Annotated in this window: 49 protein-coding genes and 6 pseudogenes; 28 read left to right on the top strand and 27 right to left on the bottom strand. The window is 69.9% G+C overall.

Translation table 11 applies throughout. The annotated features are described in order from the left end of the window. Positions 1-722: 722 nt before the first annotated feature. Complete coding sequence (locus ACWDNY_RS13070) at positions 723-974, bottom strand: hypothetical protein (RefSeq protein ID WP_451645810.1); 252 nt, start codon at positions 972-974, stop codon at positions 723-725. A 1,037-nt stretch (positions 975-2,011) separates the two neighbouring features. Between ACWDNY_RS13070 and ACWDNY_RS13075 the strand changes: the two genes are divergently transcribed. Genes ACWDNY_RS13075 through ACWDNY_RS13085 form a run of 3 tightly spaced genes read left to right on the top strand, consistent with a single transcriptional unit; the run spans position 2,012 to position 5,799 of the window. After that, the gene (locus ACWDNY_RS13075; RefSeq protein WP_451645873.1) at positions 2,012-2,581 is read left to right on the top strand and encodes a 2Fe-2S iron-sulfur cluster-binding protein; all 570 of its coding nucleotides are present in this window, start codon (positions 2,012-2,014) and stop codon (positions 2,579-2,581) included. Beyond that, a complete protein-coding gene (locus ACWDNY_RS13080) occupies positions 2,578-3,561 on the top strand; it encodes an FAD binding domain-containing protein (protein ID WP_451645811.1) in 984 nt (327 codons plus the stop codon). Before ACWDNY_RS13075 ends, ACWDNY_RS13080 begins: the two co-directional genes overlap by 4 nt. 6 nt (positions 3,562-3,567) lie before the next feature. Next, positions 3,568-5,799 (top strand): molybdopterin cofactor-binding domain-containing protein, encoded by a 2,232-nt coding sequence (locus tag ACWDNY_RS13085; RefSeq protein WP_451645812.1) that lies wholly within the window; start codon positions 3,568-3,570, stop codon positions 5,797-5,799. Positions 5,800-5,992: 193 nt separating this feature from the next. On the opposite strand, the gene ACWDNY_RS13090 is transcribed toward ACWDNY_RS13085, so the two are convergent. After that, on the bottom strand, positions 5,993-6,979 hold the full coding sequence (locus ACWDNY_RS13090; RefSeq protein ID WP_451645813.1) for a hypothetical protein: 987 nt from the start codon (positions 6,977-6,979) through the stop codon (positions 5,993-5,995). A gap of 503 nt (positions 6,980-7,482) precedes the next feature. Between ACWDNY_RS13090 and ACWDNY_RS13095 the strand changes: the two genes are divergently transcribed. Further along, a complete protein-coding gene (locus tag ACWDNY_RS13095; protein ID WP_451645814.1) occupies positions 7,483-7,875 on the top strand; it encodes a gas vesicle structural protein GvpA in 393 nt (130 codons plus the stop codon). Between the two features lie 60 nt (positions 7,876-7,935). On the opposite strand, the gene ACWDNY_RS13100 is transcribed toward ACWDNY_RS13095, so the two are convergent. After that, positions 7,936-8,160, bottom strand: coding sequence for a hypothetical protein (locus ACWDNY_RS13100; protein WP_451645815.1), 225 nt, complete (start codon positions 8,158-8,160; stop codon positions 7,936-7,938). A 271-nt stretch (positions 8,161-8,431) separates the two neighbouring features. Between ACWDNY_RS13100 and ACWDNY_RS13105 the strand changes: the two genes are divergently transcribed. Next, positions 8,432-8,605, top strand: a complete 174-nt coding sequence (locus ACWDNY_RS13105) for a hypothetical protein (protein WP_451645816.1) — start codon at positions 8,432-8,434, stop codon at positions 8,603-8,605. 217 nt (positions 8,606-8,822) lie between these two features. On the opposite strand, the gene ACWDNY_RS13110 is transcribed toward ACWDNY_RS13105, so the two are convergent. The 4 genes and pseudogenes from ACWDNY_RS13110 to ACWDNY_RS13125 form a co-directional block, all read right to left on the bottom strand. Continuing rightward, positions 8,823-9,332 (bottom strand): GNAT family N-acetyltransferase, encoded by a 510-nt coding sequence (locus ACWDNY_RS13110; RefSeq protein ID WP_451645817.1) that lies wholly within the window; start codon positions 9,330-9,332, stop codon positions 8,823-8,825. A 484-nt stretch (positions 9,333-9,816) separates the two neighbouring features. Then, entirely contained in the window at positions 9,817-10,299 is a 483-nt protein-coding gene (locus tag ACWDNY_RS13115) for a GNAT family N-acetyltransferase (RefSeq protein ID WP_451645818.1), read from the bottom strand. Between the two features lie 69 nt (positions 10,300-10,368). Beyond that, a pseudogene (locus ACWDNY_RS13120) lies at positions 10,369-10,648 on the bottom strand (ATP-binding protein); the annotation flags it as partial. 35 nt (positions 10,649-10,683) lie between these two features. Then, a complete protein-coding gene (locus ACWDNY_RS13125; protein WP_451645819.1) occupies positions 10,684-12,282 on the bottom strand; it encodes an IclR family transcriptional regulator in 1,599 nt (532 codons plus the stop codon). Positions 12,283-12,512: 230 nt separating this feature from the next. Here ACWDNY_RS13125 and ACWDNY_RS13130 point away from each other — a divergent pair, with 230 nt between their 5' ends. The 10 genes from ACWDNY_RS13130 to ACWDNY_RS13175 all read left to right on the top strand — a co-directional run bounded on the left by ACWDNY_RS13130 (position 12,513) and on the right by ACWDNY_RS13175 (position 22,590). After that, on the top strand, positions 12,513-12,719 hold the full coding sequence (locus ACWDNY_RS13130; RefSeq protein WP_451645820.1) for a helix-turn-helix domain-containing protein: 207 nt from the start codon (positions 12,513-12,515) through the stop codon (positions 12,717-12,719). After that, positions 12,698-12,979, top strand: coding sequence for a hypothetical protein (locus ACWDNY_RS13135; protein ID WP_451645821.1), 282 nt, complete (start codon positions 12,698-12,700; stop codon positions 12,977-12,979). The genes ACWDNY_RS13130 and ACWDNY_RS13135 overlap by 22 nt, the downstream gene beginning before the upstream one ends. A 103-nt stretch (positions 12,980-13,082) precedes the next feature. Beyond that, positions 13,083-13,316 (top strand): hypothetical protein, encoded by a 234-nt coding sequence (locus ACWDNY_RS13140; RefSeq protein ID WP_451645822.1) that lies wholly within the window; start codon positions 13,083-13,085, stop codon positions 13,314-13,316. A 102-nt stretch (positions 13,317-13,418) separates the two neighbouring features. Beyond that, positions 13,419-14,471, top strand: a complete 1,053-nt coding sequence (locus tag ACWDNY_RS13145; RefSeq protein WP_451645823.1) for a phosphotransferase family protein — start codon at positions 13,419-13,421, stop codon at positions 14,469-14,471. A 29-nt stretch (positions 14,472-14,500) separates the two neighbouring features. After that, on the top strand, positions 14,501-15,718 hold the full coding sequence (locus tag ACWDNY_RS13150; RefSeq protein ID WP_451645824.1) for an acyl-CoA dehydrogenase family protein: 1,218 nt from the start codon (positions 14,501-14,503) through the stop codon (positions 15,716-15,718). Between the two features lies 1 nt (position 15,719). After that, entirely contained in the window at positions 15,720-16,502 is a 783-nt protein-coding gene (locus ACWDNY_RS13155; RefSeq protein WP_451645825.1) for an enoyl-CoA hydratase/isomerase family protein, read from the top strand. Between the two features lie 76 nt (positions 16,503-16,578). Continuing rightward, complete coding sequence (locus tag ACWDNY_RS13160) at positions 16,579-18,186, top strand: L-lactate permease (RefSeq protein WP_451645826.1); 1,608 nt, start codon at positions 16,579-16,581, stop codon at positions 18,184-18,186. A 21-nt stretch (positions 18,187-18,207) separates the two neighbouring features. Next, positions 18,208-20,316 carry an acetate--CoA ligase family protein gene (locus tag ACWDNY_RS13165; protein WP_451645827.1) on the top strand — a complete coding sequence of 703 codons (2,109 nt, stop codon included), beginning with the start codon at positions 18,208-18,210 and terminating at the stop codon, positions 20,314-20,316. Positions 20,317-20,362: 46 nt separating this feature from the next. Further along, the gene (locus tag ACWDNY_RS13170; protein WP_451645828.1) at positions 20,363-21,604 is read left to right on the top strand and encodes an MFS transporter; all 1,242 of its coding nucleotides are present in this window, start codon (positions 20,363-20,365) and stop codon (positions 21,602-21,604) included. Next, the gene (locus tag ACWDNY_RS13175) at positions 21,601-22,590 is read left to right on the top strand and encodes a cyclase family protein (RefSeq protein WP_451645829.1); all 990 of its coding nucleotides are present in this window, start codon (positions 21,601-21,603) and stop codon (positions 22,588-22,590) included. The genes ACWDNY_RS13170 and ACWDNY_RS13175 overlap by 4 nt, the downstream gene beginning before the upstream one ends. A gap of 261 nt (positions 22,591-22,851) precedes the next feature. Here the strand turns inward: ACWDNY_RS13175 and ACWDNY_RS13180 are convergent, their stop codons facing one another. Continuing rightward, positions 22,852-24,402 (bottom strand): M20/M25/M40 family metallo-hydrolase, encoded by a 1,551-nt coding sequence (locus ACWDNY_RS13180; protein ID WP_451645830.1) that lies wholly within the window; start codon positions 24,400-24,402, stop codon positions 22,852-22,854. 278 nt (positions 24,403-24,680) lie between these two features. On the opposite strand from ACWDNY_RS13180, the gene ACWDNY_RS13185 reads away from it, so the two are divergent. Continuing rightward, complete coding sequence (locus tag ACWDNY_RS13185) at positions 24,681-25,340, top strand: TetR/AcrR family transcriptional regulator (protein WP_451645831.1); 660 nt, start codon at positions 24,681-24,683, stop codon at positions 25,338-25,340. Here the strand turns inward: ACWDNY_RS13185 and ACWDNY_RS13190 are convergent. The 6 genes from ACWDNY_RS13190 to ACWDNY_RS13215 all read right to left on the bottom strand — a co-directional run bounded on the left by ACWDNY_RS13190 (position 25,324) and on the right by ACWDNY_RS13215 (position 31,180). Beyond that, positions 25,324-26,691, bottom strand: coding sequence for a phenylacetate--CoA ligase family protein (locus ACWDNY_RS13190; protein WP_451645832.1), 1,368 nt, complete (start codon positions 26,689-26,691; stop codon positions 25,324-25,326). The two genes, ACWDNY_RS13185 and ACWDNY_RS13190, sit on opposite strands and share 17 nt — an antisense overlap. Continuing rightward, complete coding sequence (locus ACWDNY_RS13195; RefSeq protein WP_451645833.1) at positions 26,688-28,349, bottom strand: carboxylesterase/lipase family protein; 1,662 nt, start codon at positions 28,347-28,349, stop codon at positions 26,688-26,690. Before ACWDNY_RS13195 ends, ACWDNY_RS13190 begins: the two co-directional genes overlap by 4 nt. A 29-nt stretch (positions 28,350-28,378) precedes the next feature. Continuing rightward, the gene (locus ACWDNY_RS13200; protein WP_451645834.1) at positions 28,379-29,623 is read right to left on the bottom strand and encodes a choice-of-anchor Q domain-containing protein; all 1,245 of its coding nucleotides are present in this window, start codon (positions 29,621-29,623) and stop codon (positions 28,379-28,381) included. A gap of 214 nt (positions 29,624-29,837) precedes the next feature. Next, the gene (locus tag ACWDNY_RS13205) at positions 29,838-30,107 is read right to left on the bottom strand and encodes a hypothetical protein (RefSeq protein ID WP_451645835.1); all 270 of its coding nucleotides are present in this window, start codon (positions 30,105-30,107) and stop codon (positions 29,838-29,840) included. Further along, positions 30,104-30,388: a hypothetical protein gene (locus ACWDNY_RS13210; protein ID WP_451645836.1), complete on the bottom strand. Its 285-nt coding sequence runs from the start codon at positions 30,386-30,388 to the stop codon at positions 30,104-30,106. The genes ACWDNY_RS13205 and ACWDNY_RS13210 overlap by 4 nt, the downstream gene beginning before the upstream one ends. Positions 30,389-30,505: 117 nt before the next feature. Continuing rightward, entirely contained in the window at positions 30,506-31,180 is a 675-nt protein-coding gene (locus ACWDNY_RS13215; RefSeq protein ID WP_451645837.1) for a hypothetical protein, read from the bottom strand. A 416-nt stretch (positions 31,181-31,596) separates the two neighbouring features. On the opposite strand from ACWDNY_RS13215, the gene ACWDNY_RS13220 reads away from it, so the two are divergent. Both ACWDNY_RS13220 and ACWDNY_RS13225 read left to right on the top strand, forming a co-directional pair. Then, complete coding sequence (locus ACWDNY_RS13220) at positions 31,597-31,932, top strand: hypothetical protein (RefSeq protein WP_451645838.1); 336 nt, start codon at positions 31,597-31,599, stop codon at positions 31,930-31,932. Positions 31,933-31,965: 33 nt separating this feature from the next. Continuing rightward, positions 31,966-32,353: pseudogene (locus ACWDNY_RS13225) on the top strand (transposase); the annotation flags it as partial. A gap of 190 nt (positions 32,354-32,543) precedes the next feature. On the opposite strand, the gene ACWDNY_RS13230 reads toward ACWDNY_RS13225, so the two are convergent. Further along, on the bottom strand, positions 32,544-33,458 hold the full coding sequence (locus ACWDNY_RS13230) for an alpha/beta fold hydrolase (RefSeq protein WP_451645839.1): 915 nt from the start codon (positions 33,456-33,458) through the stop codon (positions 32,544-32,546). Between the two features lie 81 nt (positions 33,459-33,539). Between ACWDNY_RS13230 and ACWDNY_RS13235 the strand changes: the two genes are divergently transcribed. After that, the gene (locus tag ACWDNY_RS13235) at positions 33,540-34,208 is read left to right on the top strand and encodes a TetR/AcrR family transcriptional regulator C-terminal domain-containing protein (protein WP_451645840.1); all 669 of its coding nucleotides are present in this window, start codon (positions 33,540-33,542) and stop codon (positions 34,206-34,208) included. A gap of 121 nt (positions 34,209-34,329) precedes the next feature. On the opposite strand, the gene ACWDNY_RS13240 is transcribed toward ACWDNY_RS13235, so the two are convergent. Further along, the gene (locus ACWDNY_RS13240; RefSeq protein WP_451645841.1) at positions 34,330-34,947 is read right to left on the bottom strand and encodes a TetR/AcrR family transcriptional regulator; all 618 of its coding nucleotides are present in this window, start codon (positions 34,945-34,947) and stop codon (positions 34,330-34,332) included. 69 nt (positions 34,948-35,016) lie between these two features. Between ACWDNY_RS13240 and ACWDNY_RS13245 the strand changes: the two genes are divergently transcribed. Beyond that, positions 35,017-36,351 carry an alpha/beta hydrolase gene (locus tag ACWDNY_RS13245; protein WP_451645842.1) on the top strand — a complete coding sequence of 445 codons (1,335 nt, stop codon included), beginning with the start codon at positions 35,017-35,019 and terminating at the stop codon, positions 36,349-36,351. Between the two features lie 662 nt (positions 36,352-37,013). On the opposite strand, the gene ACWDNY_RS13250 is transcribed toward ACWDNY_RS13245, so the two are convergent. The 4 genes from ACWDNY_RS13250 to ACWDNY_RS13265 all read right to left on the bottom strand — a co-directional run bounded on the left by ACWDNY_RS13250 (position 37,014) and on the right by ACWDNY_RS13265 (position 41,409). Then, a complete protein-coding gene (locus ACWDNY_RS13250) occupies positions 37,014-37,670 on the bottom strand; it encodes a maleylpyruvate isomerase N-terminal domain-containing protein (protein ID WP_451645843.1) in 657 nt (218 codons plus the stop codon). Between the two features lie 228 nt (positions 37,671-37,898). Beyond that, entirely contained in the window at positions 37,899-38,345 is a 447-nt protein-coding gene (locus ACWDNY_RS13255; protein WP_451645844.1) for a cupin domain-containing protein, read from the bottom strand. 19 nt (positions 38,346-38,364) lie between these two features. Next, the gene (locus ACWDNY_RS13260; RefSeq protein ID WP_451645845.1) at positions 38,365-39,420 is read right to left on the bottom strand and encodes a hypothetical protein; all 1,056 of its coding nucleotides are present in this window, start codon (positions 39,418-39,420) and stop codon (positions 38,365-38,367) included. Between the two features lie 213 nt (positions 39,421-39,633). Further along, positions 39,634-41,409, bottom strand: a complete 1,776-nt coding sequence (locus ACWDNY_RS13265) for a GAF domain-containing protein (RefSeq protein WP_451645846.1) — start codon at positions 41,407-41,409, stop codon at positions 39,634-39,636. Positions 41,410-41,595: 186 nt separating this feature from the next. Between ACWDNY_RS13265 and ACWDNY_RS13270 the strand changes: the two genes are divergently transcribed. The 3 genes from ACWDNY_RS13270 (at position 41,596) to ACWDNY_RS13280 (ending at position 44,186) form a co-directional block, all read left to right on the top strand. Beyond that, on the top strand, positions 41,596-42,792 hold the full coding sequence (locus ACWDNY_RS13270; protein ID WP_451645847.1) for an FAD binding domain-containing protein: 1,197 nt from the start codon (positions 41,596-41,598) through the stop codon (positions 42,790-42,792). Positions 42,793-42,834: 42 nt separating this feature from the next. Beyond that, on the top strand, positions 42,835-43,869 hold the full coding sequence (locus ACWDNY_RS13275) for an alcohol dehydrogenase catalytic domain-containing protein (protein ID WP_451645848.1): 1,035 nt from the start codon (positions 42,835-42,837) through the stop codon (positions 43,867-43,869). A gap of 188 nt (positions 43,870-44,057) precedes the next feature. Further along, the gene (locus tag ACWDNY_RS13280) at positions 44,058-44,186 is read left to right on the top strand and encodes a hypothetical protein (protein ID WP_451645849.1); all 129 of its coding nucleotides are present in this window, start codon (positions 44,058-44,060) and stop codon (positions 44,184-44,186) included. Between the two features lie 52 nt (positions 44,187-44,238). Here the strand turns inward: ACWDNY_RS13280 and ACWDNY_RS13285 are convergent. After that, a pseudogene (locus ACWDNY_RS13285) lies at positions 44,239-44,354 on the bottom strand (IS5/IS1182 family transposase); the annotation flags it as partial. A gap of 250 nt (positions 44,355-44,604) precedes the next feature. Further along, on the bottom strand, positions 44,605-44,811 hold the full coding sequence (locus ACWDNY_RS13290) for a hypothetical protein (RefSeq protein ID WP_451645850.1): 207 nt from the start codon (positions 44,809-44,811) through the stop codon (positions 44,605-44,607). 135 nt (positions 44,812-44,946) lie between these two features. Between ACWDNY_RS13290 and ACWDNY_RS13295 the strand changes: the two genes are divergently transcribed. Further along, entirely contained in the window at positions 44,947-46,101 is a 1,155-nt protein-coding gene (locus tag ACWDNY_RS13295; RefSeq protein WP_451645851.1) for a sensor histidine kinase, read from the top strand. A gap of 10 nt (positions 46,102-46,111) precedes the next feature. Next, positions 46,112-46,676, top strand: a pseudogene (locus ACWDNY_RS13300) (response regulator transcription factor). A gap of 726 nt (positions 46,677-47,402) precedes the next feature. On the opposite strand, the gene ACWDNY_RS13305 reads toward ACWDNY_RS13300, so the two are convergent. Beyond that, positions 47,403-48,650 (bottom strand): hypothetical protein, encoded by a 1,248-nt coding sequence (locus tag ACWDNY_RS13305; protein ID WP_451645852.1) that lies wholly within the window; start codon positions 48,648-48,650, stop codon positions 47,403-47,405. A 270-nt stretch (positions 48,651-48,920) separates the two neighbouring features. Here ACWDNY_RS13305 and ACWDNY_RS13310 point away from each other — a divergent pair. After that, a pseudogene (locus ACWDNY_RS13310) lies at positions 48,921-49,082 on the top strand (helix-turn-helix domain-containing protein); the annotation flags it as partial. A gap of 58 nt (positions 49,083-49,140) precedes the next feature. On the opposite strand, the gene ACWDNY_RS13315 reads toward ACWDNY_RS13310, so the two are convergent. After that, positions 49,141-50,112 carry a LysR family transcriptional regulator gene (locus tag ACWDNY_RS13315; protein WP_451645853.1) on the bottom strand — a complete coding sequence of 324 codons (972 nt, stop codon included), beginning with the start codon at positions 50,110-50,112 and terminating at the stop codon, positions 49,141-49,143. 53 nt (positions 50,113-50,165) lie between these two features. Between ACWDNY_RS13315 and ACWDNY_RS13320 the strand changes: the two genes are divergently transcribed. Beyond that, entirely contained in the window at positions 50,166-51,365 is a 1,200-nt protein-coding gene (locus tag ACWDNY_RS13320; RefSeq protein WP_451645874.1) for a nuclear transport factor 2 family protein, read from the top strand. 251 nt (positions 51,366-51,616) lie between these two features. Here the strand turns inward: ACWDNY_RS13320 and ACWDNY_RS13325 are convergent, their stop codons facing one another. Continuing rightward, complete coding sequence (locus ACWDNY_RS13325; protein WP_451645854.1) at positions 51,617-52,162, bottom strand: tyrosine-type recombinase/integrase; 546 nt, start codon at positions 52,160-52,162, stop codon at positions 51,617-51,619. Continuing rightward, positions 52,159-53,076: an EamA family transporter gene (locus tag ACWDNY_RS13330; RefSeq protein WP_451645855.1), complete on the bottom strand. Its 918-nt coding sequence runs from the start codon at positions 53,074-53,076 to the stop codon at positions 52,159-52,161. Before ACWDNY_RS13330 ends, ACWDNY_RS13325 begins: the two co-directional genes overlap by 4 nt. A gap of 20 nt (positions 53,077-53,096) precedes the next feature. Between ACWDNY_RS13330 and pdxR the strand changes: the two genes are divergently transcribed. Then, positions 53,097-54,785, top strand: coding sequence for a MocR-like pyridoxine biosynthesis transcription factor PdxR (pdxR, locus tag ACWDNY_RS13335; RefSeq protein ID WP_451645856.1), 1,689 nt, complete (start codon positions 53,097-53,099; stop codon positions 54,783-54,785). A 226-nt stretch (positions 54,786-55,011) separates the two neighbouring features. On the opposite strand, the pseudogene ACWDNY_RS13340 reads toward pdxR, so the two are convergent. Continuing rightward, positions 55,012-55,274, bottom strand: a pseudogene (locus tag ACWDNY_RS13340) (SARP family transcriptional regulator); the annotation flags it as partial. Positions 55,275-55,597: the final 323 nt, after the last annotated feature.

Here is a 55,597-nt window from a genome sequence, read left to right on the forward strand (position 1 = left end):
GCGGCGCCGGTGGTGACCAGGCCGGTGACGGCCAGGTTGCGCAGACGGGCGAGGCGGGACGCAGCAGTGATCACGGTGATGGGGGTCTCCTGGGGGACGTCTTTGAGGCGCCGGCCGGATCATCCGGTCGCGGCCTGTGGGCGTCGGGGCGAGGCCCCGCACAGCGCGGCAAACAAGGACGGCCCCGGCGATCTCGCCCGGCCCGACCCGCTGCTTGCGGCGACGAGAGACATGATTAGCGACTGCGGAAACGGGACGCAAGAATGTGACCTACTGCGCAAGGACGTAGAAACTGCGCAATTCGGTCATTCTGAGGCTTTCCGGTGCGGTAGACCGCTGTGCGGCTCTACGATCCCGCTTAGGACGTGACCTGCCTCTCGTGGGTGGCGTCACTCGGAGAGCCGGAAAATCAGGCTTCCGACCGGGCTTGCTCCACCCGGAAGGGGGCAGAGTGCTTTAACGACGGCGCAAGCCACATCAGTTTGTGCCATCCAAATACGACTGCCTGATCCGTCCGCGCGGACCTCCCTCCCCCCGCCCTCAAGGAGGGAGGAAACACAACCGGCGCCCATCCACGTACGACTTCTTCGTGTGCCATCGCGTACGGACTTATGTGCTCAGCTGTCCGTGCGAATCGGGCCGGGCACAATCGCACTTCCTGAGAAGCAGCCGGGCGGCGACCAGGACCTGGCGGGCAAGGTCGACCCCGCTCAGTTCGGTGCTCACGCGATCACCGCCTCGGCGGTGTCGCCGTCCAGCGGGCGGGCGGCGAGCTCGGGCAACCGGTCCGTCGACGGCACGGGCGCGGCCGCCTCGCTCCGGGCCGTCACCCGCTCGCGCAGCTGCTCCAGCCGCGCGGCCAGCAGGTACTCCGCGGTGCGCTCCCGGGCCGCGTCGGCGGCATTCGTCGCGGCCGCGACGGCGTCCGCACCGTGCCGGTTGTGCGTGTACCAGCGGCGCCCCTGCTGGAACACCCCCGCGTCGGCGGGAAGGACGGTACCCCCTCAACAGTGTCCAACGTGGAGTCGTCCTCCCCGCCGACGCGGGGGTGTTCCGTAAAGGCTGACCGTGGACGTCTTCAGCTCGATGTCCTCCCCGCCGACGCGGGGATGTTCCGGAGAGGCGGCCTTGAAGCCGTTGGGTCAGAAGGTCCTCCCCGCCGAGGCGGGGGTGTTCCGGGCCCCCACGGGGTCGGGGAACCTTCAAGCCGTCCTCCCCGCCGACGCAGGGGTGTTCCGTTCCGCCGGTACTTCCTCAACCTTCCCGTGTCGTCCTCCTCACCGACCACTCCCTGTCCGGCGTCCAGGCCCTTGCCGGTCATCAGCCGCAGCACATCGCGCTGAAGGTCAGCCAGGTAGATCAGTACCTGGCCGAAGCCCACCACCGCCGCGTGCGAGGCCGTCTTGGCGGGGAGGAGTTCCAGCGGCATCAGATGGCTCGCGGACAGCAGCCCCGCCAGCATCCGCCGCCCGTCCGTGGCCCGGCACTGCTCGCTCATCAGCAGCGTCCCATCGTTGCTGAGGCGACCACGCTGCTTCTTACACAGAGTGCCCTCCGTGCCAGTGTCCTCCTGCCCCCGCATGGGCGGTGAGTCCGTTCACGGCTGATCACGGCGCATCCTGATCGCCGAGCCGGAGGACCTGCGCACGAACCGCCAACGCCGCGGCAGCGCGGGCGCCCGGCGCACCGGATCCTGGCCACTCGCACGGCCCTTGGTCCGAGCCGAGGAGCACCGGCACGTCGCCCGCCGAGGCCCGTATCGGCTACCCGTATCGGCTATTCCTCGACCGGTCGGGACTGTTTCGAGGAGTGCATCTTCTGCGCGAGTTCGGCCGGCACCAGTCGGCGGGTCCGGGTGTCCGGCTCCCGGCGAGCGCGGTCACGGTTTCTGCGAGACCGTGGGACGGGGGAGCGTGCCCGGCAGTGGTGGCGGGCCGCGGGGGGGGCACGCCCGACGGTGGCGACGCGTACGCGGAGTGCCACCTGCGTCTAGTGAGAAAAGCGGGCTGTGATGAGTGCTTCGGATACGGGCTCCGCGCGACGGAGCCACGGCGAGACGGCACAACTCTCGGCGATCACGTTGATGGTGAACGACCAGCCGCGGCGGCTCGAGGTGGATCCGCGGACCTCGCTGCTCGACGCGCTGCGCGAACATCTGCGCCTCAGCGGAACCAAGAAGGGCTGTGATCACGGGCAGTGCGGGGCCTGCACGGTGTTGATCAACGGCCGGCGCGTCGACTCGTGCCTGACGCTCGCCGTGATGCACGAGGACGACGACATCGTGACGATCGAGGGCCTGGGCGACCCCGACGGCCTGCACCCCATGCAACGCGCCTTCGTCGAGCGTGACGGCTTCCAGTGCGGCTACTGCACTCCCGGCCAGATCTGTTCGGCTGTCGGCATGCTCGCCGAGGCGGAGGCGGGGTGGCCCAGTCACGCCACCGCCGACGTTGCCTCGCCGCGGGTTGCGCTGACCGACGAGGAGATCCGCGAGCGGATGAGCGGCAACATCTGCCGGTGCGCCGCCTATCCCAACATCGTCGCGGCCATCCGCAGCGTCGCGGAGGGAGGCCCGGAATGAGGTCCTTCACCTACGAGCGAGCGACGGACGCCCGGGCCGCCGTCGCGGGGGCGTCCAGAACAGGCGCGAAGTTCATCAGCGGCGGCACCAACCTGCTCGACCTCATGAAGCTCGACATCGAGACGCCGAGCCATCTGGTCGACATCAGCCGGCTTCCGCTCCGGGACATCGAGGAACTCCCGGACGGCGGACTGCGCATCGGCGCCCAGGCGGCCAATTCCGACGTGGCCGCCGACACCCGGGTACGCATCCGCTATCCGATGTTGTCGGAGGCGCTCGTGGCCGGCGCCTCGGGCCAGCTGCGCAACAAGGCGTCCACTGCGGGGAATCTGCTGCAGCGCACGCGTTGCCCCTACTTCTACGACACTGCGGCGGGCTGCAACAAGCGGGATCCGGGATCCGGTTGCTCGGCGCTCGGCGGGTTCAACCGGATCCACGCGATCCTCGGCGCGAGCGACTCCTGCATCGCTACCCACCCCTCGGACATGGCCGTCGCGATGACCGCGCTGGACGCGGAGATCGAACTGCTCGACGCCGACGAGACGGTACGCGGCGTCGTCATCACGGACTTCTACCGGCTGCCGGGCGATACGCCGCACATCGAGACCGTGCTGCGGCCCGGCGAGATGATCACGGGCGTGGTCCTGCCCCCGCCCCCGCCGGGCCGGCAGCTCTACCGCAAGGTGCGCGACCGGGCGTCCTACGAGTTCGCGCTGGTCTCCGTGGCGGCTGTCGTCTCAGCCGATCAGGGAGCGATCAGTGAGGCGCGGGTGGCGTTCGGCGCTGTGGCGCACAAGCCGTGGCGCTCCGTCGAGGCGGAGGCCGCGTTGGCCGGCCGCCCCGCCACCATGGCGACGTATCGGGCCGCCGCCGATGCCGCGATGCACGACGCCGCGGGACGGGGGCACAACGACTTCAAGATCGAGCTCGCCAAGCGCACGCTGTGCCGCACGCTGGCGCAAGCGGCCCAGTCGAGCTGAGGAGGCATGATGATCGGGCAGGCATGGAACCGCGTCGACGGCCCGATGAAGGTCACCGGCCGGGCCGCCTACGCCTACGAGCACTGGGAGGCCGGCCAACCGCTCTACGGGTTCATCGTCGGCGCGACGATCGGCAAAGGCCGCATCACCCGGATCGACACCGAGAGCGCCGAACAGGCGCCCGGCGTGCGCCTGGTGATGACCCACCACAACGCCCCGGCACAGGGCGTCCGCGACGAGTTCGCTCCGCTCGAATACTGGCGCCCCCAGCCTGTGCTGACCAGCCCCGACGTTCACCACTACGGCGAGCCGGTGGCACTCGTCGTGGCCGCGACCTTCGAGCAGGCCCGGGCGGCGGCCGAACTCGTCGACGTGGAGTACGCCGCCGGGCCGGGACGCTTCGACTTCGCCGCGTACGAAGGAGAGGCATACGCTCCGAAGGAAGCCGACGGTGGATTCCCCACCGACACGGCGGTGGGGAATTTCGATGACGGATTCCGTGACGCTGCCGTGAGAATCGACCAGCGCTACACGACGCCGTACGAGCTCTCGATGCCGATGGAGCCGCACGCCTGCCTGGTGGAACCGCGTGGCGAGGACCTGGTCGTCTACGTCAGCTGCCAGATCGTCGATGCGGCGCGGGCCTCGATCGCCGGCACCCTCCAGGTCGATCCGGCGCGCACCCGCGTCATCACTCCTTTCGTCGGCGGGGGCTTCGGCTCCAAGCTGGGCATTCATTCCGAGACGATCCTGGCAGCGCTCGCCGCCCGCGCGTTGCGCCAACCGGTCAAGGTCGCGTTGACCCGGCAGCAGATCTTCCAGCTCGTCGGTGTGCGCCCCACATCGAGCCAGCGGGTGCGGTTGGGAGCGGGGCGCGACGGACGGCTGGCGGCGATCGCCCATGACGTCACCATGCACACCAACCCCGACGTGGAGTTCACCGAGCAGACCGCCGCCGCGACCCGCAGCCTCTACGCGGCCCCCCACCGGTTGACGAGCCACCGGCTGACGGCGCTCGATCTGCCCCGCGGGGCGGACGTCCGCGCGCCTGGCGAGGCGCCGGGCATGCTGGCGGTGGAGTCGGCGATGGACGAGCTGGCCGTTGCGCTCGGGATGGACCCGGTCGAGCTGCGGATCCGTAACGAGCCCACGGCCGACCCCGAGCTGGGCGTGCCGTACAGCGACCGGCACCTGGTCGACTGTCTGCGAGAAGGCGCGCGCAGGTTCGGCTGGGAGCACCGTCCCGCCACCCCGGCGAGTGTGCGCGAGGGACGGTGGCTGGTCGGCTACGGCATGGCCGCCGCCATACGCAGGCACTTGCAGGGGCGGGCCACGGTGCGGGTGCGGTTGGAGGCGGACGGCACCGCGTTGGTCCAGTCGGACATGACCGATATCGGCACCGGTACCTACACCATCCTGACGCAGGTCGCGGCCGAGGGGCTCGGGCTGTCACCCGAGCGGGTGCGGACCGAGCTCGGACGTTCCGAGCTTCCCACCAGCTGGGGGTCTGGTGGCTCCTGGGGCGCCGCCAACTCGAGCGCCGCGGTGCATCGGGCATGTACGACCCTGCGCGAGAGGCTGCTGGTCACGGCGTGCGGCGACGCGCGCTCGCCGCTGCACGGCCTGGACCCGGCGGACGCCGTGCTCTTCGACGGCAACGTGCGTATCGGCAGCGCGGTGGAGGTGATGAGCGAGATCGTCGCACGCAACCATCCCGAAGGGATGGAGGCGGAGGGCGAGACCCGCTTGATGGCCGATGAGCCGAACTACGCGGCCTACTCGATTCACAGCTACGGGGCCCATTTCGCTGAGGTGGGGGTTGACGCGGACACCGCCGAGATCCGTCTGCGGCGGATGCTCGGTGTGTTCTCGGTGGGGCGCGTGCTCAACTCGAAGACGGCCCGCTCGCAGCTGATCGGCGGCATGATCTGGGGGGCCAGCGCGGCCCTCGAGGAAGAGGCCGTTGTCGACCTGCGATCCGGCGCCTTCGTCAACCGGGATCTCGCGCAGTACCTGGTGCCGGTCCACGCCGACATCCCCGACGTCGACGCCGTCGTCCTCGACGGGTACGACGGCAAGGCCAACGCCCTCGGCGCCAAGGGCGCCGGCGAGGTGGGCATCTGCGGGGCCGGTGCCGCGGTCGCGAACGCCGTGTTCAACGCCACCGGGGTCCGCATACGAAACTTCCCCGTCACGCTCGAGAAGGTGTTGCCCGGGCTGCCGGCGATGACGTCGTGAGCCGAGCCTCCGGCGTACCGGGGATCGCGTCCGCCAGCGGAGGCCGCCGAAGCGAGAGAGCACACTTCGTCGAGCTCGCCTCGTACGGGGTACCTTTCGGGCTGAACGCTGATGACAGGCGTCTGGTTGCGGTAGGCGGTCAGGAAGCGCCGCTTGCGGTGCGAGGGCCACCCGTGCTCCACGGAGTCCAGGGTCATGGCCTCCGTGGTGCGCCATCCGGCCTGCTCGAACTCGAAGAAGATCGCTTCCTCGATCTCGCCGGAAGGGCGCTGGACTGCTCGACGGCGACCCACTCGACCGATCCGTTGCTGCACAGCATGGCCAGCGGCCAGATCGCCGCCCCGGCCATCAGCCCGGCCCGCTCGTCCTCGAGACCGGCGAGCTGGGCTCGGACCTCGGGCCACGTCTCGCCCGAGCGCGGGGCTACCCGGCATCGGACCGGTCGGCGTGCACGGTCTGCAGGTAGCCGGCCACGCCTCCCACGGTTCGGATCACCGCGCAGACCAGCTCGATCGCCGCGACCTCGTGCCCCCGGCGGCGCCCCTGCGGGACTGATTGCCTGGCACGGCGGGGAGAGGATCACACCGACGACCCACTGCAGTGCTGGGTGTTCGGGATACAGGGCGGCGACGTCGGCGACCATGCACACGTGTCCGGGGGCATTCCCGGTAGCGGCCGCGCCAGGGTCCAGGTCGACGCCGATCATGTCGACGTCCACCCCCAGCACACGGCCGATCCCCTCGCTCCAGCCGCCCGGTCCGCGGAACAGGTTCACGATCCGCGGCCGGAGCGCCACCCCGTGCGCATCTGTCTCGGGAGGCCACAGCCGGCGAACCGGCCACGGCGCCGCGTACCAGGTGAGGAGCGCGAGCGTGTCCGCGTCCAGCGCCGCCAGCCGCTCGGCCGTCATGGGACCGGCCTCGTCAAGCAGGCCCAGCGTCAGCGCGGCGAGCTCGCCCCGGGCAGCGTCGGCCAGCCCTTGGAGCTCGTCCTGTCCGGTGCCCTCGTCAATCCGGTACGTGCACTCGCCGACCCGCTCCTGCGCGACAAAGGCCCACTGCGCCGCCTCGGGCCCGGGGTGCTCAGCGGCGTACGCGGACAAAGCCTCTGCCGTGGTCAGGCACGCAGCGAGCGCCGGGTTCCCCCCGGCGCGGACGAAGGAGTGGGTGCCGTCTGGCATCTCACCGGCCGCAGCCGGGACGAATACGTGAGCCTCGCGCCGGACAGACTGTGCCGGCTTGCGGCTCGGACCGGCGCCGGAGCGAGACGGCCCGCCTGGCCGGGGCGGTACCGGACAGGAGGACACCACCGTCCGTGGCCGCGTCATCAGCGCGGCACCACCCGCCGCTGGTGTTCGTAAAAGTGCGCAGCAGGCCACCAGACATCTCCGACGTCCCCAAGCGCACCCACGTGATCTCATGCATCAGGACTGCCGGTCGCCCGCCAGCAGGTCACCGCGCCCGGGCGCGCCCGTCCGCTCGCCCCGCTGGCGCCCGCGCCCTGCCGGTCCGGCTTGTTACGGAGACGGAGCCGCGGGGCAGGCGCAGGGAGTCGACCGTTTGGCAACGGGTGGGCGTGGCTACCCGCACCGGTGATGGTGCCCCCGGTCTGAGGGGACGCGATCAGCCGCGAGGAGCGCGGGGAGACGGCACGGGCACGCAGAGAGTTAAGGGGCTGATCATCATGACCGTGACGACGCAGGGGGGCGGCGGAGGCTCCAGCGGCCTCTACGACGTCCTCGAGCTCGTTCTCGACCGGGGCCTGGTGATCGATGCCTTCGTTCGCGTCTCCCTGGTGGGCATCGAAATCCTGAAGATCGACGTACGGGTCGTTGTCGCCAGCGTCGACACCTACCTGCGCTTCGCCGAGGCCTGCAACCGCCTCGATCTCGAAGCAGGCCCACGCAAGCCGGCCGGACTGACCGAGCTTCCCGGCAAGATGATGGAGTCCGGAGCCCGCGGCAAGACCAAGGGAGCACTGTCCGGCGCCGCACAGACCGTCTCGGAAGCCTTCCAGCAGGCCCGTGACGAAGGGCAGAAACAACACACGGCGCGCAGGACGAACGAAGACGGTTGACCGACCGTCCCGGCAGCCGGGTCCGGCCGGTCCCGCGTTCGCCGGTGAGCCGTTCCCGCACTACGGGCCGGAGAACGGCATGACCGTGCGGGCGACCGGTTCGTCGCGGGTCGGCGGACGGTGCTCGGCAACAGGGGGGTGGACGCCTCGTACCGGGCCGACGCCACCCGCCGAGCGCTGGAGTGCCCGGGCTCGTACGGCACCCGTCCCGATGCCTGCAACGACCTGGCCGTTCTCCTCGACCGGCTCGGTCTCGCGCCCGAGGACGGCGAGACCGCGGTCCACGCCGAGGCGTGGTTGGCGGCAGTCGGCAGCGAGAGGTGGGGCCGGCAGGCGTGGAAGCGCTGTGCCGGTACGGGAGCGACAGGCCGCAGCGGCCCCGCCGCCGTCGTAGTACCACGGAATCGCGGCGCACCGCGGACTTGGGGGATTGAGCAGGAACACCACCGCCGGCACTTCACGGGAACCTGGGGCGTCTTGCCGGCCGTGGCTGAGTCCTTCTCCGTCCGGATGTGGGGTCGTCGGCCGGGCAGCCGCCGCCCGGTCAGCGGTCACGGTGCTTGATGCCGGTCCGGGCGGCTGGGACGAGGGTGGGTACGGTGACGGGGACGTCGCCGAGGGCCTGCTCGGCGGCCGTGAGCAGGGCGTCCGACAGTGGACGCCGGAGGCGGCCGCGTTGGCGCGGACCTGTGGCTTCGACCTGCTGCGGAAGCGAGTCCTGCTGGCCTGACCTCAGCTCTGTTGCTCAACGAGCGGGTCCATTCAGCTGATCGCGAGCGGCACAGGATCCAGGCCCAGCTTGCTCCGGCATGAGTCCGTCTCACCCTCAACGGCGCGATCATCCAGACCGGCACCGAGTCCTACCGTCTCACCCACACCAAAGCCCTGGCCGAGCAGACCTCAGTCGGCTGAACCGGACACCGAACAGGACCGGCGGATCGCTGGCGTCAACGCAAGTCCTTCCCTGGGTCGATGACCCAGTGGTTGGTCGCGAAGACCCGCCCTGCGAAGGCCGTCTCGACCTGGCAGAGGAGGCGAAACCCGATGGAACGGCAGATGCCGTTCGAAGCCGCATTGTTCGTCGCCGGAAAGGCGTGCACCAGGCCCCAACGGTCCTGGTCTCTGGCCTGTTCCAGAAGGGCGCGGACGGCGCGTTTACCGAGGCCCTGGCCTTGGAATTCAGGAAGAACCATCCAACCGATCTCGGAGATCGGCCCGTCGCTGGTGTCGTGGGACCAGATAGTCACCGTCCCCGCCACTACGTCCGGGCTGATCGCGTCGGGAACGATTATCTTGAACCAGGCAAGGTCGTCTGCTGCCTGACGGGCATCCCGACGTACCTTGTCCGCCATCCCCTCGCGCGGTAGAGGCCCACCCAGGTCAGCCATCATCACGGGGTCGCACCGCATCCGAATATAGGCATCGACGTCGTCCGGTGACACGTTGCGCAGCTGCACCTGCTCCTCCTCGGTTCGATCGGGGATGCGGCTCGGGGCCGGTCCGGACTGCGTTCACATGGAAGGCCAGGTGGTCCACGTCGTGCCACAGCCACATCGCACCGACGTACAGACCGCTGCCGGCGGTCCGTGGCGGAGTGAATTCCACAACCCCGAGCCATCACTCGTGATCATCAATCCACAGCCGCGACTGCCCGCGCTGGGCCAGGCCGAGCGGCTTCAGGGACTCCCGCGCTGCCGAGGTGATGATCCGGAGGACCGGACTGCGGTCTGCCATGACCGGCATTATCAGCCGTCCCACCGACACCCCTGTCGGTCGTGGTGGCACATCACCATGCACAGCAGCCTTCAGCAGCACCGAGCGTCACAGCTCCACAAAAGTTGGGTCAGAACCCTTGTAGCGACAGCACTTGTCCATGAGCTTCGACGTCAGTTGGTGATCAGCACAGCCAGGAATGTTCACGAGAAGTGACGGCATTGTGGGTCAGCGAAGCCTCTTGGCCATCACCTGCTCCCTGGTCACTCCGTCGGGCAACAGATCCCCAAGTTCTTCGGTGGTGATGAACCCGTGGCGTCGGTAGAGGGCGGTGGCGGACTCGTTTCCTGGGATCACCGCGAGTTTCAGTGTTGTGGAGCCCGATCGCAGGGCCCACGTTGTGACTGCTTGGATCAACTGGTCTCCGACGCCGTCGCCTCGAGCTTCGGGACTGACCCATAGCGACCTGAGTTCGCTCGTCTCGCTGTCCCCGGGGATGCCCCTGATCATGCCGACAGGCTGGCGTTCCCGCAACGCGACGACGTTGTAGGACCCGGGGATGGCCAGACGAGCACGCCACTGCTCCTGGCCACCCCTGTGCCAGTCGGCGAGGCGGGCTTTGAACGCGTGCGGCGCATCAGTCAGGGCGGCAACGCGGATCTCCCGCCACAATGGCCAGTCATCTGACGTGATGATGTGCAAACTCACCATGCAGTGGAGTGTGCCGCACGGCCGGTAAACGGGCGGGCAGCACTGGCCAGCATGGGGGACGTGCGCAGTTCAGCCGGCTTTGGAGGGTTCTTCGGCTCGGGCTCGGGTGCTGACGAGGCGGTAGGAGTCGGTGCCGGTCTCGATGATGGTGCCGTTGAAGGTCAGGCGGTCGACGATGGCAGCGCAGAGGCGGGGGTCGGTGGAAGGTCTTGGTCCACCCGCTGAAGGACTCGTTGGAGGCGATGGCGACGCTGTTCTTCTCCTCTCGCTCGGTCAGGGCCTGGAAGAGCAGTTCGGCGCCGTGCCGGTCGAGTTCCATGTGTCCGAGTTCGTCGATGAGGGCACCATCCCGGGTCGATCGCCTCCAGCGCCTCGAACCGGCGCTCAGGTGAACAACGTCCCCGCGGTCAGCAAGCGAGTGAGTTCGGTGGCCGTGGCCACGGCGCGGGCCGCGTATTCCTCCGTGCGCGCTGGGTCGAAGCGGTAGCGCGGGATGGTGATCGTGATGGCGCCCGCCACCGCGCCGTCGGTGAAGAACGGCGCCGCGATGCCGGAGGCTTCCGGGATGCGTTCGCCGGTGCTGACCGCGTAGCCGCGTTCACGGATGAGGGCGAGGTCGGCCTGGAGCGCGGCACGGTCCACAATGGTCGTGGGTGAGAAGCGCTCGAAGTGCTGCGCGCCGAGCGACTCCGGGCCGCTCCAGGCGAGGACCGCTTTGCCGGCCGCGCCGGCGTGGAGGGGGGCGGTGGAACCGAGCGGGATGACGTACTGGATGGGTTTGTCGCTGGTGCGGCCGGCTTCGAACACGACGCCTTCGGCGGCAGGATCGTACTGGGCCAGGTAGGCGCTTTCGTCGATGTCGCGGACGAGTTCGGCGAGGAGGTCGGCCGCGACAGGGCCGATGCCGGTGCCGCGGCCGAGGCGGGCGGCCCAGACAAGCAGTTCCGCTCCGGCTTCGTAGCGGTCGGGGGCGAGCGGGCGGGCAAGGCCGAGGCCGGCGAGGGCGCCGAGCAGGCGGGCGGCGGTGGCGCGGCCGCTGGAGATGCCCATGGTGAGATCGTCGACGGAAAGGCCGTCGGCGGACGAGCGCGCGAGGGCGTCCAATGCCGCGGCGACGCGGACGATGGAGCGGCGTTCGGCCGACACACCTGACGGCTCTGTGGCGCCCACCGCCGGTGTACGCGAAACCTGGGCAGACGGGACAGCGAGGGCAGCGGTCAGCCGGTTGGCCGCGGCTTTGACGAGTTCACCGAGCCGCCGCAGCTCGTCCTCATCGGACAGGCGGTGCCGGGGGACGGTGACGTTGATGGCGCCGGCGGGTTCGCCGTCGCGGAAGTAGGCGGCGGCGGCTCCAGCGGCTTCGGGGATGCGCTCGGCGATGCTCGTCGCGAAACCCCGCTCGCGCACCTGTTTGAGCTCGGTGCGCAGCAGGTCGAGATCGCCGATCGTCGAACCCGTCAACGCCGGACGCTCCAAAGTGGCCAGAAAACTGCCCGGAAGGTTCGCGAGGATCGCCTTTCCCGCCGAACCCGCGTGCAACGGCGACTTCGATCCGATGCGGACGGTGTAGCGCACCGGCTTGCCGCATTCGACCGCGCTCACGATGCTGGCGGACTCTTCCCCCGCCGTGTAGGTCAGCAGCATCGCCGTCTCGCCGGCCTCGCGCTCGAGCGCCACGAGCTCGTCGTGGCCGCGGGTGAGCAGCACATTGCGCTCGCCGAGGAACTTCGCCCACGCCAGCAGCCGCGGCCCGGGGTCATACCGGCCATTCGGCTGCCCGCGCACGACGCGCAGGTCGCCCAGCGTCTGCAGGATCCGGTGTACCGCACTCCGGCTGACATCCAGGTGCGCCGCGAGCTCCCGCACGCCGGTGTCGCCGTCCTGCCGCGCGATGACGGCGTCGAGCACCGCGAACACCCGTCCGGTCATCCCGAGCGAGCGGAACCGCGGCTCCGCCTCGACGGCCACACCCTGCCCGCTCATGTTTTGTCCCCGTGCACCAGTCACCTGTCTCCCCTCTGAGCCACTGTACCTAGTGGCTCGTCACGCAACCTTGGCCTGGTAATCGATGCGCTGCTCGTTGGCCAGCAGACTGTCTCCAAGACCTGATCTCGGAGGTGGTCGTGGGACGTTGACCGAGTGTGTTCGTCCGGCCGGTGGCCATGGAGGAAGGCCGGAAGTTGCGGCGGATCAGCCGGAGTGCGAAGGACCCGGTGAAACTCCGCCGGGCGATCGTGGTGCTGATGTCCGCGCAGGGTCGGACGGTCAAGGACATCACCACGCTGATGCAGGTCGGCGAGGAGTACGTCCGCGATGTGATCCACGCCTTCAATGAGCGGGGGTTCGACGCGCTGGACCCGAAATGGAGGGGGGACGCCCCAAGACGATCAGTGACCAGGTGCGTGAGCACATCTGCCTGATCGCCCGGACGTCCCCCGCCGACTGGAAGATCACTGCCTTCTCCACCTGGAGCCTGAGCAAGCTCACCGACCATCTCATCAAACAGAAGGTGACCGCGGCCATCAGCCGGGAGACCCTGCGCCGGATCCTGCGCGCCGGCAAGGTCTCCTGGAAGACCACCACCACGTGGAAGGTGTCCACCGACCCGGAGTTCCTCGCCAAGATGCACCGCATCCCATCCTGGCGCTGTACGACACCCCGCCCGCCGACAGGCGGGTGATATGCGTCGACGAGTTCGGGCCGCTGAACCAGAAGCTGTATGTGGTGCTGGACAACCCCCGCACAAGCACGCCAAGGGCCGCGCCTGGGCGGCCGACAACGACATGGAACCGGTCTTCCTGCCGACCTACGGCTCCTGGCTGAACTGGATCGAGGCCGAGTTCGCGGCCCTGCGCTACTTCGCACTCAACGGCACCGACCATCGCAGCCACGACGAGCAGAACGCGGCCATTGCCGCCTACGTCGGCCGGCGCAATGCCCGCGCCGCACCGAAGACGGCTTTCGCGCCCGACTCACCGATCCGCTCATGGACCGATTACCCGGCCAAGGCTGCGTGACGAGCCACCAGCCCCCTTGACAACCCGCGCTCGCCGAGGCCAGGATCCCTCACAAGTTCGGGACACTGTCCCGATTTTACTCCGTTGGTCAGGAGGTCGAGGGTGACGTCAAGGTCGCCGAACCAGCCGAACCAGGAGCCGCCGGGCGTCGACGTACCGGCGCTCACGGCGTGGCTGGCCGGGCAGGGCAGCGCCGTCGAACCGCCGATCACGGTGACGACGATCTCCGCGGGCCGGTCCAACCTCACGTTCTCGGTGCGCGACGCCGTCGGCGCGCAGTACGTCCTGCGCCGGCCCCCGCTGGGCGCGCTGGAATCCGGTGCCCACGACGTCTTGCGGGAGCGGCGCATCCTCTCCGCGCTGAGCGCCACGGCGGTACCGGTGCCGAGGCCGGTCGCGGAGTGCACCGACCCGGACGTGATTGGCGCGCCGTTTTTCCTGATGGACTTCGTCCCCGGGCAGACGTTGAGCCCGGACACGGCCGCGGCGCTCTCGCCCGAGGTCAAGCGAAATATCGGCCGGCGTCTGCCGGAAGTCCTCGCCCAGCTGCACGCCCTGGACGTCACCGAGATCGGCCTGGGCGATCTGCGCCGGGACCGCGGCTACGTCGAACGCCAGCTGCGCCGCTGGCAGCGGCAGTTCGACGCGCTCGGCCTCCCCGCCGGCAGCCCCCTGCGGACCGTCGCCGACCGGCTCACGGCCCGCATCCCCGAGCCGCAGGGGAACTCCCTGCTGCACGGCGACTACAAGGCCGAGAACGTGCTGCTCTCCCCGGACGGCGACGTGGCCACAGTGCTCGACTGGGAGCTCACCTCCGTCGGCGACCCGCTCGCCGACCTGGGCTGGCTGCTCGTGTGGTGGGCGCTGCCGGACAACCCCGGCAAGTGGATCTCGCCGCCCGCGACGCTCGCCGGCGGCTTCCCCGGCCACGCCGACCTGGTGAACGCCTACTCCGCCCGGTCCCCCGTCGACGTCTCCGACCTGCCGTACTACGTCGCGTTCTCGTACTGGCGCCTGTCGTGCATCAACACCACCACCCGCGCTCGCTTCGTCGCCGGCGCGATGGGCGACAAGGAGCTGGACGTGGCCGCGCTCGACGCGCAGGTCGAGTGGCAGCTGGCCGAAGCGCTGGCGGCACTGGCCCACGCGGGCTGACCGAACCGACCCCGAACCGGGAGCACCGAATGGATTTTTCCCTTTCCCCGGAGGCGACTGAACGCCTGGCCCAAGTCCGTTCGTTCATGACGGACCTCGTCTACCCCGCCGAACCGGTGTACGCGCAGCAGCGCGAGGACCTGATCGCATCCGGCCGCACCAACGACGTGCCACCAGTCCTGGAAGACCTCATCGCGGCCGCGCGTGAACGCGGGCTGTGGAACCTCTTCCTGCCCGACGAGTCCCATCTGACCAATGTGGACTACGCCGTGCTCGCGGAGGAGACGGGCCGCTCGCCGTTCATCGCACCGGCCGCCATGAACTGCCTGTCCCCCGACAGCGGCAACATGGAGCTGCTGCATCTGTTCGCCAACACCGAGCAGCGCGAGGGCTGGTTGCAACCGTTGCTGGACGGCACCATCCGCTCTGGGTTCTCGATGACCGAACCGGACGTGGCCTCCTCCGACGCCACCAACATCTCCACCTCGATCGTGCGCGACGGCGACGAGTACGTGATCAACGGCCGCAAGTGGTTCACCACCGGCGCCGCCGACCCGCGCTGCCGGCTCCTGATCGTGCTGGGCAAGAGCGACCCCGGCGCGCCGAAGCACCGCCAGCACTCGATGGTCCTCGTGCCCATCGACACGCCGGGTGTGAAGGTCGAGCGCGTGCTGCCGGTGTTCGGGTTCCGCGACCAGCAGGGCCACGCCGAGATCAGCTACACCGACGTCCGCGTGCCGGTAGGCAATCTGCTTGGCGAGCAGGGCCACGGGTTCGCGATCGCGCAGGCGCGGCTCGGCCCCGGGCGGATCCACCACTGCATGCGCGCCGTCGGCATGGCCGAACGGGCCCTCGAGCTCGCCTGCAAACGCGCCCTGTCGCGTACGGCCTTCGGTGGCCCGCTGGCCGACCAGGGTGTCGTCCGCCAGCAGATCGCCGAGTCGCGGATGGAGATCGAGCAGGCGCGGCTGCTGGTGCTGCGCACGGCCTGGCTGATCGACGAGGTGGGCGTGCGCAACGCGCGCTCCGACATTGCCGCCATCAAGGTGATCGCGCCACGCGCGGCGCTCAGCGTACTCGACCGGGCGATCCAGATCCACGGCGGTGCCGGCGTGACCGACGACCTGCCGCTGGCCGAGATCTGGAGCCGGGCGCGCACCCTGCGCATCGTCGACGGCCCGGACGAGGTGCACATCCGCACCGTCGCCCGGCAGGAGCTCAAGCGCTACCAGACGGCGGAGAACTGAGATGGCGGATCTGGAATTCGAGGTCACCGACGGCGTCGGGACCATCCTGCTGAACCGGCCCGAGCGCAAGAACGCGTTCACGCTCGACATGCTCGAGCAGTGGGTGCGCATCATCCAGGACGCACGCACCGACGACGCGATCCGCGTGCTCGTCGTCACCGGGGCCGGCGGCGCGTTCTGCTCCGGGGTGGACCTCGGCGTGTTCGACGACGAGACACGCACCCCGCTCACGGACAAGACGCTGCTCACGGATCGCGTGCACCGGATCGCCTACGCACTCGAGGACTTCGACAAGCCCGTGATCGCCGCGGTCGACGGGGTCGCGGTGGGCGCCGGCATGGACTTCGCGCTCATGGCGGACATTCGCGTCGCATCGGTGTCGGCACGGTTCTCCGAGGGCTACGTCCGCGTCGGGCTCGTGCCCGGCGACGGCGGGTGCTACCTGCTCCCCCGGCTCGTCGGGATGTCCCGCGCGCTGGAACTGCTGTGGACCGGCGACTGGGTGGCCGCCGACGAGGCGGAACGCATAGGCCTGGTCAACCACGTCTACCCCGACGACGAGTTCGCGGACCGGACCCGGGAGTTTGCCGCGAAGCTTGCGGCCGGGCCCCCGATCGCCCTGCGCACCATCAAGCGCGCGACCTACCAGAGCAGCCGCACCGACCTGCGGACCGCACTGGACCTCATCTCGTCCCACCAGGCCGTGATCCAGTCCACTCGCGACTCCGCGGAGGCCCTGACCGCCTTCCAGGAGAAGAGAAAAGCGGTTTTCGAGGGCCGGTGACCGCACCGGCCCAATCCCCGGACCCCACTGGAGAACAACGTTGTTCACACAGATCCTTGCTCCGGTCGGCGACTCGTTGCCCCTCTCCGCCCTCCTGGCGGCGATTCCCCTGCTGCTCCTGATCGTGCTGCTCGGCGTGTTCAAGACGCCGGCCCGCATCGCCGCGCCGGCCTCTCTCGTGGCGGCGCTGCTCGTCGGCATCGCGACGTTCCGGCTCCCGGCCTCCATCGCGTTCTCCGGCGCCGCGGAAGGTGTCGTCTACGGAATCTTCCCGATCCTGTGGGTCGCGATCAACGCGATCTGGCTGCACAAGGTCACGGAGCTGCGCGGGCACTCATCCGCACTATGCACGGCGTTCACGCGCGTCAGCGACGACCGCCGCGTGCAGACGATCCTGGTCGCCTTCTGCTTCGGCGCGGCGCTGGAGGGCCTGGCCGGTGGCGGCGCCCCGGTGGCAATCTGCGCGGTGATTCTCATGGCGCTGGGACTGTCGCCGATCAAGGCCGCCGCCGCGTGCCTGATCGCCGACACATCACCGGTCGCGTTCGGCGCGCTGGGCCAGCCCATCGACGTGCTGGCTACGCAGACCGGGCTCCCGGTGCACGACCTGGCAGTGATGATCGGCCGGCAGACGCCGTTGCTGGCGCTGTTCATCCCGCTCGTCCTCGTGCTCGTAATCGACGGGAAAACCGGGCTCAAGCAGCGGTGGGGCGTCGCTCTCGCGGCCGGCGTCTCGTTCGCCGCGGTCCAGTGCGCCGCGTCGGTGTTCCTGACGCCGGCGCTGGTCGACACGGTCGCGGCCGTGGTGTCCGGTGTGGTGACGATCCTCGTGGCGCGCGCCAGCCGCGTCTCCGCCACGGCGGTGCGGCAGCGCACGCTGGTGACCGCGGGCGGGGGCGTCGACTTCGCCACCCCGTCGGCCGAATCGTCCACTGTGGACGAGAAACAGCCACCCGTGCTCGCCGCGCTCGCGCCATACCTGTTGATCGTCGCTGTGGTCGTCATCGCGAACCTGCCCGGAGTGTCGGACCTGATCGCCTCGCTCACGACCAAGGTCCACTGGCCCGGTGTCGACGTGAGCAACTCCGACGGGGAACCGCTGACCATCGCGAAGATCCGCTTCGCGTGGGTCGGGGCGCCCGGTTCGCTCGTGCTCATCGCCGGGCTGCTGAGCCTGCCGGTGCTGCGCGTCGGGCTCGGCCGCGCGGCCCGCGTGTGGCTCGCCAACCTGTGGCAGCTGCGCTGGGCGATCTTCACGGTGTGCTGCGTCATCGCGCTGAGCTACGTGATGAATCTGTCCGGCCAGACCACCACACTCGGCGTCTGGCTCGCCGGCGCCGGCGCGGTGTTCCCGCTGGTGTCGCCGGTGATCGGCTGGATCGGCACCGTACTGACCGGGTCCGACACCTCCAGCAACGCGCTGTTCGGCCTGCTGCAGTACACGACCGCCCACCACGCGGGCCTGTCCGACGTGCTGCTCACCTCCGCCAACAGCAGCGGCGGGGTGGTCGGCAAGGCCGTGTCGCTGCAGAACCTCGCGATCGCCGCCGTCGCCGTCGGCCTCGGTGGCAAAGAAGGCGTGCTCTTCCGCCGGACCATCGGCTGGACGGTCGTGATGATCGTCGTGCTTTCCGTGCTCGTCTACCTGCAATCCACCCCTGTGCTCGGCTGGCTGGTCCCCTGACCGGCCCGAAAGGACCCATTCATGCCCGTTGACTCCGGCACTCACTGGGCGCAGCGCCTGCTGCACCCGCGCTCGGTCGCGATCGTCGGCGCGTCCGCCCGGCCTGGCAGCATCTCGACCCAGGCGCTGGCGAACCTGCGGGACTTCGGCTACGCGGGCCGCGTGCTGCCCGTCAACGCGAAGTACACAGAGCTCGACGGGCTGCCGTGCTACCCCTCGCTGGACGCCGCACCGGGGCCGGTCGACCTCGCGCTGATCCTGGTGCCGGCGGCCGCGGTGCCCGGTGCGATCGACGACTGCGTGCGCGCCGGCGTCGGGACGGCGGTGGTGTTCTCGTCGGGATTCGGTGAGCTCGGCCCCGAGGGTCTGGATGTCCAGGAGCGGCTGGCCGGGGCGGCGCGTGCTGGTGGTGTGCGCCTGCTCGGGCCGAACTGCCAGGGCCTGATCTACCGGCCCAGCAGCCTCGTCGCGACGTTCAGCGAAGCCGCCCAGGCCGGGCTCGGCGAGTCGAGCGGCATCGCCTACGTCGGCCAGAGCGGCGCGATCGGCGGCTCGTTCCTCGGGCTTGCGCGCGAACGCGGCATCGGGCTCACGGCGTGGGCCAGCAGCGGCAACCAGGCCGACCTCGGCGTCGCCGACCTCGCCGCCGGATTCCTGGAAGAGGACGAGGTCCGGGTCGTCGCGATGTACCTGGAGGCGATCCCCCCGGGTGCCCAGTGGCAGCAGCTCACCGCGCGGGCGCGGAAGCTGGGCAAGGACCTGGTGGTGCTGCGTTCCGGGCGCTCGGCCGCCGGGCGGCGCGCGGCCGCGTCGCACACCGGCGCCATGATCGGGCCGGACACCGCGTTCGAACTGGTCTCCGCGGACAACGGCGTGATCGGGGTGACCGACATCGACCAGCTGCTGGACACCGTTGTGGAGCTGGCCGCGGGCAAGCCCGTGCGCGGGCCGGCGGTGACCGTGGTGACGAGCTCGGGCGGCGCGGGCGGGATCGCGGCGGACTGGCTGGAGGAGGCCGGGCTGCGGACCGGCGAGCTGGCCGCGGATACGCGCCGTGAACTCGAGCGGTTCATCCCCGCGTACGGCTCCACGAGCAATCCCGTGGACGTGACCGCGCAGCTGTTCTCGCAGGACGACGGATCGGTTTTCCACGTGTGCCGGACGATCCTCGACGATCCGGGCACCGACGTCCTCATAGTGATCATGACGAACGTGACCGGCGCCCGCGCGGCGCGGGTGGCCCGCCACCTCGTGGCCGCGGCGGAGGGCACACCGAAACCGCTGGGCGTGGTGTGGCTCGCCGACGGCAACCAGATCGCCGAAGCGACGAAGATCCTGCGCGACCACCACGTTCCGCTGCACGACTCGATCGGGCGCAAGGCCCACGTGCTGGCCCGGCTGTTCCGGGCCAACGCCGTCCGTTCGTCGGTGCGGCCAGAGCCGGCGGTCGACGCGACCGAAGTCTTCGTCGGCTCCGGCGTGGTCACGGAGGCGGCGGGCGCCGCACTGCTGGACGCGCTGGGAGTGCCGCGGCCCGAAGGGGTGCTCGTCACGAGCGCGGAGGAAGCGGCCGAGGCGGCGGTCCGCTTCGGCGGCCGGGTGGTGCTCAAGGCGCAGTCCCCCGACATCACGCACAAGTCCGACGTGGGCGGTGTGCGGGTCGGCGTCCCCGCCGCCGAAGCCGCCGCGGCCTACAAGGACACGGTCGGCGCCGTACGCGCCGCCCGGCCCGATGCGATGCTCGACGGAATCCTGGTGCAGCGCCTGGTGCCGCCGGGGATCGAGCTCCTCGTCGGCGTCGAGGGAGCCGCCGACGGCTACCCGCCCGTCGTGACCGTCGGCTTCGGCGGCGTCACGGCCGATATCTACCAGGACGTGGTCACCGGGCTCGCCCCGCTGTCGGAACCCGACGTGCGGGAGCTGCTCGCCCGGCTGCGCGGGGCGCCGCTCCTGCGCGGCTACCGCGGCAGGCCGGGGGCTGACGTGGACGCCGTGGCCACCGCCGTGGCGTCCCTTTCGCGGTTCGCGGCCGGCCTCGGTGACCGGCTCGCCGAGCTCGAGATCAACCCGCTCATCGCACACCCGAACGGGGTAAGCGCGGCCGACCTGGTGCTGCGCTTCACCGAGTAGATGCTCCACCGGCCCGCAACGAAGCGAAGTTTCGGAAGGAGTGGTCATGACGTCCGTCCTGACCAAGGTTCCCCCGCTCACCCTCGACCGTGCGCAACTCCGGGTCTTCTGGGCCACGTTCGCGGGCTGGGGGCTCGACGGGTGCGACTACATGCTCTACACGCTGGCACTCGGCGCGGTGAGTGTCGCGTTCGGACTGAACCACGAGCAGGCTGGCTTGATCGGCACGGTCACACTGCTCTTCTCGGCATTCGGTGGCATCGTCGCCGGCACGTTGTCCGACCGATTCGGCCGCGTCCGCATCCTCGCGACGGCCATCTTCGTGTACTCGCTGTTCACGGCCCTGTCCGGAATCGCGAGCAGCTATCCCGAGTTGCTGGTGTACCGCGCGGTGGAGGGCCTCGGCTTCGGCGGCGAGTGGGCCGTCGGCGCGGTGCTCATCTCGGAGGTCATCCCCGCAAAGAAACGCGGCGCGGTCGCCGGGTTCATCCAGGGCGCGTGGTCGTTCGGCTGGGCGCTGGCGGTGCTTGCGTCGGTGCTGATCCTGCCGAACTTCGGCGGCCTCGGCTGGCGCATGATGTTCTGGATCGGCCTGGTCCCGGCACCGATCGTGATCTACATCCTGCGCAAGGTGCCCGAGTCTCCCGTGTGGCTGGAGGCACGCCGAACCCGCAAAACCAGGACACCGATCAGCCTCGGGCTCATCTTCCGGCGCAAGTTCCTGCGCTTCACCATTCTCGCGACGCTGCTCTCGATCGGCATGCAGAGCGGGTACTACGCGATCTTCACGTGGCTGCCCACCTACCTCTCGGAGAGCCGCGGGCTCAGCGCGGTCGGCGCGGCCGGCTACCTCGTGTTCGTGATCGCCGGGTCGTTCCTCGGTTACGTCTCCGCGGGCTTCGCCAACGACCGGTTCGGCCGGAAGCCGACGTTCGCCGTGTTCGGGGTGCTCAGCGCGGTCACGGTCGTGGTCTACGCTTACGCGCACATCCCGTCGGGCGTCGTGATCTACGTCGGCTTCCCGCTGGGGTTCTTCGGCTCCGGCATCATCAGCGGCTTCGGCCCGTTTCTCGCGGAGCTCTTCCCGAGCGAGATGCGCGGCGCTGGGCAGGGCTTCTGCTACAACGTCGGCCGCGGCGTCGCCGCGCTGGCTCCGGTGGCGGTCGGTGCCCTCGCTGGCAGCTACGGCCTGGGGACCGGGATCTCGGTGTTCGCAGCCAGCGCCTACGGTCTGTTCCTGATAGCGCTCGTGTTCCTGCCCGAGACACGCGGCCGGGAGCTCGCATGACCGAGGCAAAGGAGAACGACGTGCCGTTTCCGAGCCACCATGACCTGCGCGCCCGCGCCGACGGACCGGCCGGCTCCAGCTGGGGACTGTTCCCGCGGACGCCCGAGCGCGGCATGGCGAATTTCGCACAAGCCCCGCACGTGGTGTCGGCTGCCGGCCTGGTTCGTCAGGGCACGGTGATCAACCTCGACTACCCGCTCGACGCGTTCGACCCGTCGGTGGTGTGGCGGACCCCGCCGAAGCAGACGATCACGTCGTCGCATGCCGACCAGCGCGACGACTACGTCGACCACCTCTGGCTCCAGGCGAGCTCCCATGTGGATGGTCTGCGCCACCGCCGGCACCACGAATGCGGCTTCTACAACGGCGTTCCCGACGACGAGATCAACCCCGGCACCCCGGCGCTTGGGGTGCAGCGGTGGGCCGAGGACCCCATCGTCGGCCGCGGTGTGCTGGTGGACCTCGCGCGTTACCGAGAGTCGCTGGGCAGGCCTATCGACCACGCCGCTGGCGAACCGCTGCCGCTGGACCTCATCGAGCAGACCCTGGACTGGCAGGGCGTGGCCCTGCGCGAGGGGGATCTTCTCCTGCTGCGCACCGGCTGGGCCGAGTGGTACCTGTCCGAACTGGACACCGCCGGCCGCGAGGCGATCGGGAAGACGCGCCGCTGCACGGGCCTCGCGCAGTCCCGCGACCTGCCGGCGTGGTTCTGGGACCATCGACTCGCCCTCGTCGCGTCCGACACTTTCGCCCTCGAATCCATGCCACCCCCACCGGACCCGCACTTCGGCGGCCCCCACGAGCCGGGGATGCTGCACCAGGACCTCATCGGCCTGCTCGGCCTGCCCATCGGAGAACAGTGGAAACTCGACATCCTGTCCGCCCACGCTGCGAACGGGGGCGGCTACACGTACCTCGTGGTGGTCAAACCGCTTTACCTCGTCGGCGGCGTGGGCTCCCCGGCCAACGCGGTTGCCCTCTGCTGACCCACTCCCGGCTGGGCTGTCTCCCGAAACAGGTTGGCCCTTGCACACGCTGCCAGGGGCTGACGGTGCGCAGCACGGCGTCACGGTGGTCGGCGGCGAACAGGAAGCGGCTCACCAACTGGTCTCTCCCGCGCAGTACTTGGCCGCCCGGCGCAGGATGTCGCGTTCCATCTCCAGCTGGCGGACCTGCTTGCGCAGTGCGGCAATCTCGGCGTCCTTTCCCTTTCGATCGCAGGCGCATGCCTGCTGGGTATCGACCTGTCAGCTGAGGAAGCGGGAGAACATCCGGTACATGAACGCGGTCCCCTGCCGCAGCGCCTCGACGTAGATCCGTTCGTTGTTTCCGTGCATTGTGATGAGCTGGTCGTTGTCGAGTACGTACGGGTAAACGCCGTATCCGGGGATGCCGCGCTCGCGCCACGGCGCCAGGCTGGTGCCTGCTTCGAACAGGGCCGGTGCGAAGACCGTGCCGGGGTAGGTCTCGCCGGCGGCGCCTGCCAGAGCGCGGAACAGTGGAGTGTCGATGTCGGCCGGCGGCGTCGCCCAGGTCTTGTCGAGTTCGTCGAGGTACTGCTCCTCGGTCTTGCCGGCTGGGGCGGCGAGCGCCACTTTGATGCCGCGGCGGGCCGTCATCTCGCGGACCTGGGCAAGGAAGTCGCGGGGCTTCTGCCCGCCGGGGATGCCACGGCAGTTGATCCGGACATGCGCCGAGGACGGGATCACGTTCTCCTTGTAGCCGGAGTCCTCGATGACGAACGCATGCGTGGTCCGAAGCAGGGCCTGGTGCAGCCACGGGTAGGAGGACTTCGATACCACGACGCGCGCGGCTCGTTCCCGTGCGTTCTGGCTGCGCGCGGAGAGCATGAGCTTGATGGCGCGGGCGAACTCCGCGTCGTCGGTTGCCTTCGCCAGCGCCGCGAAGTACTCGCGTGTCACCGCGGTGAGGTGCACCGGCGCGAGCCAACTGCCCAGTTCAGCGACCGCCCGGGACAGCGTCACGATCGCGGCGTCGGGGTTGGGCTTGGAGGAGTGCGTGGCGGTGCCGTCGGCGGTCAGGTCCAGGTTGAAGTAGACCTTGTCCTGCCGGGTGGCGGTGATCAGCATCGGGGTGGTCTTGTCCTTCTGCGCCAGGAACCAGCCGCCCTCAGTGAGGACCATGCCGGCGTCCACCTTGTCCCAGTGGTTGGTCGCCAGCCACCGCGACCCGAACGAACCGGCCTCCTCGTCGCAGTCGGTGAGCACGATGATGTCGCGCTCAAACCGGGACCCCTCGGAGATGTGCCGCAGCAGAGCGCTGATCGTCGCCGAGTTCGCACCCTTCATGTCGAGGGCGCCGCGGCCATACACCTCCCCGCCCCGCACCGTGCCGGAGAACGGATCGACGGACCAGTTCTCCCGTTCGACCGGCACCACGTCGGAATGGCCAAGCATCAGCAGCGGCGCGGCGGAGCTGGTCCCGGGGATCCGCGCGATCAGGTGCACGTTGTTCGGCTGCGGAGTGTCGATGATCTGTGCGGGCACCCCGGCGTTCTCCCACACCGCCTTGAGCATCTCCGCGTGCGGGCGCGTGTTGGCGCCTTCGCCGTGGTTCTGTGTGTCGTAGGACAGCATCCGCTGGAGCAGGTTGAGCGGGTCCCTGTCCGCCTCCGGCACCGCAGTCGCGGCCACCGCCGGACTCACGGCGGCGCCGGTGAACAGGTTGATGCCTCCCAGGCCAGCGGCGCCAAGAGCGGCGGCGCCGACTCCGCCGAGGAAGGTCCGCCGACCCAGCCGCGCCCGGGTCACGGCAGTCACATCACGTGAATCGTCCATGCTTTCCTCCTTGCTGCACGGATGGTTGGCATTCGAGCTTCACGACCACGCCTGTTCAGCGTCAATCACCAAGGAGCGCCGCAGTCGATGAGCGGGGCGTCGCAGTCGACGAGCGGTATCCAATCCGCGACGAACGGCGTCCTGGTCCTGCTCCCATGATGCAGATGCCAAGAATCCCTCACGCACGCGGGCGGAATGACCGGCCACAGGCCCGACCGCTCAGCGACCGGCTTCTTGCCTGCGCGGGGTACTGCCTGTGCTTCCTCTAGAGTCGCCGTATGACGGAGGCACCGGCCCAGGACCGCGGCGCGCGGTCCCGTGACGCGATACTCGACACCGCCACCGACCTGATGTCGCGCCACGGCTACGCCGCCACGTCCATCTCGATGATCTCCGCCGCGTGCGGTCTGCCGGTCAGCTCGATCTACTGGCACTTCGGCAGCAAGGAGGGGATCTACGTCGCCGTGCTGGAGCGCGCCAGGACCGCGCTACTGGCGGCTCTGCCTCCGGCCGAGGTGCCGGGCGCCGACGTCGCGCAGCGTCTGGACACCTTTCTCATGGGGGTCGGGGACGCCTTCCAGCGCCACCCGCGTGGTGTGAAGCTGCTGTTGGGGCTGGGCATGGTGCGGCAGGACGCCAGTGCCGCGGCCGTGGCCGAGGTGCGTCACTACCGCGACGCGCTGGTGACCTGGGCCCGGGATTCGGTGAGCTCCGTCTTCGCGCTGCGTGACCGCCCCGAGGCGGCGGACGAGTTGGCGCGCTTCACCCTGAGGATGGCGAGCGGAACCGCCGTGGCCCGTTGGTTCGAGCCGGACACCGTCCTGGACACCGGACCACTGCGCGTGGCGTTGCTGGCGCTGGCGGCCCGCCACGGCGTTCCGATGCGGGGCGTCCCTGGCGAGGACGCCCCGTCGCCGGGCGTCACGGCCAGGGAATGACGACCCGGTACTTGCCGCCCGCAGACTGCTCGGGTGGCTCGTGGGCGCGTTCGACGCTCACCTGGCCCGCGCCGTGAGCGGTGAGCAGGGCGACCATCTCCTTTCGCACCGCCGTCCACAGCCGCTCCCGATCGACTGCGGCGGCGGACAGGATCCGCACGCGGACGCAAGTGGGCGCCGTCTGGACGATCTGGAACAGGTCGATGCCCGGGATGCTTTCCAGGAGGGTCTCGAAGGCCATCGGCACGATGTGCACGGTGCCGCCGCCCCGGCGTGGGAAAGACAGCACGTCGGCCGCGCGGCCGCGTACTCTGATCGCGGGGAGCGGGTCTCCGCACGGGCACGGGTCAGGACGCAGCAGAACGCTGTCGCCGAGGTCGTAGCGCAGGATCGGCTGTGCCCATCGGCACAAGCTGGTCAGGAGCACGGTGAAGGACTCCTGGCCCGGCGGGGTGGGGCGGAGGTCGGGGCCGACGGGCTCCAGGATCAGCCAGTCGCTGTGGACGTGGAGCCATCCCGACGGGCAGCCGTAGGCCAGGGCGAGGCTCTCGTTGCAGCCGTAGGTGTCGACCAGGTGCGACCCGAAGGCAGAGCGGATCCTGCGGTGGTCGTGGTCACTGACGCCCTCGGCCAGCAGTGACACCGCGGCCGGGGCGATGCGCAGCCGACCGGCCAGCTGCTCGCCGGCGAGCAGCGCGATCACAGTGGCGTAGCCGGCCAGGAACACCGGGCGGTACTGGTTCAGCTGGTCCACCAGCTCGGGCAGCGGGCTGTGCACCGACAGCACCCGGCTGCCCCGGGCGGGCAGCCGACCGGCCGCGCGGGAGCGGACGATGACGGTGTACGCGGCCAGATGGCCGCCGATGGCCACGATGTGCGCCGCCCGCATGCGGCGGGCGAGCAACCGGGCCGTCACCACGGGCGTGAGGGTTCGCCGGGCGGCCCGCAGCGACAGGGCCCTGACCACCGCCGCCGCGCGGTCGTCGAGCAGGAACAGGCCCCGGTGGCCGGTCGTTCCGGAGGTGGTGGTGACCAGGTATCGGCCCAGGAAGCGCTCGCCGGCCCGCCGGGGATCCGCGACGAAGGCCCGTACGCGGTCGATGGTCACCTCGGGATCGGTGACCCAGTCGTCGAAACGCGCCATCAGGTTCTGCTTGCGCGTGACCGGCAGCAGGGCGGAATCCTCAACGCGTTCGGGTAGCGTCCGGTACAGCTCGCGGTAGTACGGGGAGTGGGTGCGGGCGAAGTCGATCATCGCGGCCAGCCGTTCGCGCTGCCGGTGCGCCAGGGCGTCCGGGCCCTGCCGCAGCGTCCGGCGCCCCTCCCGGATCAGGGCGAGTGTCGATGTCATCGCACGGCTCCTCCGGGAACGGAAGCGGGCTGCCAGAACGCGCAGTGGTGGTCGGCGGCGAACCCGGTGGTGGGTCCTACCCGGTCCGGGGCCAGCACCTGGATGTGGTCCCCGTCGGCCGTGTAGCGCGGCCAGGGCTCAGTCCCGGGCGCGTTGGGGTCGCCGGTGGCCGCGAAGCGGGCCCAATAGGCGGTCATCGTGGCGGACAGCCGCCGCTGGGCGGGCGTCAGGGGCGCCACCGAGTCCATGGGGAACAGATAGGCGAGTTCGGAGGCGTGGAAGGCACCCTGCGGCGTGTGCGGTGCCGGGATGAACGGCGGTGCCTGGGCGTCGTGGAACTCGTAGGCGTAGACGGGCGCCCGGCTGCCGTACAGCCGGTTGTCGGCCCGTGCCGGGCAGGCGAACCGCTGGTCGGTGCCGATGGCGGAGTACGCCAGGTTGGCGGACGGATAGGCCGAGACCGGGTAGGTGTCCAGGACCGCGGCTGCGCGGTTGCCGTGCTGGAGCCGGACGAGGTCGGCGTACGAGGCGGGGGTCAGAGGGCCGCCGCCGAGCAGATCCACGTACAGCGCGGTGAAGTAGCGGTATTCGTCATGAGTGTTGCCGCTCAGCGTCGGGACCGCGTTCACTCGTCCCTCGGCCCACGCCGTGTGCGGAGGGCGGGGCAGGACACGGGGGCCGGTGTTCGGGGCCCACAGGGAGGCGGCCCCTGTCCCGGTGGCGCGGACGAGCTCAGTGGTGGGCAGGGCACGCAGGCAGCCCGCCGCGGTCGTCGGGTCGGTGCAGCCGACCGAGGCCGCGAAGCCGCTTCCCTTTCGCTCGCCCGCGTCGAGCGGGAGGGGTGTCAGACCGCCGTCCGCGGCGCAGGCTCCGCTCTGCTGGATCGCCCGGTGGAACAGGCCTTTCGCGGTCGGCGAGGCGACGTGGAGGCAGGTGTCCGCCGATCCGGCGGACTGGCCGCCGAGCGTCACCCGGTGCCGGTCGCCACCGAAGGCACCGATGTTGCGCCGCACCCAGCGCAGGGCGGCCTGTTGGTCCATCAGGCCGTAGTCGCCCGAGGCGTGGTCCGGGCTCTCGGCCGACAGGGCGGGGTGGGCCAGGAACCCCAGTGCCCCGAGGCGGTAGTTGACGGTCACCACGACCACACCCCGCGCGGCCAGGGCGGTGCCGTCGTAGTCGCTGCCCGCGCCGTGGACATTGCCTCCTCCGTGCAGCCACACCAGGACCGGAAGGGGGCGGTTGCCGGTGCGGGCGGGTGTCCGGACATTGAGGTACAGGCAGTCCTCCACGGTGCTGCCCGTGCGGTTGGACTCGCCGGGCAGGACGGGGCCGCCGTCGGGGAGCAGCGTCAGCGGTGACTGGGGGCATGGGTGGGCCGGTGCGGTGGCGTTCCGTACGCCTGACCATCGCGGCGCGGGGCGCGGCGGACGCCAGCGCAGCTCACCGGTCGGCGGGGCGGCGAACGGGATCCCCTGGAAGACCCGCCCGCCGTCGTGGACGGCCGCGCCCCGCACCCAGCCGCGGTCGGTACGCACGACCACGGAGTCGGGGGCGGAAGCGGCGCGGGCAGTGGGCGGAGGAACGGTCAGTGACAGCAGCAGGGCAGCGACGGCGGCTGTGGCGCGGGCCAAAGTGGGGCGCAGGCTCGGGGCTCTCATCCTTCGCTCCAGGTGTCGGGGTTGGGGGGTCATGGCGTGTGCTCGTATGCGCCGATGTCACAGGTGGCGCCCTGCGGGCGAGTGACGCCGCGCTGATCGGTGGCCGGGCAGCCCTCGGCCGCGTCCAGGGCGGGACTGCCCGGCAGCAGCGCCACGGTGTCCGTGGGGCCGCCATGGTTCGCCAGCGGTCCGACCAGCGGGTCACGACTGGGCAGATCGCCTGCGGCCGAGAGTCGGCAGCTGCCGTCGCCGTCGATGTTGTGGCCCAGCGACGTGATGGTGGCGAAGGCCTTCTCGCAGTCGGCGGTCGCGCCGTCGACGGTGTTGCCCGCGACGACGGAGTTGCGCAGGGTCATGCGCCCCAGTGGCAGATCGACGATGTCGGGGATGGGCGCGGGCAGGCTGTCCAGGTAGGCCGGCGCAATGTTGATTCCGCCTCCGCCGTCGCTGGAACTGTTCCTCGTGATGGTCGAGTTGAGGATCTGCACGGCTCCCAGGCCGCGGATGTCGATGCCTCCGCCGTAGCCGCCGAGGCTGCCGGGGCGGTCGCCGGGGTTCCGCACGCGGTTGTCGGCGATCGTCGAGTTCGTCACGGTGCCGCTGTCGTCGAATCTGATGCCGCCGGCCTCTCCGGCGGCGTTCTGGCTGACCGTGCTGTCGACGAGATCCAGGTGGGAGTCCGGGATGTTGAAGACGCCGCCGCCGTAGCCGGCGGAGTTGCCGGTCACGGCGACCCGACGCAGCGTCAGGTGTCCAGCGTTGGCGATGCCACCGCCACCGGTGTCGGTGAAAGGCAGTTCGCGCTGCTTGGCCCTTCCCCCGGTGATCGTCACATCGGACATGCGGGTGTCCGCCCGCAGGCGGAAGACCCGGTCCAGGTGGTTGGCGTCGATGATGGTGCTCCGCGCGCCGGCGCCCTGGATCGTGGTGGGTGCGTCGACGTTCAGGTCCCCCGTGGTCGGGTCGGGATGGTCGCCGATGATCAGCCGGGGGTCGGGCGGGATCGTGAGCCGGTAATGTCCGGGGGGCAGTGTGATCGTACTGCCCGGCCGGGCGTTGGCGGCCATCGCGGCGGCACGCAGGCTGCACGCGCCCGACGCGGTGCGGCACCGGCCGTCCGACGGGTCGGCGTCCACCGCGTCGGAGGTGGTGTCCACGACGAACTCCGCTGGGCCGGCGGCCGGGGCCGCGGTGGCGTTAGCGGTGGCGGCGAGTGGCGCCGTGATGGCGAGGACGGTGGCGGCGAGTGTCGCAGGGGTGACTCGGACTCTCATGCGGTGAACTCCTCCCGGCGAGGAATCTGGGCGTACGAGGAATCGGTGGCTGCGGGAACTGGGCACTGGTGGGGATGCGCGGCTCGTGCGGACAACGGCGCGTGGTTGCGCTGGGAGCGGCGGCGCCGACCGACGAGCGGAAGAAGAACCGGCAGAGCGGGAGAACTAAGGTCCGCGTGTCTGTAGGGAGCGTTCCATTCAGAGCGGTCCGTGTCTACGCGCCGACAGAGAAACGGCCGAAGTGGAGCGCTGCCGTACATCGGGAGAAGACCAGGCCGATCGCCTCCAGGTAGCGGTGCAGCACCGCCTCGATGGGCGCCGGCACGGCGATGGGGGCGTGGACCAGGGCGTCCCAGTCGCCGCAGCGCCAGTCGAGGGCACCGTCCGGCGCCGCGATCCGCTGGGCGAAGACGCGACAGCCGACCACGGTGACGCGCACGACGCCGGTCTTGGGGATCTGCGCCTGGAACAGGTGGGCGGTCACCGCCAAGGACTCGTCGAAGGCGTCGGGGACGACGCGCTGGGCCCAGGTCGCGCCGGTGTGCCCGTCTTCGCCGGCGGCAGGCCGCGGAACGGCTTGTAGATCACGGCCCCGTGCTCGGCGGCGAGCTTTTGGGCGTCCTCGACGTCACCGGTGATCAGGATCGGCGGGAGGGTCAGGCCGGGCTGGGCGGCCGTCTGGAGATGGGCGGGCGTGAAGTCGGCGGCGGTGGCCGCGCCGGGGTGGTTGACGTAGCGGATGCCGTGACGGTGGTTCGCTGCCAAGCGAAGTGATGATCGCCCGCTCACTGGCTACGCGACGGCGTGGGCGCGTCGACGGGTGACAGCGCGGTTGACAGATCGTTGTTCGGTGCGCAGCGTTCCGGCGGCCCCGGGGGACCGTCAGGCGCAGCCGCGCCGCCAGTTCCAGCCCACGAAGGTGTGACGCAGATCCACCTCGAAGTGGCAGGAGGCGGTGCCCACGGCCTTGATGTCGACGTACGAGTGGTGGGTGTTGGCGTACCAGGTCCCGGTCGCGTCGAAGATGCCCCGGTAGGTGAAGTCCGCGTGTGCCTCGCTGCGGTAGACGGAACAGCCAGTGGCGCAGTCGACGCTTTCGGTGGCCGACGTCCGCGACCAGCCCGCGTCCCACGGCTCCCGGTTCCACTGCTGGGTGGCCTCGGTGGCCGCGCTCACGACACCGCCGCCGGTGGTCCAGTGCGACGTCAAGTACAGGCCGGTCATACGGATGTTGCAGCAGTCGTACATTTCGTTCCAACTGGAGAGCCTGTGCCGGCCGCTCTCGGTGTCTTTGGTCCCAGCCCGTGCGGCGGTACCCTCGGCCCGGCCGAGCGGCATCAGCCGCACCTCACCAGGTCGTGGCCTGCAGTCGGCGCCGATCGAGACCTCCTGTTGTACGGCCATGCCCGCGGGCGGCGCGGGCAGTGAGCCCGTCAGCCGCATATCGCCACAGGAGCGGTTGGCGCGCGCTCCGTCGCCGACGGCGGACGCCGGAACGACCGCGAAGGACAGCACAGTGGCGACGAGCGCTGAGCCACAAGCGATCCGGATGGGCAACTGCCCTCCCCTTCCTCAGTGTCGACTCGGCCCGGTACCCGCGCGGTATCTTGGTTCCCGCTCAGCAGATGCCCGTGATCTGCCGGGGCAGTCCAGCGCAGACGCCTCCGCCATCAGCCCCTCTCCACCGGCCTGGGACGCGGCCTTCGGTGCCTGCGACCTCTGCTGGCTCCTCCTGTCGTACCGGGGACGGGTACCACAGCCCGTCCCTCCCCCAACGACACGGAGTTCCTTCCCCACCGGCAACCACCAACCAGCCACATCCGGTTGAACAGCTGCATCTGAGTCAATCCGCCCAATCCTCGGCGCACCGCAGTCCGTTGAGATGCATAGTGTGCGCCGTCGGCTCGCTTCGACCCGGCCTGACACCACACAGGGGCGGATCGTACAACCGGCTGCAGGTCCCGCTGCTGGAAATGGGCATCCTCCAGCGGCTGGCCCGCACCCGCACGGGCGGACTCCTCTTCGGAGCCGCCCAGTGCGGCAAACGCCCCTCTCCCGCGATGATCGAGGTCTTCCTCGATGTCTTCCTGCAGCAGGCCCATGCCTCCCTCGTGCCGATCGTGCGGGCATTCGCCCGCGAGGACCGCTATCCAGAGGGGGGCAGACATGATCCGCGGTCTTTGATCTCCGAGAGCCACAGCAAGCCCTGTCGCACTGGCTGGCCGGACGTAGCCACCTTTCCGGACCGCTCCTCCTCCCCCAAGTACGGCCGCGGCGACGCCAGCGCCGGACGCGGGTCTGTACGGTGAGCGGTGTAACTCCCGAGCCGGAAGCGACAGTTGATGACTGACGTGGCGAGTGACCCCGAGGCCGGGAAGGCCGTTGTGAGTGGGGCGGGCGCGCCGTGGATGACGGGCTGGTCGCCGAGCTGGTGGCCCGGGCCCAGGCCGGTGGGGTGAGGCTCACCGGGGAGGGCGGCCTGCTGCAGCAGTTGACGAAGCGGTGCTGGAGTCCGCGCTGGAGGGCGAACTCACCGATCAGCTGGGGCACGAGCCCGGTGAGCGGGCCGAGGGCGGCCGGGAGAACTACCGCAACGGGCACCGGCCCAAGACGGTGATCACTGAGTCGAGGCCGGTCGAGATCGCGGCGCCGCGGGACCGAGCCGGGTCGTTCGAGCCGCAGTTGGTCAAGAAGCGTCAGCGGCGTCTGGGCGGGGTGGACGAGATGGTCCAGCACGCCGCACGGCAGCGCACCCTGGACGACGCCCGCTCCACCGCCAGGACCGTCACCTGGCGCATCCAACGCCTCGCTGCCGGCAGTCCCCCAGCGAACGAGCACGAGCCGCCCATGCCCGTACATGACCTCGAACGCCTCCTGCCAGCGGGCAGGGTCTATGTGACCCGCGGCCACCGCGTGATCTTCAGTCTTCACAGAGGGTGGGTGGCTGGTCGTGGACGTGGTCGGCGAGCGCCCGCAGTTCGTCGGCGTAATCGGCCCAGACGTCGCCGACCAGGAAGTGTCCGACGCCTGGCAGGACGCGCAGGCGGGCCCCGGGGACGGCACCGGCGATGTCGCGTGCGGCAGACACACACAGCAGCGGGTCTCGCAATCCGTGCAGCACCAGGGACGGTGTGGTGATCCTCGCCAGCGGGCCGCCGTGCCACTTCGCACCGATCTGGCGGCTCTGTGCCTTCTGGTCGCGGAAGCTGGCGACCTGGTGCGCGGCCTCTTTGTCCACGAACGCACGCACGTCGTACTCGTCGATGTGTTGGCCGGGTGCGGCCAAGATGCGGGCTACGGCCAGGGCCAGGGCCAGGTTGCCCTGCGGGGTCTCGGGGGAATGCAACCTGGCGAAGCGGGCCAGAGGTGCCAAGCGCAGGTAGCGCAGGACACGCAGTCCCTTGACGTCGCTGGGCACGGCCGAGGACGTGGTGAGAGTGTGCACGCGTTGTGGATGGCGGATCGCGATGCGCTGCGCCACGAGCCCGCCCATGGAGTGGCCGAAGAGGTGGGCGCGCTCCCAACCGAGCGCGTCGAGAACGGCGACCGCGTCGTCGGTCAGGTCCTCGGCGCTGTAGGCCGGGGGCGCGTAACGCAGTAGGGCTGCGACCGGCGGGCGCTCACGCCGGTCGGGCAGGTGCGTGGACTGGCCGGCGTCGCGGTGGTCGTAGGCCACAACGTGGAAGCCGCGGTGGACAAGTTCGTCCACCAGCCCGTCCGGCCACCAAAACCGCGAGGTTCCCAGTCCCGTCACCAGCAGCAGCGGGTCGCCGCCCGCCCCGCCGAGGTCTTCAAAGGCGATCTGGATTTCGTCGTTGTACGCGAAGCGCGGCATGCCGACTCCCAGTCGATTGCAAACGTCGTTCGCGAACACCGTACTCAGAAATGTAGAGTGGCGGCAACGCGGGAGGCGACAGTGGCAGGACAGCAAGAAGCGGTGATCTGGTTGCGGCCGGAACAGGCACCGGTCGGACGCCCGGCCGAGCGCAGCCGCGCCGAAATCACCGCCGCCGCAGTGGAACTGGCCGACCGGGAGGGCCTGGATGCCGTCTCCATGCGCCGCCTCGCCGCGGCCCTGGGTACCGGCGCCGCCTCGCTCTACCGCTATGTGGCCACCCGCGACGACCTGCTCGACCTGATGATCGACAGCACCGCCGGCGAATACCGCCTGCCCGCCCCGAGCGGCGACTGGCAGGCGGACCTTCTGGAGATCGGTCACCAGGCCCGACAGATCATGCGACGCCACCCCTGGCTGCCGGTCCTGGTCGTCACGCGTCCTACCCTCGGCCCGCACGGGATCGACCTGCTTGAGCACCTACTAGACGTACTCGCCGACCACCCGGCCGAGCCCGCCCACAAACTCGAGGCATTCGCCGTACTGAACGCACTGACCGCGCTATTCGTCCAGAATGAACTGGCTGCATCGGCCCCCGGTGCCCAGCGCCAGTCCTCCTACCTGCGTCACGTGGCCACCGCCGGCACCCACCCTCGCATCTCCGCAATGCTCGCCGCCCAGCCCGAACGAACCTCCCACGACCGGTTCGCCACCGTACTGGCCCGCGCCCTCACCGGAGTCCTGGGCTGACTCCACCACAGCCCCAGCGCACAATCGAGCACCGGCGCCCCGACCGCCCTGGCTCACATCACAGCAACGAGATCGCCCACACCCGCCTGAGGGAAGGCCTGGATAACCAGCCCTGACCCTGTCAATGAGCGAGTTCGGCCTGGCGAAGACTGCGGAACACCGCCGGGGTCGCCCACCCGCGCAACGTGGCGTGAATCGCCGATCGGAATGCGGCCTCGGCCGTGGCGGCGTCGAGGGCCCCGGCCAGTTCGAGAGTCACCAGCCCGTGCAGGGTGGCCCAGATCGACAGGGCGATCGACGTTGCCTCGCCGACGAGGACGGACGCCGCCAACGCGCGATCGATCGCCGCGAGGAGCGGAAGGATCGGGTCACTGGCACCGATCTCCCCCGACGGATCGAAGGACTGCACACCACCGAACAGCACCGTGTACAGGTGGCTGTGTCCGCGCCCCCAACGACGGTAGGCGACGGCCAGCGCGTAGAGGTCGGCGAGAGGGTCCGCGGAGGTCTGCGCCGCCGACAGGTCCTGGAACAGGCCAGCGACGGCTCTGTCGCGCACCGTACCGATCAGCCCGTCCTTACCGCCGAACAAGGAATACACCGCCGTCGTCGACGCCTCGGCAGCAGCGGCCACGGCGCGGACCGTGAGCGACTCCCGCGGACGGGTGGCGAGCATCTCGGTCGCGCACTCTACAAGCCGTTCTTTGACGGCCTCGTCGTTTGTTCTCGGCCTACCCACGGCCAGCAGCCTACCTCGTTTTGATAACGTCGTTCTGAAACGGTGTTCTGAAACTGTCGGAGGTCCGCTATGCCCAAGTCCGCCATACGTCTTGTCCGCTTCACCGGACGCTTACTGCTGGCCCTGGCCGCCGTCGCGATGCTGGTCGTCGTTTTTCTCGCACTGATCGCCCTCACAGACGGGGCAGGCTCGGGGCTTGCCGCATGGTTGCCGACCCTTGGAGTCGGGGCCGTCCTCGCGACGTGGCGGGGCCGGCGCCGCACTTGGCCAGCGCGGCTCGCGCCGTTCCTGCCGGTCGCTGTCGCGGCAGCATTGACTGCGTCGGTCTGCATCCCGACCGTGCCGACGGCCCGGCGGTACCCGCCCGACCTAGCCTTCGTGACCACGCAGCACTGGAGCCTGACCACGGGCAGCCGGGTCGCGGTGTACCACTACCCGCCCGCGCACCCCAGCCCCCGGCATCCCAACCCGCTCGTGTACCTCAACGGCGGACCGGTCCGTGGCATCTCGGTGCTCGACCACCGGTTCCTGCAACTCCTGGCCCGCCAAGGCTACGACGTCTACGCCTACGAACAGGCCGGCGGCGGACGAAGCGACCTGCTCCCCATGGGCCAGTACACGATCTCCAGGTCAGTCAGCGACCTCGCCGCCTTCATCGACCGCCTGAACGAAGGCAAGGCTGACATCCTCGGATTCTCCTCAGGCGGGGCCGTGCTCACCCGAGCCCTGGCCGACCCGCGCGTCGCCGCACGCCTGCACCGGGCGATCATCGCCGAGCCCGGCCCCATGGACGGCCCCACCGCACACATCACCGGACACAAGGGCCGAAAATCCGCACGCGGCCTCGCGCCGGCCCCGACCGGACCGCGATCGACGCACGTCCCCCGGTACGCCGTGGCATTCGGCTTCATGCGACTCGGACTCCTCACCCCCGACACCGGACTGATCGGACAGGCCGAAGGCGACAACGCCTTCACCGCCGCAGACCTCGGCAGCGACACCGCATCCGCCTACTGCGCGCGCGACGCGCACCGCATCCCCGCCGAGGACACCGCACAGAACTTCTCCTTCAGTCCCGCCGCCAGCCTCCGCATCCAGCAGACGGTCAAGGACTCACCCTCCATCGCCCCGCAACTGAGGCGCTCCCGGACCCCCGCGATGCTGATGATCGCCGAGTGCTCCTCCCAGGTCCGTCAATGGGAGACCACCGTCCTTGCCAACGACCCCGCCATCCAGCGCACGCAGTACATGCCCGGAGTCGGACACCACATGTGGAACGGCCTCGACGACAACAACGACCGAGCCGCCGCCGTCATCACCGCGTTCCTTGAGGACAAGCCAGCACGCCTGCCGAACTCCCCGACCAGCGAAGAGATTCCTACCTTCCTGCGCGACCACCAATGAAGACGTTGCAGCCCGGCACCGGCAAAGGCGGGCGAAACCGCGAAGCCGCCTGGGCCCTACACGAAGTACAGCCAAGGACGAGCTCGTAGTCCCGAAAAGGGCAGCCGGACTCACCGAACTCCTGGCCCGCGAACTGCGCGCCCGCGGCCGCCAGGTCGTTGTCGAGCACCTCCACGTCCATCTCCCGCGCGTCCTCAAGGCGGCCGACACCAGCACCGGACCGAGCGCATCACCACGAGACCGCCGCCGCATGCAGGGACCGCGTCCACGGCTGGCGATACCTGCACTTCTACCCCGGCGACGACTCGGCGGAGCTCATCCGGATCCCGCGGGCCGTCCCCATCACAGCCATGCGGCACCCGGCTGTCCCGGTGACTACCGCCAATATCCCCAACCTAGGCCAAGGTGCCCGCGCGACCTGGGCAACCTGACCCCATGAAGCACAAAAGGCCCGTGCTCCCTGCGAACGTGACAGGGATGGCACGGGCCTTCTTGTGTTCTCCAGGGCGCAGCCCAGCGCGGTCAGAGACCGAAACAGATCACGGGCACCCCTGGATCAGCAGTGTGTCCACTGCGCCGTCAGCCACGGAAGGCGTTTTCCATCTCCCACAAGGTGGAAGTGATCTTGCTCACGTTCTCCCCGCCGCTGAGCACTGCATGAGTCAGGGCCGGGGTGTGCCGTCCCAGCGCCATGTGGTGAGTCGAGGGTGTCCGGGTAGTTCGGCGCGTCCGGTGGCCCACAAGAGGGTGAGCCAAGGGTCCGTGGGCGACGGTGCATCCGGAAACAGTCGGGCGAGCACCCGAGCACACAGATCGGCAGGCGGGCTCCATGCGAGACCGAGCCCTTGTGCAAGGTCATGCGTGTGCACCAGGGTCTCCACGATCCCCATCGCGGCGAAGCCTTCGGGGTCCGAGACGCCGAAGACGTGGTGGGCGCGGGTCTGCGGAGGCGTCGTGCGCACCATGGCGACCAGCAGCGCGCCGCTCGCTTCCAGGACCTGCAGCAGGCCGGCGGGCCCCGTCTCGCGGTTCGCATGAATCGCGTTTGCTGGGCCGCCGGGCCGTCGGCTCTCCCATACAAAGGGCACCTCGCGATCCAAGGGCGGTGTTTTGGGGCCAAGTTGCGCAGCGTAGGCGAAGAGGTCGTCACTGAGGTGCTCGACGGTTTCCCAGCAGTCCCATTCCAGCGAACCGGCCTTTCCTTCCCACGCGGCTGGGGGCGCCCCGCGAAGGACTGCCACAGCGAGTTGTACGACAAGGTCGAGGTCGTCCGCGGTGACGGAGGGCTGGGAGAGGGCAATATCGGCTGATCGGGACATGACAGGACCGTACCTCGCCCCGAGGAAGCGAGGGTGGTGTTCCGGGCTGACGCAATGACAGTGCGCAGCCAGCCCATCGAGGTTTCGATGGGCTGGCCCACTCCAGCATGTGACCGGCCACGGCCGTCCTCGACCTCGTGGCCGGTCTGCGCGGCCTTTTCAGTCATGCCGAACAGTGCATACAGGCGAGCGTCTGTCGCTGCTCAACGTCGCCTGGCCGTGCCGCCCTCAGGGGTGGGTGTAGTCCACGGCTGCGGGTTCGGTGTACTCGTCGAGTTCGGGCAAGTTCACGACGATTGGGTCGATGCCGGAGCGGACCACGGCCCAGACCGTCTCGAACTCGGGGGAGGCGTTGATCTCCTGGTGGATGATGTGAGCGGGAATGAACACGAAGTCTCCGGGGCCGGCCTCGGCCACGTTCTCCAGCTTGTCGCCCCATCGGTAGCGGGCGGTGCCGCTGATGACGTACAGGACGGTTTCCTGGTCGCCGTGGTGGTGGGCGCCGGTGGCGGCGCCGGGTTTGACGGTGCTGCGGAAGGCGGAGAGGTGCGTCGCTGCCGGGTTGCGCCCGTCGAAGGCAACCTGACGGATGAGGCCGGGGGTCTGGGGGGTGTTGCCGTCGAGCTGGTCGTGGTGCACGACACGGATCTGGGGGTCGGTGTGGCTGTCGCCCATGAGGATTGGTTCTCCGGTGTCAGGGGGTGCGGTTGGTTCGGGACAGCGGCCAGGAGTCTCCCCCGATGGCGAAGAGGAGGAGCCAGACGATGGCCAGGTCGATGAAGCCGAGTGCGTTGCCGGCGATGCCGGGAGCGAGGGCGGGTTCGTGGAGCACGTGGGGGGCGATGACGTGGTAGTACAGAGTGAACGTGATGACTGCGAGTGCCAGGGTGGTGAGAACCCGCGCGGTGCGGTTCTTCGCCGGTGTCAGGTGCTGAGGCCAGTTCCCCGCACAGTTCGGCCAGAAGATCATCCAGAAGACCCAGCACACGCCGAGTTGGGCGGGGAAGACGTTCAGTCCGTCTGTTCCCAGGGTGGCCCGGACTGCGCTGCCCAGCAGGATCCGGGTCGCCCCTGACAGGGCGAAGTACAGGCACGTACCCAGCACGACGTTGCCCAGTGCGGTGAACAGGAACCAGCGGCCCTTGCTCCGCACTGTGTTCCAGGGCCAGTTGTCGGTCAGGTTGCCGGTGGCGATGACGGAGACCACGATCGAGTAGAAGAGGCCGATGACCTCGTTTGCGGTCAGCGGGGCGTCCTTGACACCGCTCCAACTGGCGAGCACGGGAAGGGCGAAGACCGCGTAGAGCAGGAGACTCGTCACTGTCGCGACGGCGATCTCGGCTATGCCCGCCCAGGGTTGGCCAAGGCCGAGGGTCTTCCATGGGCGGTGCTCGAGGACGGTCGCGGCGGGCACGTTGGTCACGAAGACGAAGAGCACGAAGATGGCGCCCGTGAAGTAGCCGGCGCCGCCGACCCGGTCGGGGGCGAAGCTCGGGTCGACCGCACTCCAGGCGAGGGCGAGCAGGCCTGTGATACCGATGCCGACGCCGATCGTGACGGCAGCGAAGGCGAGGCCGCGCAAGGGCTGGGCGAGCCGGTCGAAGCCCTTCAGTTCCAGGTTGAAGGCGAGACAGACGATGGCGAAGAGAGTCCAGAAGATCACGGCGTTCGCCGGGTTGCCGTAGACGTCCAAGACCGCCCACCGGGGGTCGATGAAGAGCCACCAGGTGGCCAGCGAGAGCGCTGCCACGATGAGCAGGGTCGCGCCCGCTCGTCGCGCCTGACCGGCTGGCGGGGCGGCGGCTTGTGGTGGGGATTGGGATGCCGCGGTGGCCACGGTCACCACCGCGTGCTGTGGGTCGTGCATGAGTCCTCCCCGCGTCGTTGCTGGGTGAGGACATGGTCAGGGCCGCGCGCGCCGGGAGTGCGTGTGCGGCCACACAGTCTTCGAATAAATTCCTGTCTATCTGTACAGGTCAGGGGTGCGGACGATGTCGTCGATCGCGAGGGCCGCGCGCAGCGTGGTGATGTCGGTGACGCGAGTCAGCGAGACGGACAAAAGCGACTCGATACGTTTCACGCGCAGGCCGACGGTGTTGGGGTGGATGAACAGGGCCTCTGCGGTGGCGCCCGTGTTGAGGTCGTGATCGAGGTAGGCGCGCAGGGTGGCGACGAGGTCGGCGCCCCGGCGCCGGTCGTAGTCCCGCAGGGGGCCGATCCAGCGCTCGGCGAGGACGCCCATGCGCCGGGGCTCGATGTCCGCGAGCAGCATGCCGATCATGCCAGCCGACGCCACCGTGAGGACGTCCTCGCCGGGGGAGTACCGAAGGAGCCGCAATAGGCCGTGGACCTGGCGAAACGCCCCAGGCAGCTGCTCCGGCGCGAGGCACGTCTCGCTGATGGCGACGCGTACGCCGCCCTCCAGAGCCTGGGAGGCGACGGTGCGGATGTGCCGGGCGAGTTCTTCCCCGTCGTTGGGGTCCGTGGCGGGTGCGACAATCACGATAGCCCCGTCGCGCAGGGCCAGCAGCGGCTTGGGGCGCTGCCGGGACAGCACGAGCGACTGCACCAGGCGCAGCAGTTGGGCGCTGACCACTTCGCCGGGCTGCTCATGGCGAACGGCCAGCACCCGCTGTGGGAGGCGCAGGTCGCTGCCGAGGCGGTCACCGCGGGCGATGAGGGCGGCCGGGTCGGCGAGTGTGCCGCTCGCCAGCTCCGAGACGAGGTCCCCTTTCATCTGCCACTGGGCGTCGACCACGGCCCGGCGGCGCAACATCTCCAAGCCCAGCACCACGGCGGCCTGCTCGATGGCACGCAAGCGCAGGTCGTCGTCCTCGCCCTCCCCGGCCAGCCAGAGCACGCCCAGCATCTCCTCTCCCACCCGTACCGGTCCCGCCACCAGGCCGGGGAAAGCCCCGTCCGAGAGCACCGGTGACGCCTGTGCGACCTGGTCGAGCAGTGAACGGGCACCGGCGGCCCCGTGCCGGGACCAGGACAGCCAGTCCGGCGGCCGCACCGACACCCCGGCTCGGGGCACACTGGCCAGAATCTGGCCTGAGACGTCCTGAACGGCCACCGCGCGGTCCGTGATGTCGGCCAGGGCTGCTGCAACGTCGCTGAGACCGCCACCGCGGCGGGCGACGCCGATGAAGCGGTCATGGATGGCCGCATGCTGTCGCAGCAGTTCGTTCAGACAGCTGAGCTCGCGCAGGCGGCGGCGGTCGCGCTCCAGCTGTGCGCTCGTCTCCAGGGCGATGCCGGCGTGGCTGGCGAGGACCTGCAGCAGCTCCAGTCCGCCGGGCCCGAGATGGCGCGGATCGCTGCCGTAGACGTTGAGCGTGCCGACCCTCTCGCCTTGGTTGCGCAGCGGGACCGCGGCCATGGAGTGGTGTCCGTGCTCCTGGGCGGCCTTCGCCCACGGGCCGTAGGAGGGGTCCCGGGCGATGTCCTCGACGATCACCGGTGTGCCGTCGACGAAGGCCCGACGGGACGGGCTGCCCACGACGGTTCCCCCGGGCGTCAGCAACAGCGGGGACTCTTCGTTCACCAGCCGCACGTAGCCGTCGGTCAGGCCCCAGCATCCTTCGATCCGCAGGGCGACGCGATCGTCGTCCACCAGCAGCACGGCCGCGCTCTCGTAGCCGAGCAGGTCGCAGGCCGTGCGGGCGATCTGCCCGAGGAGGCCCGGCAGGTCGCGCTGCTCGTTGACCGCGATGGCCAGGTCATCGATGGCGCTCATCCAGCGCAGCAGATCCGGCGGAGCAGAGGGTGAAAAACCCATCGGCCCTCCTCGACTCGCTCCAGGAGCCCTCTATGGCTGTGCAGAGCTCCATGTTCTGACGAAATCGCTGTGATTCTACACAGAGGCTAACGCGTACCTACAGAGCCACGATGGCGTCCACCACCCCCTGGGCGAGAGGAATCCATGGTGGACAGCTACAAGGGACTGCGTGCCGCAGTGGTCGGCGGCTCCATCGGAGGACTGACCACCGCGCTGCTGCTGCGCGAGTTGGGCTTCACGGTCGACATCTACGAGCGCACACCAGCACTTCTGGAGAACCGCGGCGGCGGGATCGTCCTTCAGCCCACTACCATGAAGTGGTTCGGCGAACGCAGCGCCCGCCGCATAGAGGAGCTGAGCACGGTGACGCGCCAGGTGCGCTACCTGGGCCGGCACAACGAGGTACTGCACGAGGACCCGGTCGAATGGCGCTACTCCTCCTGGGGGACGATCTACCGCGCGCTGCTCGACGACTTCGGCACGGACCACTACCACCTCGGCGAGTTCTGCGCCGGTTTCGACCAGGACGCCGACAGCGTGACGCTGCGGTTCGTCTCGGGCCGGACTGAGACCGCCGACCTGGTGGTCTTCGCGGACGGCATCACCTCCACCGCCCGCAAGCGGCTCTTCCCGGACCTGCAACGCGAGTACTCCGGATACGTCGGCTGGCGCGGCACCGTGCCGGAGGGCGCGGTGAGCCAGGAGACGCGGCAACTGCTGGGTGAGGCGCTGACGTACAGCGTGGCCCGCAACACCCACATCGTGCTCTACCCCATCCCCGGTCTGGACGGCGGCATCGAGGAGGGGCAACGGCTGCTCAACTACGTCTGGTACCGCAACGTCCCGGCGGGCCCGGAGCTGGACGAGCTCACCACGGACCTGCGTGGCTTCGAGTGCCCGGTCTCCGTCCATCCCGGGCAGGTGCAGCAGCGCTTCGTCGACGAGATGAAGTCGGCAGCCGCCGAACACCTGGCCCCGGCAGCGGCCGAGACAGTCGTGCGCACCGCACAGCCTTATCTCCAGGTCGTCTTCGACACGCGCATCCCCGCGATGGCGGAGGGGCGGGTGGCGATCATCGGTGACGCCGCTTTCGCCGCCCGCCCTCACGCTGCCGCCGGCACGGCCAAGGCCGCCGACGACGCCTGGACCCTCTACGAGCACCTGCGCACGTTCACCGACGACATCCCCACCGCCCTCAAGCGCTGGGAGCCGGCCCAGCTGCAGCTGGGCAACCAACTGATCGACCGTGTCGCAGGGATGGGACACCGCTCCCAGGTCGCAGGCACCTGGACCCCAGGCGATCCCGACCTGCGCTTCGGCCTCTACGGGCCCGGCATCTGACGCCCGGCACCACTGCACCACCATTCAACAAAGGAGTTGGACATGAAGGCACTCGTCTACGACGGACCGGGCAGGATCGAGTACCGGGACCACGCGATGCCGACGCTGGCCGAGGACACCGACCTCCTCATGCGCGTCACCCACACCACGATCTGCGGTAGCGACTCGCACATCATCAAGGGGGGCGTGCCGACGGTGAAGCCGGGCACGGTCCTGGGCCACGAGGCCACCGGCGTGGTCGAGGAGGTCGGCTCGTCGGTGACGAACGTCCGGCCCGGCGACCGGATCCTGGCCGCCTGTGTCAGCGCCTGCGGCTACTGCCGCTTCTGCACCACCGGCATGTACGGGCAGTGCGTCAATGGCGGCTGGGCCCTGGGCCACACCATCGACGGCGTCCAGGCCGAGTACGCCCGCATCCCCTTCGCCCGCAACTCCGTCTACAAGATCCCCGACGGCCTGTCCGACGAACAGGTGCTGTTCCTCACCGACATCCTCGCCACCGGCTACGAGGTCGGCGTCCTCAACGGTCAGGTGCGTCCCGGCGACACCGTCGTCATCGTCGGCGCCGGACCGGTCGGCCTGTCGGCGACGGTGACCGCCAAGCTGTTCTCCCCGCGCAACATCGTCGTCGTGGAACGCACCCCCGCCCGCCGGGAGGTGGCCCTCAAGCTCGGCGCCACCCACGCCGTCGGCGAGGACGAGGTCCACGACCTGGTCGGCGCCCTGACCGACGGCTACGGCGCGGACGTCACCATCGAGGCCGTCGGCTTCCCCGACGCCTTCGAACTCGCCGCAGACCTGGTCCGCTCCGGCGGACACATCGCCAACATCGGCGTGCACGAAGGCCCGGCCACGCTTCATCTGGAGAAGCTGTGGGCCAAGCAGGTCACCATCACCACCGGCATCCCGTCGGGGCTGACCATCCCCCAGCTGATGAACTCCATCGCCACCGGCGCGCTGGATGCGACCCAGCTCATCAGCCACCGGCTGCCGCTCGACGAGACGATGAAGGGCTACGACCTCTTCACCCGCAGCGCCGAGACCGGCGCCTTGAAAGTCGTGCTCACCAACGGCTGACCGTCGCGGCGTCTCCCCTCGGCCACCGGTGGTCGACCGTCGAGCCCGGCCCGCTACGGGCCGGGCTTGCGGTTGCCGGCGGTGAACGGGACGAGCTGGGACGTCGCGAACGGGGAAGCCAACGAGGCCGCCTTCGGACGTCCGGGTAGCGGCCGCGGGTCAGGCAGGAGCGCGTTCCGCAGGTGCGGATGGCTGCTTTGATGGTGGGCAGTCATGCGGTGCTGGACGCGGAACTCGCCGGCTGCCGCACCGCGGAAGTCACCCTGGTCGGCCGCCTGCCGCGCTCGTGCGGCCCGGGCCAGCTCGTCCTGGCCTAGCCGAGGTGGGGACGGCTACCGCATGCCCCCACCCGACAGGTCACTGCCCGAGACCGGGACGGGCGCGGTCGACGGGCGAGGGGCCGACGTGATCCCCCCTTTCAGGGCCCGGACGTGCGAGCCGTCCACGGCGCGGTCGTCCAGGTCCAGCAGGTCGGCGCGGCGAAGGCCAACATGAGCACGCTTGTCTGCGTTGCCCGATGCTTCGGGTGAATCCCAAGATGGTGTCACGTCTCAACGAATTGGAAGCAGATCTGGAAGCCCGCCGGAATGCAAGTTCCCGCGCGAGAAACGGAAGCAGGCCCAGAGGTCTGAGCAACCGGGCCGCTCAGTCGACCTCGGGATCCCTTCCGTCCCGCCTCGTCTTTTATCGGGGCTCTGTCACAAGTCCGCGCAGCGGTGGCCGCCTGAGCAGCCTTTACTCCTTCACGGCCTTCCATGCGGCGGTGCCCACCGCGATGCCCAGGACGATGAGCGCGATGCTGATGTAGAGCTCGTAGCCGTCGACGTACAGGTGCTTCGTGAAGCCCATGAGCGGGATCCACTTGCCGAAGGCTTCGTGGACGATGCCCTGCAGGCCGCCGACGATGAACGTGAAGCTGATGAAACCGAGGATGCCCTTCATGACCTAACGGTAGACATCCCTGTTCAGGGGTCAGTATCGGTCATTGGTACACGCGGGAGGCAGTCTTGTAGTCCGAAAGTATCGACCGCGGCACGCAGGAGCCGGCGGCTGCGCTGCCGACGTAGATTCGGCGGTATGCGCAATCGCCGCGACTGGTTCGTCGACATCGCCTTCTTCCTCTTCATCGTGGTCTTCTCCGTGGTCACAGCAGACTCGGTGCACCTGGACGAGAGTATGTCCGGTGGCGAGCAGATCGCCGACCAGGTGGCCGGAGGGCTGGCCTGCGCATTGGTGTTCCTGCGACGGCGGTGGCCGGTGCAGCTGGCTGTGGTGCTGATGCTGGCTGGGACACATTTCCATTATCTGACGGGGGCCACGCTGGTGGCTCTGTTCACGGTTGCGGTGCATCGGCAACGGCGAGTCACCGCCTGGCTGGCGGCGGTCGCACTGGTGCAGTTCCTCGTGTTTCTGGCGCAGGAGCCGGATACCGGGTCCAGGGCGGCCAGTTCGGCTCTCACCTACTTCGCACTGGTGGCGGGCGCTGTCGGCTGGGGGCTGTACGTACGCTCCCGGCGGGCGCTGGTCGCGTCGCTGGAGGAACGCGCGGTCCGGGCCGCCGACGAGGCCCGACGACAGGCACGGGAGGAGATTGCCCGGGAGATGCACGACGTCCTCGCCCATCGACTGTCGCTGCTGAGCGTGCATGCGGGGGCGCTGGAGTTCAACCCGAGCGCCTCCGCGGCCGATATCCAGCACGCGGCCGAGGTGATCCGCGACAGCGCGCACCAGGCGCTGCAGGACCTGCGCGAGGTGATCGGTGTCCTGCGGGCGCCGACGGCGGGCCCAGACGGGGCCGAAGGGTGGCCGCAACCGACGTTGGCGGACATGGAGCGGCTGCTGGTGGCGGAGTCCCGCGAGGCCGGGATGAGCGTCACATACCAACAGGAGGCCAAGGACGCGGACACTCTCCCCGCCGTCACCGGCCGGACCGCGTACCGCATCGTGCAGGAGGGCCTGACAAACGCCCGCAAGCACGCGCCCGACACCGAGATCACGGTCACCGTGTCGGGCCGGCCCGGAGAAGGACTGACGGTGACCGTGATGAACCCGCTCCCGGATAGCAGGACGGGTAGCCGGGGAACAATGATCCCGGGTGCCGGGCAGGGCCTGATCGGGCTCGGCGAACGCGCCCAGCTGGCCGGTGGGCGGCTGGAGCACGGCCCTCAGGACGGCTCGTTCGTACTGCGTGCCCGGCTGCCCTGGGGCTGCACCAAAACAGTGCGCCGCTAACGTGACCGTCATGATTCGAGTACTCCTGGTCGACGACGACCCGCTGGTGCGCTCCGGGTTGCGGCTGATGCTCGAGGGCGCGCCGGATGTGGAGGTGGTCGCCGAAGCCACAGATGGGGCTGAAGTGGCGACTCTGGTGGCCGAGCACTCCCCCGACATCGTGCTCATGGACATCCGAATGCCTGGCATGGACGGCCTCGCCGCTACCGAGGCGTTGCGCGCTCGCCCTTACCCGCCCGAGGTGCTGGTGCTGACCACGTTCAACACCGACGAGCACGTGCTGCGAGCCTTGCGTGCGGGGGCCTCCGGCTTCGTGTTGGGTATCGGAGGGAACGGGCGGGGGGCGCGAACTTCGAGCCGAGCGGGCTCGGGCGCAACTGGCGCTGCTCGGGGACCGGGAGCGGGAAGTGGCGGTCGCGGTCGGGCAAGGCAAGACCAACGCGGAAATTGCGGCAGAGCTCTATATGTCGGTACCGACCGCCAAGACGCATGTCTCGCGCATCCTGGCCAAGCTTGACCTCAACAACCGCGTGCAGATCGCTCTCGTGGTGCACGACGCGGGCGCGGCGCTCTGAGCGCGGCTCAGAGCGCCGCGCCGGCAGCCGGCCCCGAGGGTTGCCGACCCCACCGAGCCAGGCCATCTTGCGGCGATACGATCGAGGACCGGTTCAAGTCGCCTGGCGCTTTCCGTCTGCCGATCGAAGGTGAGCTGCTGGCTGGAGAGCCGAACGGTCGTCAGGTCCTCGGCTCTCCGCCGGCGCCGACGGGACCTGCCCGCAGCCGACGATCACCCTGAGCCGGTTCCGCGGTCGACGCCCTGATGAGGCTCGTCGGATCGAAGACGGCCGCACCGCCCACGTCTTGCTCCGCACACGGCGGAAAGTGCCTCGAAGTTTCTTCCCAGCGATGTAGAGAACTCCGCGACGGCTCCGTTCATAGGGTGAGTGCGCCAGACTGGGCGCAGCGAAGAACAAGGAGTTCACGTGCCGAAGTTCCTGCTGATGGTCAACCACGACGGTGGTGTGTTCGAGCAGCCGATGGACGAGTGGGATCCCAGCGACATCACAGCGCCGGCGCACTGCTGAAAATTGCTCCCCGGGCACACGGGGAATGGTCCCACTGCCGAGCCTTCCCGAGTCGATGTGAAAGCCTGCTCCCCGGGCACGCGGGGATAGTCCCGCTCCCGACAAGTACCCGGCGGTCGTCCCGACCTGCTCCCGGCCTCGATCCGGAAGGCCATCCTTTGGTCCCCTGCACCACATCGTGGGACACGACCTGACGCGCCGCGGTAACATTTCACACTACGGCCTCATTGCGAACACGTACCGATTGCCGCGGTATTCATTGAGGCCCCACAGGCGTCCTGTTCCGCCATGGTAGCTCAGGTCCTCGGGGCCGACAGGAAGGCGCCAAGCTGCGGCAGCCGGGGAGGTACTGCCCTCCTTCCACGTACGGAGGTAGCCGCGCCCGGAGCCCTTGCTGACGGAGAGGTAGTAGATACCGTTTGCGCTGACCGCACCTTGGGTCTGGCGGGCGTTGAGGATCTTCGCGATGCCTGTGGAGTGGACCCGGTTCTCCGAGTCGACCGGTACGAGCGCGCTGCTGGAGGGGTGCAAATTCCAGCGTACGGCCCGGGTCACGGTGTCAGGGAGTTCGTCACCCTCGTGGAACTCGCTCACGAGGAGGGTATGTGGGCTAGTCGTACGGTCCACAGCGACCTGGGAGTAGCGGCTCAGGCGGTGCGAAGAGTCGGCGTAGTGGTAGTCACGGCTCTGCGGGAGTACGTACTCGTAGCCGTACGCGTGGAAGGTCCCGTTGTCCTGGCGGCCGATACCGGAGCCCCTGGAGACCCTGAACATGTCATCCAGGTTGTAGACGCGCAGACCACGGTCGGTGTCCGCAATGTATAGCCTATTGCCGTACCAGCCGATGCCCCCGGCATGGATCCGGGCGGTGTCGAAGGTGTAGTCGCCGCCCCGGACGTTGTAGGGCTGGACGAGAAGTACGTGGCGGTAGCGCGGCCGGGCCGGGTTCGTGATGTCGACGAAGCTGACACGCGCACCGAGCCCCGAGTCGGCGGTGTCAGTGGCGTACCAGGAGACCAGGACGACCTTCTTGCCCGTACCTCCGTCCAGGCCGATCGCGTCACCGCCCCAGCCGTCGAAGTTGGTCGTGATGCCCTGAGGCCGCCAACGAGGGGTGAGGAAGTCTTCGCGGCTCCATCGGAAGCCGTAACCGAAGCGGCCGGACGGGAGGCCGGGCACGGAGTTGACCCGGACGGCGCTGTGATTCAGGTCGGCGAGAACGTCGTCGACGCCAATCCGGGGCAGCTCGGCTCTGAGGGCCTCGATCCCGGATGTGTAGGGGCCGGACGGTACCCAATCCGGGCGAGTGTTGATGACGAAACCGTACGGTTCGGCCGCGTGAGCCTGCGAAGGCGCGACGAGTTCGGCAGCGGCCAGGGCGAACGGGGTGGCGGCGATGCCGCGAAGGATCGTTCTTCGGGTCGCTCCCCCAGAGGTTTGCTGGGCGTTTTGTGGTGTAGGCATGGCAAGCAGAGTAAAGGTGGACGCTCCGCATCCGGCGGTCGTATCCAGCCTAATGACCTCTGAGTCGGCGTTAAAGCCGACGGGGCCGCTGCCGAAGCTGAGCCCGGGATGGTGGGAAACCAACGATCGCTGGTAGACCGCTACCCCTGATGGGCCGTCGTCGGCCGGGCGCCCCGCCGCCGGGGCCGTGCAGGGCGCCGGCGGTTACTGAGTTTTTCGGGTTGTCGTCGGGGCGGTGACGGTTCATGATCCCTGCGGTATGCCGGTGGGATGCGGTATCCGGAGGGTGGGGGCCTGACCGCTGAGCGTCGGGCGTTTCGGGAGAGGATCCGGCTCCAGGCCGGCGAGCGTTTCGCGGCGGGTGAGAAGACCGCAGTGATCGCGAAGGACCTGCGGGTGAGTGTGCGGTCGGTGGAACGCTGGCGCCGGGCCTGACGCGAGGGCGGCATGGAGGCTTTGCGCTCCGCGGGGCCGGCCAACTCCTGGACCGTTACGTTTCCGTGACGCGGCCGTCAAATGTCAGCGCGGCGGAATGGGCATCCTTCTCGGTCGGCTGATGAGGGGCGTGGGTAGGACGGACCGAGGCGAAGGCTGTGGCGAGCTGGTCGAGCAGGGGCGCTGCGGAGGGGTGGGGGTCACGGCGTGGTGTGATCGCGTAGATGCCACGGGTCGGAGGATCGACGAGGGGCATGGTGGTGACGCCGGTCCGGAGCGCGCCCGTCAGCACGCCGGGTATGAGCGCGATGGCATGACCGGTTGCGACCAGGGCCATTTTGCCGGCCAGATCGGCTGCGGTGAGGTCGATGCGGGCGCTTACCCCGGCTCGGGCGGCGTGTTGGCGCAGAAGCGCCGCCGAGCCGTCGTTGTCCTCGACCCAGGTCTGGTCGGCCAGCGTCTGGATGTGTACCGGGCCGCGCGCGGCCTGCGGATGGCCGACGGGCAGTGCGACGACCATGTCGTCCAGCCCGAGGAATCGTCGTATGACCCGGGGGTCATGGGGCAGCCCTGGCGGTGCATCGGTGACAACGGCGATGTCGAGATCGCCGGCGATCACGCGGTTGTGCAGTTGCGCGCTCAGGCCCGGTAGCAGGTTCCACCGGATGGATCCGGCTCGCTCGAGCAGCCCCCGGATGGCCTCGGGAACGATCCCTGCGGCCAGAGACGGTGTCGCGCCAACAGCCAGCGGCCGATTGAACGTCCCGTCACGAACGTCTCGTACGGCTCGAACAGCGCGGTCGGCCTCGTTGAGCGTGGCCACGGCGTGGTGCCGGAACACCTCGCCTGCAGGCGTCGGACGCACACCGCGCGCATGGCGTTCCACCAGAGGCACGCCGAGTTGCCGCTCCAGCCCGGCGATCTGCCGGGAGACGGCCGACTGCGTGTGATTGAGCTCGATGGCCGCCGCCGACAGTGACCCGAGTCGGCACACGGTCACGAAGGTCCGCCACACCGTTAGTTCCATGGCATCAGTATGCGCAGCTGACATGCGTCTCCCGCATGGCTGGCCTGCACAATATGCGCTTGTCGCAGTCTTCCTGGTGCGCCACTGTGGCGTGCATGACCACACCGCACACGATCGCCGTCCTCGGCTTGGGGCGCATGGGTGGCGCGATCGCGACTCGACTCACTGCCCAGGACTGGGACGTCGTGGGCTGGACACGCTCGGGGCGCACATCAGGCGCCGTCAAGACGGCTGGCGATCCGAATGAGGCAGTGGCAAGGGCAGATCTCGTGCTCCTGGCGTTGTTCGACGGCCCGGCCTGCCAGCAGGTCCTCGACGACGTCCGTGACTCGCTGCGACCGGACACGATGGTGTTGAACACCAGCACCATCGCTCCTGCCGAGGCGTCGAATCTGGCCCGGCAGCTCGGCCCGTCCTATGTCCACGCGCCCGTGCTCGGCTCCGTGCCGGCTGCCGCCGCGGGCGCCCTGCAGATTCTCGCTGCCGCCGACCAAGACGCGCTCGATCGAGCCCGACCGGTTCTGGAAACGCTCGGCACCGTGCGGCGCGTCGACGACGCCTCCACCGCCGCCGCGCTCAAGCTGATCGCCAACAGCAGCCTCGCCGGCGCTGTCCTCGCGCTGCGGGACTCACTGCGGCAAGCCGACGCACTCGGCTTGCAGCGCGCCCAGGCGCTGGACGTCCTCGAACTCGGCCAGCTCGGTGGGCTCGTGGCCCGCAAACGCCCCTTCCTTGACGGTGAGTCGCCCGCCGGTACCGCCGACTTCACGATTGGTGCGCTGGTCAAGGACATGGCTCTGCTGGCCGATGCGTCAAACACGCCTCTGCGCAGCGCCGTCGGTCTGGCTGACACCTCTGCCGCCCCCGAGGCCGACATCTCCAGTGCCGCCACGGTCCCCGCTGTGTCGGACGCGGTTCTCGAACCGCTCCGCGCCTACATTCGCGGACATGCCACCGGCGAGCCCACCCACTTCCGCGACGCTTTCCTGCCCACCGCCCACATCGAGGGAATCCGGGGCGGCGCTTTCGTCTCGTGGCCTCTGGATGAATACTGCGCTCTCTTTCACGGCCACTCGGCCCCGGACGAACCGAGCCGCTCTCGCCGGATCGACAGCGTCGACGTCCACGGCACCATTGCGACCGCGACCATGACGCTCCAGCACGGCGCGGACACCTTCACCGACATCTTCCTGCTGGTCCGCGTCGGCGACAGTTGGCGCATCGCCAACAAGGCTTATCACCGGCACTCATGAGAGAGCGAGAACCGATCCATCGCCTGTTTCAGCGTCGCGTCGGGATCGGGTGTTCCGGCCGGTGAAGTCGGTGTTGCCCTGGCTGGTCCCTTGGTCCGCCAACGAGACTCCGGCCCGCCCGTGAATCGATGAATTCGGCCCGGCCTCGGGGAACGATCAGTACGCGCGCGGGGAACGATCTTCGGCTAGTCGAGAAGGCGCAGGTCGTCCCCACTCGTGAACACTTCAGTGCCGGCAGCAGCTCGCTTCAGTCATCGGGGCAATGGCCGTTCGCTGCGGAGCCTTCGAATCTCACCGTATGCGGTTTCCAGTCGTCGGGCGAGGTCGCTGTTCTCGGCGCGTAGCTGCTTGATCCGTGTGAGCGCGGCCTCCAGCCGACACTGGATGGATCCGACCGACGCGGGCTGGGCGCCGGTCTGCTGGCGGTGCTGCTGGAGGAAGTCGCCGGTGGTGATGAAGAACCGGCAGTCCAGGCAGGGGTTGGCGTACTCGTAGTCGGTCTGCACCGGGGCTCCGCAGTAGCCGTTGGGTAGCGTCACCTTCGCGCGGACCAGGCTCATCTTTGCCCAGGCCGCCCCGGCGAGCGGGTGGTCGGCGGCGATCTCGGCTTTCTGCCCCTCGTGGTTGACCTTGAGGGCGTTCTCCCAGTGCCGCCGCAGCGTTTTGTCGTGGAGCTTGGCGTAGACGGCGGTCATGGCCGGCGACATGTGATCGAGCAGGGTCTGGATCACGGGCTGGGGAACGTCGGCGTTGATCATGTGGGTGGTCAGGGTGTGCCGGAACTGGTGGAAGGTCACCTTGTCCGGGGCGCGGCGTCGACGCAGGCGGCTGCGCCGTGAGCCCGAGACGCCCGCAGCCCCCCGATCAGCCCCCCGATCACCACCGCGATCCCCAGCCACACCGAGGATCCCGGCATCCCCGTGCCCGTCGCCGTGCCGACCGCCGCCGCCGCGAGCGGGGCGATGCCCGTGAGGAGGCCGGCGCGGCCGGTGCCGACGGCGCGTACGGTCGAGTACCAGAGCACGAAGGCGACCGCCGTGACCAGCAGCGCCAGGTAGCCCACGGCCGCCCACTGCGCCCCCGTCAACTCCCCCGCCGCCGTGGGGCCTTCGCGTGTCACGCCGAGGACGGCCAACAGCACCGCGCCCAGCCACGACGCGTGCACCGACACCCCCCACGGCGTGTGCCGGCCGAGCACCGGTACCGCCAGCAGCGTGAACGCCGCCTCGCAGCCCAGGGCCAGGGCTGCCCAGGCCACCCCGGCCGCATCCGTACGGCCCGTGCCCTCCACCAGGCCCGCGCCCGCCACCACCACGGGCGCCGCCAGCAACACCTGCCGGCTCGGAGCGCGCCGTTCCAGCAGCGGGCCCAGGACCCCGAGAACCACCGGCACCGACGCCACCGCGACCGCGATCACCGCGGGCTCCGCGTGCGCGGCCCCCCGCACCACGGCCACGTTGAACAGCACCAGCCCCGTCACCGCGAGCCCCGCCAGCCACAGCCACTCCCGGCCGCGCGGCTGGACCGGGCGGGTACCGGCGAGCCGGGCGAGGAGCAGCAGGATCGCGGTCGCGGCCGCGTAGCGCACGGCCTGGGCGGTGAACAGCGGCGCGTCGACGAGCGCGTGCGACACGCTGACGCTGCTGCCGACCAGCACCATCCCGACCATGCCGGGGACCAGGGACGCGAAGGATGCGCAAGGGGTGTCCATGGGTCCACCCTGGCCGCACAATGGACGCCATGGGCAGGTCCAGAAAGTCATCGGTTGCGGGGTCCAAAACCGCCGCAACCCACGCGCCGGTGAGATCGGCCGGTGCGGCTTCCGGGGCCGGCGGCGCCGCCGACGGCCGTCCGTCTCGGCCCGGCGCCCCCCTCGGCTCCGACTTCCTCCAGCTCGACATCGCCGACGCGCCCCCGGGCGGGCGGACCGCCTGGCTCGCCGACCGGCTGCGGTCGGCCATCGCCGACGGCCGGCTGCCGGTCGGGACGCGGCTCCCCGCCAGCCGCGTGCTCGCCGAGGAGCTCCGCGTCACCCGGGGCGTGGTCACCGAGGCCTACCGTCGGCTGTCCGAGTCAGGCCAGATCGCCGGCCGGGGCAGAGGCGGTACGGTCGTCGTCGCCGCCCCGGCGCCCCCGGCGCCTCCCCCGGCGCCTCCCCCAGCACCGCCCGCAGCCTCCTCGGCAGCCGGCCGCCCCCCATTCCCGCCACCCCGCGCCGCCGAGCACCGGGCCTCCTGCCCTCGCACCCCCACCCCCCTTTCCGACGCCTTCTTCGCCTCCCCCCACCGCGACGGCGTCGTCGATGCCCTGCGCGGCCTGTCCTGCCGGATCGACCTCTCCCCCGGCGTGCCCGACCTCGCCGCCTTTCCCCGGACCGCCTGGCTGCGCGCCGAACGCGCCGTCCTCGCCGCCGTCACCCCGGCCGACTTCGGCTACGGCAGCCCCCAGGGCGCGCCCGCGCTGCGGCGGGCCGTCGTCGGCTGGCTGGCCCGCAACCGCGGCATCCGCGCCGACCCGGACGAGGTCGTGGTGGTGGCCGGTGTGGCGCAGGCCCTGGGGCTGCTCGGGCAACTGCTGCGTGCCGACGGCGTCGACCGCGTCGCCGTCGAGGACCCCGGCTCGCTCGGCGCGCGCCAGCAGCTGGAGTACGGGGGCCACACGACCGTCCCCGTCCCCGTGGACGCCGGCGGCCTGGACGTCGACGCGCTGCGGGTCTGCGGGGCCAGGGCCGTGCTGATGACCCCGGCGCACCAGTTCCCCACCGGCGTGGTCCTCGACGGGGAACGCCGGCGCGAGCTGCTGCGCTGGGCGGCCGAGGGCGGCGTCGTGATCGAGGACGACTACGACGCCGAGCACCGCTACGACCGGCCCCCCGTACCGGCACTGCGCTCGCTGCTGCCCGACGGGGTCTGCTACGCAGGCAGCGTCTCCAAGCTGCTCGCCCCGGCACTGCGGGTCGGCTGGCTCCTGGTCCCGCCGCACCTGCGCGACGCCCTGGTCACCGCCAAGCGGTACGCCGACCTCGGCAACGGCGTCCTCACCCAATTGGTCCTGGCCCGGCTCATGGACTCGGGCGAGCTCGAACGGCATCTGCGCCACGTCCGGCGCCGCCACCGCAGGCGCCGGGACGCGATGCTGCGGGCCGTCGAGGCACACCTGCCCACCGCCCGGGTCCACGGGGCGGCCGCCGGACTGCACCTCATGGTCACCTTCACCGACGAGCCCGGCAGCCACGTCCGCGACACCGACCTCGCCGCGGCCGCGCTCGCCCGGGGTGTGAAGGCCCACCCCCTGTCCTGGCACCGCCTCACCCCCGGCCCGCCCGGCCTCGTCCTCGGCTACGCGACGGGCGCAGCCCACGAGATCGAGGAGGGCATCGCCCTCATCGGAGAGGCGCTGCAGGCCCTGCCCGCCGCCTGACCCCACCGCCGCCCCGAACACCCCCGGTGCCCCCGCCCGGCCGCCCCGGTGATCACCGCCGAACCTGTGGACATCACCACAGACACCCTGGCGGCCCGAACCGCACACGAACTGAGCACCGACACGCAACCGGAACCCACCCCGGGAGATCCCCAAGCTGTCGGCCGACCCGGACACCACCCGGGTGACCACACGGAACATCGCCGAGCAGATCACCGCGGCGCGCCGGACAGACGGCGCGCGAGGCCCAGGCGGTGAGTACGAAGACGAGAGAGGCCTCGGTGCTGATGGCGAGCTGCTCGGCGGCCTCGACCTGTGCGGTCGCGGCGTCGAGGTCGCCGAGAGCGGAGCGGATTGCAGGCGGATGAGCCGGCCGAGCACGGCGAAGTTCGGCAGCTCGTGCCGGGTGGCCAGGTCGAGGATCTCGGCGCCGATCAGGTCCCGTGCGGCCGCGAGGCCGGCCCGCGTGAAGGACTGGAGGAACACGTCGTCTACCGGCCGCCGTCCATGCCCTGGCCCACCCACCTGCCGCTCGCCGAGACTGCGCTGGAGGTCCGGCCGCCACGTGTCTGCGGCACCCGCGCAGCAGCCGCCCGGCCCCGTACCCGCCCGTCCCGCGATCCGCCGCGGCGAGCTGCGCGCCCTCTTGGAACAGCTCAGCCCTGCACCTGCGGATCAACTTTCCGGGCTCGGGGACAGGCGGCGGGAGGTGACCTGGCCGTCCATCATCGCGGCCGTCAGCGGCGTGGGCGGCATCATCATCGCGATCACCGCCACACGGCGGCAGGGCCCGGGGCAAGATGGCGCAGAGG

This window comes from Streptomyces sp. NPDC003697, assembly GCF_053587115.1.

What these genes read in the sequence shown, in the direction of transcription:
- ACWDNY_RS13320 (WP_451645874.1), top strand. Translation starts at nt 50,166, where the DNA reads ATGCGCTTGTCGCAGTCTTCCTGGTGCGCCACTGTGGCGTGCATGACC.
- ACWDNY_RS13255 (WP_451645844.1), bottom strand. Translation starts at nt 38,345, where the DNA reads ATGGGCGACAGCCACACCGACCCCCAGATCCGTGTCGTGCACCACGAC.
- ACWDNY_RS13095 (WP_451645814.1), top strand. Translation starts at nt 7,483, where the DNA reads ATGACCGTGACGACGCAGGGGGGCGGCGGAGGCTCCAGCGGCCTCTAC.
- ACWDNY_RS13190 (WP_451645832.1), bottom strand. Translation starts at nt 26,691, where the DNA reads ATGACATCGACACTCGCCCTGATCCGGGAGGGGCGCCGGACGCTGCGG.
- ACWDNY_RS13080 (WP_451645811.1), top strand. Translation starts at nt 2,578, where the DNA reads ATGAGGTCCTTCACCTACGAGCGAGCGACGGACGCCCGGGCCGCCGTC.
- ACWDNY_RS13265 (WP_451645846.1), bottom strand. Translation starts at nt 41,409, where the DNA reads ATGAGCGCCATCGATGACCTGGCCATCGCGGTCAACGAGCAGCGCGAC.
- ACWDNY_RS13295 (WP_451645851.1), top strand. Translation starts at nt 44,947, where the DNA reads ATGCGCAATCGCCGCGACTGGTTCGTCGACATCGCCTTCTTCCTCTTC.
- ACWDNY_RS13280 (WP_451645849.1), top strand. Translation starts at nt 44,058, where the DNA reads ATGGCTGCTTTGATGGTGGGCAGTCATGCGGTGCTGGACGCGGAACTC.
- ACWDNY_RS13175 (WP_451645829.1), top strand. Translation starts at nt 21,601, where the DNA reads ATGACCGAGGCAAAGGAGAACGACGTGCCGTTTCCGAGCCACCATGAC.
- ACWDNY_RS13275 (WP_451645848.1), top strand. Translation starts at nt 42,835, where the DNA reads ATGAAGGCACTCGTCTACGACGGACCGGGCAGGATCGAGTACCGGGAC.
- ACWDNY_RS13115 (WP_451645818.1), bottom strand. Translation starts at nt 10,299, where the DNA reads ATGGTGAGTTTGCACATCATCACGTCAGATGACTGGCCATTGTGGCGG.
- ACWDNY_RS13185 (WP_451645831.1), top strand. Translation starts at nt 24,681, where the DNA reads ATGACGGAGGCACCGGCCCAGGACCGCGGCGCGCGGTCCCGTGACGCG.
- ACWDNY_RS13200 (WP_451645834.1), bottom strand. Translation starts at nt 29,623, where the DNA reads ATGAGAGTCCGAGTCACCCCTGCGACACTCGCCGCCACCGTCCTCGCC.
- ACWDNY_RS13245 (WP_451645842.1), top strand. Translation starts at nt 35,017, where the DNA reads ATGCCCAAGTCCGCCATACGTCTTGTCCGCTTCACCGGACGCTTACTG.
- ACWDNY_RS13125 (WP_451645819.1), bottom strand. Translation starts at nt 12,282, where the DNA reads ATGAGCGGGCAGGGTGTGGCCGTCGAGGCGGAGCCGCGGTTCCGCTCG.
- ACWDNY_RS13090 (WP_451645813.1), bottom strand. Translation starts at nt 6,979, where the DNA reads ATGCCAGACGGCACCCACTCCTTCGTCCGCGCCGGGGGGAACCCGGCG.
- pdxR (WP_451645856.1), top strand. Translation starts at nt 53,097, where the DNA reads ATGGACGCCATGGGCAGGTCCAGAAAGTCATCGGTTGCGGGGTCCAAA.
- ACWDNY_RS13250 (WP_451645843.1), bottom strand. Translation starts at nt 37,670, where the DNA reads ATGTCCCGATCAGCCGATATTGCCCTCTCCCAGCCCTCCGTCACCGCG.
- ACWDNY_RS13075 (WP_451645873.1), top strand. Translation starts at nt 2,012, where the DNA reads ATGAGTGCTTCGGATACGGGCTCCGCGCGACGGAGCCACGGCGAGACG.
- ACWDNY_RS13170 (WP_451645828.1), top strand. Translation starts at nt 20,363, where the DNA reads ATGACGTCCGTCCTGACCAAGGTTCCCCCGCTCACCCTCGACCGTGCG.
- ACWDNY_RS13165 (WP_451645827.1), top strand. Translation starts at nt 18,208, where the DNA reads ATGCCCGTTGACTCCGGCACTCACTGGGCGCAGCGCCTGCTGCACCCG.
- ACWDNY_RS13180 (WP_451645830.1), bottom strand. Translation starts at nt 24,402, where the DNA reads ATGGACGATTCACGTGATGTGACTGCCGTGACCCGGGCGCGGCTGGGT.
- ACWDNY_RS13155 (WP_451645825.1), top strand. Translation starts at nt 15,720, where the DNA reads ATGGCGGATCTGGAATTCGAGGTCACCGACGGCGTCGGGACCATCCTG.
- ACWDNY_RS13315 (WP_451645853.1), bottom strand. Translation starts at nt 50,112, where the DNA reads ATGGAACTAACGGTGTGGCGGACCTTCGTGACCGTGTGCCGACTCGGG.
- ACWDNY_RS13220 (WP_451645838.1), top strand. Translation starts at nt 31,597, where the DNA reads ATGGGCATCCTCCAGCGGCTGGCCCGCACCCGCACGGGCGGACTCCTC.
- ACWDNY_RS13290 (WP_451645850.1), bottom strand. Translation starts at nt 44,811, where the DNA reads ATGAAGGGCATCCTCGGTTTCATCAGCTTCACGTTCATCGTCGGCGGC.
- ACWDNY_RS13150 (WP_451645824.1), top strand. Translation starts at nt 14,501, where the DNA reads ATGGATTTTTCCCTTTCCCCGGAGGCGACTGAACGCCTGGCCCAAGTC.
- ACWDNY_RS13195 (WP_451645833.1), bottom strand. Translation starts at nt 28,349, where the DNA reads ATGAGAGCCCCGAGCCTGCGCCCCACTTTGGCCCGCGCCACAGCCGCC.
- ACWDNY_RS13305 (WP_451645852.1), bottom strand. Translation starts at nt 48,650, where the DNA reads ATGCCTACACCACAAAACGCCCAGCAAACCTCTGGGGGAGCGACCCGA.
- ACWDNY_RS13140 (WP_451645822.1), top strand. Translation starts at nt 13,083, where the DNA reads ATGGAACCGGTCTTCCTGCCGACCTACGGCTCCTGGCTGAACTGGATC.
- ACWDNY_RS13230 (WP_451645839.1), bottom strand. Translation starts at nt 33,458, where the DNA reads ATGCCGCGCTTCGCGTACAACGACGAAATCCAGATCGCCTTTGAAGAC.
- ACWDNY_RS13330 (WP_451645855.1), bottom strand. Translation starts at nt 53,076, where the DNA reads ATGGACACCCCTTGCGCATCCTTCGCGTCCCTGGTCCCCGGCATGGTC.
- ACWDNY_RS13270 (WP_451645847.1), top strand. Translation starts at nt 41,596, where the DNA reads ATGGTGGACAGCTACAAGGGACTGCGTGCCGCAGTGGTCGGCGGCTCC.
- ACWDNY_RS13085 (WP_451645812.1), top strand. Translation starts at nt 3,568, where the DNA reads ATGATGATCGGGCAGGCATGGAACCGCGTCGACGGCCCGATGAAGGTC.